This is a genomic window from Oscillibacter acetigenes (assembly GCF_025567605.1).
GTDB classification, from domain to species: Bacteria; Bacillota; Clostridia; order Oscillospirales; family Oscillospiraceae; genus Oscillibacter; species Oscillibacter welbionis.
Map to the genome: position 1 here is coordinate 1 of NZ_JAOQKG010000006.1, position 57,671 is coordinate 57,671.

Sequence of the window (57,671 nt, forward strand, 5' to 3'; positions counted from 1 at the left end):
CCACTTCTGGCTGTCCACGTCCAGGGTGCTGGACTCACGCAGGAACTGGATGTAGTTCGCCACATCCACGTCCAGGTGGGTGCAGTCGGCGCACAGGCCGGTATGCAGACGGGCCGCGCAGCGGGGCCCCAGGTCACGGCCGATGTTGGTGGCGCCGATCAGGAACGCCTCGGGCTTCAGATCCTCGATCACGTCGCAGATGACCTTGGCATAGGCATCGGTGTTGTAGACGGCCAGCAGGGGGCTCTCGCACACCAGCACCTTGTCGGCGCCGTAGCCGCCCAGCTCCTTGGCAGCGGACTCGATGCCCTCGCCGCCCAGCAGCAGGCCGCACAGGTTCACGCCCAGCTCGTCGGCCAGGTCGCGGCCCTTGGAGATCAGCTCAAAGTCGGTGGGCATCAGTTTGCCCTCGCGCTGCTCGCAGAAGACCCACACATCCTTGAAAGCAGCGATATCAGCGCTATTGAAATTGGACATTGTTCAAATACTCCCTTCTCAGATGATGTGCTTGGCGGCCAGAATGGAAGCCAGCTCCTCGCAGGTCTCTTTGCCGGCACCCTCCAGCATCTTGCCGGCGCCCTTCTGGGGCGGGGTGAAGCTCTTGAAGATGTTGGTGGGAGAGCCCTTCAGGCCGATGGTGGTGGCGTCGATCAGGGGATGATCCTTCAGCTTCTCATAGTCAAAGGTCTCCAGCGGCTTGTTGTAGGTGGCATAGATGCCGTCGATGCTCATATAGCGGGGCTCGTTCAGCTCCTTGATGCAGGTAAGCAGGCAGGGAGTCTTGACCTTGATGGTCATGTAGCCGTCCTCCAGCATCCGCTTGACGGTGATGGTGTTGCCGTCCTTGGTGATGTCGGCGGCGTAGGTCACCTGGGGCAGGTGCAGCTTCTCAGCGATCTGGGGGCCCACCTGGGCGGTGTCGCCGTCGATGGCCTGCCGGCCGCACATGACGATGTCGTCCTCCTCCACACCGATGGTGGAGATGGCGGCGGCCAGGATCTGGGAGGTGGCGTATGTATCGGAGCCGCCGAACTCGCGGGCGGATACCAGGACACCCTCGTCAGCGCCCATGGCCATCAGCTCCCGCAGCATGCCGGCTGCCGGGGGCGGACCCATGGTGACGACCATGACCTTGCAGCCGGTGGCATCCTTCAGCTTCAGGGCAGCCTCCACGGCGTTCATGTCATCGGGGTTGGTGATGGTCTGCATGGAGGCACGGTTCAGGGTGCCATCCGGGTTCACCGCCACCTTGCCGGAGGTATCGGGGACCTGCTTGACGCAAACAATGATCTTCATAATTCGTTCTTCCTCCTCTTACAGGCCGATATTGCCGGAGATGACCACACGCTGGATTTCGCTGGTGCCCTCATAGATCTCGGTGATCTTGGCGTCGCGCATCATGCGCTCCAGGGGATAGTCCTTGGTGTAGCCGTAGCCGCCGAACATCTGCAGCGCCTTGGTGGTGGTCAGCATGGCGTGCTCAGAGCAGAACAGCTTGGCCATGGCCGCCTCCTTGGTGAAGCGCTTGCCCTCGCCCTTCAGCACGGCGGCCTGATAGGTCAGCAGGCGGCCCGCCTCGGAGCGCATCGCCATGTCGGCGAAGGTGAACTGGGTGTTCTGGAACTTGCTGATGGGCTTGCCGAACTGGACACGGCCCTTGGTGTAGGCCATGGCCTCTTCCATGGCGCCCTCGGCAATGCCCAGAGCCTGGGCCGCGATGCCGATGCGGCCGCCGTCCAGGGTCTGCATGGCGATCTTGAAGCCCTTGCCCTCCTGGCCCAGCAGGTTCTCCTTGGGAACGATGCAGTCGGTGAACACGATCTCGGCGGTGGGGGAGCCGTGCAGGCCCATCTTCTCTTCGTGCTTGCCCACGGAGAAGCCGGGGAAGCTGCTCTCCACGATGAAGGCGGAGATGCCGCGGGTGCCCTTGGACTTGTCGGTCATGGCGAAGACCACGAACACGTCGGCCACGTAGCCGTTGGTGATGAAGATCTTGGAGCCGTTGAGGACATAGTGGTCGCCGTCCAGCTTGGCCTCGGTCTGGCCCTTGGCGGCGTCGGAACCGGCGTCGGATTCGGTCAGGCAGAAGGCGCCGACCTTGTGGCCCTTGGTCAGCATGGGCAGGTACTTGGCCTTCTGGGCCTCGGTGCCGTGGGTGATGATGGGATCGCAGCACAGGCCGTTGTGGGTGGCCACGATGTCGCCGGTGGAGGCGCACTGCTTGGACAGCTCCTCGATGCAGATGGCACTGGCCAGGGGGTCAGCGCCAGCGCCGCCATACTCCTTGGGGACGCACATGCCCATCACGCCCAGGTTGAACAGCTTCTCGATGTTCTCCCGGGGATACTGGCTGGTCTTGTCGGTCTCGGCAGCGATGGGCTTCACTTCATTCTCGGTGAATTCCGCCATCATCTTCCGGACCAGCTGGTGCTCACGGCTGAGATTGAAATCCATGATGTCTTCTCCTTATATTCAAATTTGGAAAACGCAACGATGTATGAAATATTCCGGCAGGTTTGCTTATGAAATTCTGTTTTGCACGAATTCACTTCGGGCAAAACACCTCTGCCCGCCGGATCGACATGTTCGCTGTGCGAACGTGAGGGGGAAACCGGCGATGCGCCGCCAGCGGCAGAGCAAGCGAGCCGGTTTCGAGGCAGCGGCGCGCTTGGCGGCCCGTCAGGGGCCGGGGATCGCAATGCCGCAACAGTGGGACCTTAGTTCTGGATGCCGGCGATCTCCTTGGCCATCTGCTTCTTGGCCTGGAGGTTGCCCTGGCGGGCGATCATGATGCGCTGGGCCTGGGGAGAGCCCGCGCCGTGCATGGACTCTGTCCGGTAGCCAACGGCGGCCGCGCCCAGGCACAGGTTCTCGATGAACCGCAGGATCCGCTGACGGTCCTCTGTGCTCACACCCTCCCGGGTGGCGAAGAACTTGTTGCAGATCTCCCCGATAGTCTCGCCGTTCCGGCCCACCACCGTGTCGGAGTGGAAGTCCTTCTGGGACGGCATCGTCACCACCAGGCCGCCCGCGATGTCCTCCGCCAGGCGGACGATCTCATAGGGGAACCGAGTCACATTCTGCTTGCACACGTTGGCCAGCAGCAGGTCGATCTGATAGTTGCCCGCCTTCGTCCGGAAGCCCTGAGAGGAGCAGGCGATGCCGCAGCAGTACAGCGTCTCGTTCAGGTGGATCATCTCGATCAGCTTGTCCTTCACCGCGCTGGCCTTCTCCACGCCGTTGTACTCCGCTGCCAGCGCCGCAGCACCGATCAGCGTGTCGCCCACGCCCACCTTGCAGCCGCCGTAGCTCTGCCGGTGGTAGCCCGCGAACCGCTCCACCATCATGCCGGCGAACTCATACTCGCCGTTGAGGAAGATGTACTCGTTGGGGATGAACACGTGGTCCAGCACCACCAGGGCCTCCTGGCCGCCGAACTTCGCGTTGCCCACGTCGATGGACGCGTCCTCCTCCAGCTTCCGGGTATCGCAGCTCTGACGGCCGTAGATCATGTACATGCCCTCGGCGTCTGTCGGGCAGGCGAAGCTCACCGCCCAGTCCTTGTCCGCCTCGCCCATGGAGATGGTGGGCATGAAGATGTGCCAGTGGCTGTTGATGGAGCCGGTCTGGTGGCACTTGGCGCCGCAGACCACGATGCCGTCAGCGCGGCGCTCCACCACATGCACGTACATGTCCGGGTCCGCCTGCTGGCTGGGGGCCTTGGACCGGTCGCCCTTGGGGTCGGTCATGGCGCCGTCCACCGTCAGGTCGTTGTCCTGGACGAAGGTCAGGAACTTCTTGAAGTTTTCGTGATAGCGGGTGCCGTACTTCTCGTCGATCTCATAGGTGGTGGAGAACACGGCGTTGAACGCATCCATACCCACACACCGCTGGAAGCAGGAAGCGGTCTTCTGGCCCAGCAGGCGCTGCATCTTCACCTTGTTAATGAGGTCCTCCGTGGACTGGTGCAGGTGGGTGAAGCGGTTGATGGTGTGGCCCGTCAGGCTGGACTTCACCGTCATCAGATCGGCATACTGGGGGTCCTGGGCCAGAGCGTAGGTCATGGCCACGCAGTTGATGCTTGGCCGGATCATGGGGTGGTCCACCCAGTTCTCAATCTTCTCCCCGAACATATACACCCGGGTATTCAGTTTGCGCAGGCTCTCTACATACTCCTGTGCGGTCATCAATGCCATTTCTTTTTTTCCTCCTCAAAAAAATGGGGGTCTTTTACATTTCAATGTGTTCCAGGTGAGCTTCGCCTGCCCGGAACTCCATGGCCCGCGCCACTGGGCGCGGCTCCCTCGCCGTGTGAGGGAGAGGGGGAACCCGGCTCGCTTGATCCGCCGCTGGCGGCGCTTCGCCGGCTTCGAGGCAGCGGCGCGATTTGCGGCCCGGTCAGGGCTGGAAATCGCATTGCCGCGACGGTGGAAATTCTCAGGCTTCCGCCAGTCCCATCAGCTCATCTTTGAAGATGCGCTCGTCCATAAGCTTCAGGTCCTCAGCGATCTTCGGCATGAACTCCATCTGATCCAGCACCTGGGTCTGGAGGTCGATGCCCGGCGCGATCTCGATCAGAGTCACGCCCTCGGGCCGCAGCTCGAACACAGCCCGCTCGGTGATGTACAGAACAGGCTGCTTCACCTGCACGGCATACTTGCCGGAGAAGGTGATGTGCTCCACCTGGTTGACGAACTTCTTCTTGGCGCCCTCCTGGACGATCACCAGCTTGCCGTCCTCGCAGGCAGTCTTCAGGCCCTTGGCGGTGAAGGTGCCGCAATAGACCACCTTCTTGGCATTCTGCGTAATGTCGATGAAGCCGCCGGCGCCAGCCAGACGGGTGCCGAACTTGGACACGTTCAGGTCGCCGTTGGGTGCCGTCTCCGCCAGGCCCAGGAAGGCCACATCCAGGCCGCCGCCCTGGTAGAAGTCAAACTGGACGTTGTGGGGGATGATGGCCATGGAGTTGGCTGCGGCGCCGAACTGGGTGCCGCCCATGGGCACGCCGGCGATGGAGCCGGCCTCCACAGTCAGGGTCATCTTGTCGGAGATGCCCTCCTCCGCCGCCACGTTGGCAATTTTTTCCGGCGCGCCGGTGCCCAGGTTCACAATGGCATCCTGGGGCAGCTCCATGGCGGCCCGGCGGGCGATGATCTTCTTGGCGTCCAGCGGGATGGGTGGGATGGCGTCCACGGGAATGCGGAACTCGCCGGTCAGGCTGCCGTCATAGGGCATTCCCAGGCACTGCTCGTTATCCTCAATGGATCCTACCACAATAGAATCCACATAGATACCGGGAATTGCCACCAGTTTCGGATCCAGGCTGCCGCCTTGGACGATTTTTTCCACCTGGACGATGACCCGGCCGCCGGAGTTCTTGCAGGCCTGAGCCATGGCGGTGACGTCGATGGGGCCGATCTCCCGGTGAACGGTGCAGTTGCCGTACTCGTCGGCGTAGCTGGCACGCAGGAACACCACATTGATGGGGAACGCCTTGTAGAGCAACCGCTCCTGGCCCTCGATCTCGACGACCTTCACCAGGTCCTCCTTGGTGACATCGTTGAGTTTGCCGCCGCCGTTGCGGGGGTCGGCAAAGGTGTACAGGCCCACGTGGGTGATGGTGCCGATGTTGTGGGCCGCGATGTCCCGGTACATGTGGGAGATGACGCCCTGGGGCAGGTTATACGCCTCGATCTTGTTGCTCAGGGCCAGATCGCCCAGCTTGGGGGCCCGGTCCCAGTGGCCGCCGATGACCCGCTTGACCATGCCCTCGTGGCCGTAGTGGTCGCCGCCGGTGCCGTCCCGGTGGCCCTGGCCCGCCGCGAAGAACAGCGTCAGATCTCTGGGATGGCCCGTCTCCAGGAACCGCTTCTCCAATGCCTTGGACAGCGCCTCAGGGCAGGCGCAGCTGACAAAGCCGCCGGTGGCGATGGTATCGCCGTCGTTCACCAGCAGCGCCGCCTCCTCGGCGGTAAGCACGCGAACTTTTTTCATGCCTGACTTCCCTCTTTATATGTAATGAAATGGACGGCCTCTTGCCGGTCTGCGCTCACTTGTTCTGGAAGTGCTTCTCCTTGCGCTTCTCCAGGAAGGCGCCCATGCCCTCCTTCTGGTCCTCGGTGGCAAAGCACATGGCGAACAGCTCGTTCTCCAGGGCGATGCCGTTGTCGATGTCCATCTGCATCCCGCGGTCGATGCAGGCCTTGGAATACTTCACAGCGATGGGGGCGTTGGCGGTGAAGGACTTGGCCATCTCCACAGCCTTGTTCAGCAGCTCCTCGGCGGCATAGACCTCATTCACCAGGCCGATGCGCTTGGCCTCCTCAGCACCGATCTGCTTGCCGGAGAAGATCAACTCCTTGGCCTTGGCCACGCCCACACGGCGGGGCAGACGCTGGGTGCCGGAGAAGCCGGGGGTGATGCCCAGGCCCACCTCGGGCTGGCCGAACTTGGCGCCGCCCTTGCCCTCAGCGTTGGGGCCGGCGGCCAGAATGATGTCGCAGGACATGGCCAGCTCACAGCCGCCGCCCAGAGCGAAGCCGTTCACTGCGGCGATGGTGGGGATCTCCAGCTTCTCGATCCGGCGGAACAGGGCGCTGCCCCGCTGGCCCCACTTGCGGCCGGCGGCCACGTCCATGGTGCTCTGCTCGCCGATGTCGGCGCCGGCCACGAAGGAGCGGCCCTCGCCGGTGATGATGAAGGCGCCCAGCTCGGCATCCTTCTCCACCTCGCTGATGAGCTGTTCCAGCTCAGAGATCACGGTGGAGTTCAGCGCATTCAGCGCCTCGGGGCGGTTGATGGTGGCGATCCCGATATTGCCGTTCTTTTCATAGCGAATGGTCTGATACATATTGGAATGTCCTCCTTAATCATATTTTGCTCAGCAAACTGTTGGAGAGTAATCATCCAACAATTTAGTTATAGCAAAAATCATGCCATTTTTCCAGGTGTAATTCTCTCATTTTCGGTTCGTTTTTTTGTGTAGGTTGCTAAAATCCAAGTGGTAAATCGCTTGCTTTTCCCGGTGCCGTCAGCCGTTTCCATACGGGATTATTCATTTTTGAATAACAAATTTATCAGTGTCTTCCAGCATTTTCCGCAGTTTGTTTGTGAAATACAGCAGTCTGTCTGTCGAATTTTCGTGAAATTTCACGAGCCAAAAATATTTCCCGCCTCTTCCTATTCATTTTTGAATATGCTATACTCATTTTTGAATAGAGCAACCGGCATTCAGTCCGGCACAGGAGGTCTGCGCCTATGGCGATTCCGTCTTTTTCTGCTTTCCACGACGAGGGGATCAATCTGGAGGGACTTCTGGAGATCCTCAGCCCGGAAAACAACTTGGTCCTGGCGGATGACATGATGGTCTCGGACGGCAACGGCATCATTCTGCGGGTCAGCGAGACCTATGAGAAAAACTTCGGTTTTGCCCATGACTCCATCGTTGGCAAGTCCGCCTTTGATCTGGAGGCGGACGGCACCTTCACCCCCTGCATTACGGCGGAGGTCATCCGGCGACGGAAGAAGATCAGCGCCACACAGACCATCAACCACACCCACAAAAACGTGATGACCGTGGGCATTCCCCTGTTTGACGCCAACGGGGAGCTGAAATACGCCGTCTGCTTCAACACCGTGTCCATGGAGCAGATCAACTCCATCCAACGGAACTACCGCCGGATGCAGGACTCCCTGCAGCACTACTCCCAGGAGATTGCCGAGCTGCGGACCCGGGCCACCTCCACCAATCTGCTGTTCAAAAGCGCCCCCATGCAGCGGCTGTGGACGCTGATGCAGAACACTGCCAACACCCGGGCCAACATTCTCATCACCGGAGAGACCGGCGTGGGTAAAAGCGCCATCGCCAAGGCCATTCACAAGATGAGCAACCGTGCAAACGGGCCCTTTATCGAGGTAAACTGCGCGGTGCTCCATGAAAATCTCATTGAGTCAGAGCTGTTCGGCTATGAGAAGGGCGCCTTCACCGGGGCCTCCTCCTCCGGCAAGATCGGCAAGATCGAGCTGGCCAACCACGGCACGCTGTTCCTGGATGAGATCGGTGAGCTGCCCGCCCATATCCAGTCCAAGCTCCTGCAGCTGATTCAGGAGAAGACCATTGAGCGCCTCTCCGGCACCCAGAAGATCGAGCTGGACTTCCGGCTGATCGTTGCCACCAACCGCAATCTGGAGGAGGCGGTGCAGCGCGGTCTGTTCCGGTCCGATCTCTTCTACCGGCTGAACGTCATCCGCATCCACATCCCCCCCCTGCGGCAGCGGAAGGAGGACATCGTCCCCATGGCCCACCAGTTCCTGGCCCGCTTCTGCGGGGAGTACAACAAGTCCCTCACCTGCAGCCCCCGCTTTCTGGCTTTTCTGGAGCAGTACGATTGGCCCGGCAACGTGCGCCAGCTGGAGAACCTGATGGAGCGGCTGGTAATCACTGCCCAGGACCCCATTCTGGACATTCCTGCCCTGCCGCTGGAGTACACCGCCGACGCGTCGGCCCCTGCGGAGCTGCTTCCCGGCGGCACGCTGGCAGAGCGGATGGACGCCTACGAGGCCCAAATCATCCGGGATTCCTACCAGCGGTGCGGCACCACAGTGGCCGTGGCCCGGGAGCTGGGCATCTCCCAGGCCACAGCAGCCCGCAAGATTGCCAAATACGTGACCGCCCGGGCGTGAGAGGAGGTTCCGGTCCATGAGTTTGATCCATCTCAGCACAGAGCTTCGGCAGGAGCTGAAGCTCACCCCCCAGCTCCTGCAGTCCATGGAGCTTCTGCAGATGAACTCCCAGGAGCTGCTGGACTATCTGAACCAGGTCAGCGAAGAAAACCCTCTGGTGGAGCAGACTGATCTGTCCTCCCTCCACAAAGCCTATGAGGCCCTGCGGCAGAAGGTCCACTGGATCAATGGCGGCCTGCCGGAGGACGGCCACGGCGCCATGCCGGACCGGGGCGCCGCGGACCGGGAGACGGAGAGCCTCTCCGCCTTCCTTTGCGACCAGCTGGAGCGCCGGCGCCTGCCCAAGCCCCTGCTGGCCCTGACCCGGTATCTGGCAGAGCTGGTGGACGAGGAGGGCCGCCTCAGCCAGGAGGACCTGGACGGCGTGGCAGATCTGAAGATCCCCCAGGCCCTGACCCAGCAAGCGCTGGAGACCCTCCAGAGCCTGGACCCCGCCGGCGTGGGCGCCCGGTCCCTGTCGGAGTGCCTGCTGCTGCAACTGGCCCGGCAGGATGCTCCCTCCCCCCTGGATATGGAGATCGTCCGCCGCTTCCTGCCGGACTTGGGCAAGAAGCATTACAGCCTCATTGCCCGGGAACTCCATACCACGCCAGAGGAGGTCCGGGCGGCGGAAAAGCGGATCTCTGCCCTGGATCCCTGCCCCGGCCGCTCCTTCCAGCCGGCGGAGCCCACACTCTATGTCCGGCCGGATCTGTTCATCGCGGAACTGGACGGAAAGCTCCAGGTGATCCTGAACGATTACTACCTTCCCCGGGTGTCCATCAGCCAGTACTATGTGCGGCTTCTGAAGGAATCCGACGAGCCGGAGACCCGGGCCTATCTCCAGCAAAAGATGCAGCAGGCCAAGTGGCTGCTGAACAGCCTGGAGCGCCGGGGCAGCACCCTCCGCCAGTGCGCGGAGGCGATCCTGGAGACCCAGCGGGCCTTTTTTGCCGGCCAGACCACAGAGCTGGTCCCCATGACCATGGTGACACTGGCGGAGCGACTCCACCTCCATCCCTCCACCGTCTCCCGGGCCACTCGGGAGAAATACCTCCAGTGCCGGCAGGGGACGTACCCCCTCCGCTATTTCTTCAGCCGCGCTCTGGGGGAGCAGGGTCCCTCCCAGCAGACGGTGAAGCTGCGGCTGCTGGAGCTGATCCGGCAGGAAGACCACAGCCGCCCGCTCAGTGACCAGAAGCTGGCGGAGCTGCTGGCGGAGCAGGGCATCCGCATCGCCCGCCGCACGGTGGCCAAGTATCGGACGGAGCTCCGCCTGGGCTCCGCCGCCGCCCGAAAACGGGACTGAGGGCCTACTGGCCCGCAGAGGCCCGCAGGATAGAAACGGAAGCCCCGGACGGAGTTTCGTCCGGGGCTTCCGTGTTTTTCCGATTTACAGGATCCGAAGGACCTCTTCATATCCCGGCACCGCATCCGCCGCGCCGGGCCGGGACACAGCCAGGGCGCTGGCCGCCGCGGCCAGGGACAGTGCCTCTTCCAGTGTGCCGCCCTCCAGCGCCCGGCGCAGGAAGTAGCCGGTGAAGGTGTCTCCCGCCGCAGTGGTGTCCACCACCGCCGTTTTCCGGGCTGGGCCCCAGGCCCGCCAGCCCCCTCGCGCTGCAGCAGCGCCCTGTTCTCCCAAGGTCAGCACCACAGTGGTCTCCGGGTACCGCGCCGCCAGCGTGTCCAGAATCGCCTCCGGCGCCTCCGTTCCCGCCAGAAAGGCGCCCTCCACCTCGTTCACCAACAGCCAGGACAGCGCCTCCAGCGGCAGGCCCACCAGCTTCTCATTGGCGGGAGCCGCATTCATGGCCGTCCGCATCCCCCGGCGGGCCGCCTGGTGGATGATTTCCTCCACGCAGCTGGTCTCATTCTGCAGCAGCACCGTGTCCCCGGCTGAGAACTGATCCAGCACCGCCGTCACAAAGTCCGGGGTCAGGCGGCCGTTGGCCCCGTCGTGGAGCAGGATGCTGTTCTGGCCGGTGCTGTCCACTTGGATGATGGCGTGGCCGGTACTGCCTGCGGACTCCTCCACAAACCGGGTGTGGACGCCTGCCCGGTCCAGCGTCTCCTTCAGAAAATGCCCCTCCGGCCCGATGAGGCCCGCGTGCCAGGTCTCCACCCCGGCCCGAGCCAGAGCCACGGACTGGTTCAGCCCCTTGCCGCCGCACTGGATCTGCAGGGACTGGGCGCTCATGGTCTCTCCGGGCTGGACGAAGTGGTCCACCCGGTAGACGTAGTCGATATTCAGGGACCCGAAGTTGACAACGCGCATATCCTTCTCCTCCCTCATGCCATAAAGGTGGTGAGCAGCTCTTCCAGGGCGCGGCGGCTGTCCACATCCACGCAGATGGAGACGCCGGGAGCCTCGATGGGATGCTCCCGCAGATCCGCCACCACCATGCCCCGGCAGAAGCTGCCGCCGCACTCCACCCGGGCGGGGATGGTCCGCACCGTCACCACACTGGGATCCACCGCCGCCAGCATGGCCAGCGGGTCGTGGACCGGGCAGTGGTCCAGACAGTTGTTTTGCAGTCGGTTGAACCGGAAGTAGAAGGGCAGTGCCTGCTTCAGATAGTCCACAATGGGCCGGTTCTCCGGCGCGGCGTACTTGTCCAGGATCGCCACATGGTCCGTGGTCAGCCGCACCTTCTGGGTCACATCCAGCCCCACCATAGTCAGGTCAAAGCCCGCCTGGAACACCCGGTCCGCCGCCTCCGGGTCCCCTGCGATGTTGGCCTCCGCTACCGGGGACACGTTTCCCGGCGCGTGGAACGTGCCGCCCATGAACACCACCCGTTTCAACAGCCGGGGCAGATCCGGCTCTATCTCCAGAGCCTTTGCCAGATTCGTCATTCGGGCCAGCGTCACCAAGGTCAGCTCGCCGGGGTGCTCCCGGGCCATTCGGGCGATGAACGCCCAGGCCGGTTCCTCCAGCGGCTGCTGGGGCGAAGGCGGCAGCTCCACCCCGCCGATGCCGTTGGGCCCGTGGATGTGGGGATCCGGCCCCTTCCAGTTCCCCGCCAGCGGCTCCGTGGCTCCAACCGCCACCGGCACCTCATAAGGCACACCGGCCAGTCGGATCAGCCGCAGACTGTTTTCCGCCGCCTGCCGGGCTGTGGTGTTGCCGAAGCCGGTGGTGACGCCCATCACCCGGACGTCCGGCCGCTTCAGGGCAAACAGAATGGCGATGGAATCATCAATGCCGGTGTCGGCGTCGATCAGGATCTGCTTCAGCATATTCCTTCCTCCCTGTTTATGTAGTCTCTCCGCCGTCTTTGGCGGCGGCAATCCGGACCCCCAGACCGTTGACCTCCACACTCTCGTCCGCCGGGACCAGCAGGTAGCGCCGTCCGTCGATGATCCGGGCCTCCACCAGATAGCTCCGCTCCGGGTCCACCTGGATAGTGGCGTCGGCGGTCTTGACCGCGAAGTGCTTGGCGTCGATCAGGTTGGCCGGGGTCAGCGCCCCCTCGCCAAAGGACTGGCCGCAGGCGGTTTGGAACGCCTCCACCCGCTCCTCCGGCACGCCGCAGTTCCGCAGCACGCCGCTCACCTCGCCTGCGGTGACAGCCAGCGGCTCCGGGTCCCGGCTCTCCTTGTGTTCCTGGATCCGCTGGCGCAGGTAGTCGTGGACAGACTGCACCACCTCCATGCTGCACGCCCCCTCCAGAGTGCCGCACAGGGCGGACTGAAAGGTCTCCCGCTGCTCGGCGGCGGACATGGGCGGCTCTGTGCGGAACACTGCGTCAATGAACTCCTGATGGAGCTCGTCCGGCTTCCGGCTGTAAAACAGGGCGTTGTAAAGGTTGGCCGTCCGGTCATCAAAGGCCGGGAACAAAAAGCCAAGCTCCGGCTGGCCCACGATCTGCTTCTCCATAGAGATGTGGAACTCGTTCTCCCCATGGAAGTATCCCAGCTCCGGCGTCCCATCCTTCACCGGGCAGACGCAGCAGACGAAGTAGCGGAACACCTCTTCGCAGGCATCCCGGTCCACCTCGCCGTCCTTGCCCCGGTGGGGCACATCATAGGCGTCGGCCCCCAGCAGGATCAGATAGTTGTTCTCCCCCATGTCCAGGGAGCCGGTGACCTGCTGGTAAAAGGCATCCCGGGCCTCCGCGTCCTTCAGCTCGGACGTCCGCAGGGCGGAGAGCAGGCGGTGCTCCTCGCTGTCCGCCACCTGCTGGGTGGAAAACACGATGTCAATCAGGTTCCGGCCCAGGGTGCCGGACAGGGCCTTTTTCAGCAGGCCCAGGTATTTTTCCGCCTCCTCCTGGGGCATGAGGCCTAGGGACTGGTCGATATAGGCGATGATCTCGCGGCTGCTGTTCACATAGCAGCCGTAAACACGGCTGATGGCGCTCTTCTCCGGCCGGAACCGGCGGCGCAGCTCACCCAGCTCTCTTTGGTTCATGGGGGACACCTCGCTCGTTCAAATTGATCCCAGCGGGACCGCAGTCCTGCCGGGTCTCTATCTTAGCACATCTCCGCCGTCTTGTCACGCCGAAAGGGGCGGACAGGAAAAACGGCGGGAACCGCAGTCCCCGCCGTTTCACGTTTCAAATGCGCTCCAAAGGATGTCCGCTTACTGGGCAGCCATCTTCCGGGCCCTGGCCTCAGCCTTGTTCCGGAACACGTCGATGGTGACCGCCAGAATGATGACGGCGCCGATGACGATGTACTGAATGTCGTTGGAGGCGCCCATCAGGTTCAGGCCGTTGCGGATGACCGCCATCAGCAGGGCGCCGATCAGGGTGCCCCAGATGGTGCCCTTGCCGCCGGTGAAGGAGGCGCCACCGATGATGCAGGCCGCGATGGCATCAGTATCATAGGTGGAGCCGGCATTGCCGTTGGCAGAAGCCAGACGACCCACGGACACCACGCCCGCCATGCCGGCCATGAAGCCGGACAGGGAGTAGACGAAGGTCAGCACGTTCTTGGAGGGGATACCGGAGAGGCGCGCCGCCTCGGGGTTGCCGCCCACGCAGTAGATCTGGCGGCCCAGGGCGGACCGGGTCAGGAACACGTGGAAGATGCCGAACACGATCAGCACCAGGATGAAGCTGAAGGGGATGCCGGGGAAGGTCTCGGTCTTGAAAAGGGAGCCGCCGCCGATCCACATCAGGTTGTCCACGCCGGTGTTGGTAAAGGCAATGGATTTCGACCCTGTAATCACCAGGGCCAGGCCCCACAGCACGTTCTTCATGCCCAAGGTGGACACGAAGGGATGGGGCAGGTCCAAACGGGTCAGCAGAATGCCGTTGACAAAGCCGGCAAACGTGCTCACCGCCAGGCCGGCGATGATCAGCAGCGGCATGCTGGTGATGCCGAAGTTCTGGACCAGCACGCCGATGGTGCAGGTGCACAGCACGCAGTTGGAACCCACGGACAGGTCGATGCCGGCGGTAATCAGGGCGCACAGCATGCCGGAGGCGATCAGGCAGTTGATGGAAGCCTGCTTGAAGATGTTCATGATATTGCTGATCCGCGGGAATTTATCGGGCATCATCACGCAGAAAATGAGAACCAGCAGCGCCAGCGCCATCAGGGTGCCGAGCTTTTGCAAAAGCTCTTTTCCGGAATTCTTCTTTTTCATATCAGTCTAATTCTCCTCCCCAGGCCGCTTTCATGATATCCTCAGAGTTGAAGTGCGGGGTATCACGGTCGATATTGGCCATGACCCGGCCGCCCCGCATGACCACCACGTGGTCACTCATGGCCAGGATCTCCGGAAGCTCGGAGGAGACCATGATCACACACTTGCCGGCCTTGACCAGGTCATTCATGACATGGTAGACCTCGATCTTGGCGCCCACGTCGATGCCGCGGGTGGGCTCGTCGAAAATGAAGATGTCCGCGTCGGTGTTGACCCACTTGCCGATAACCACCTTCTGCTGGTTGCCGCCGGAGAGCTGGGCCGTCACCTCGTCCAGGGACGGAGTCTTGATCCGCAGGGACTCCACATTGTCCTGGCCGGACTTCTCAATCTTCCCCTTGTTCAGGAAGGGTCCGTTGGAGAAGCCCTTCATATTGGCCAGAATGAGGTTGGTCCGCACGTCCAGGGACAGCACCAGACCCTGGCCCTTGCGGTCCTCGGTCAGGAAGGCAATCTTCTTCTTGATGGCGTCCTTGGGCGTCCGGATATGTACCTTCTCCCCCTTGACGTAGATCTCGCCGCTGTCCAACCTGTCGGCGCCGAAGATGGCCCGCATGGTCTCCGTCCGCCCGGCGCCCACCAGGCCAGCAAAGCCGGTGATCTGGCCGCCGTAGGCCTTGAAGCTCACGTCATGGAGGACGCCGGCCTCGTTGAGGTTCCTGGCCTCCAGCCACACGTCGCCCTTGACGCCGAACTCTTTGGGATACAGGTTGTCCAGCGTCCGGCCCACCATGGCGTTGATCAGGGAGTCCTCCGTCATGTCACCGATGTCCTGGGTGACGATATGTTCGCCGTCCCGCATGACGGTGACCCGGTCGCAGAGCTCGAACAGCTCTTCCAATTTATGAGAGACGAACAGGATGGCCACGCCCTTGGCCTTCAGGCCCCGGACCGTCTCCATCAGCTGGTTGATCTCCTCCTTGCCCAGGGAGGAAGTCGGCTCGTCCATGATAATCAGCTTGGCGTCCAGCGACACAGCCTTGGCGATCTCCACCATCTGCTGCTGGCCGGTACCCAGCTTGCCGCATTCCATTTTAACATCAATTTCGGGATGGCCCAGCGTGGTCAGGGCCTGCTTGGCTTCCTCGTACATTCTGGGGTAGTCCAGAAGGCCGTTTTTCTTGACGGCGCGTCCCATGAAAACGTTATCCGTGACAGACAGCTGCTTGACGATGTTCAGCTCCTGGTACACGCAGGCAATGCCCGCCTCGCGGGACTGGACGGGGTTGTGGAAGACGACCTTCTGGCCGTCCACGTAGATCTCCCCCTCCTCAGGAGTGTGAACGCCGGTGAGCACCTTAATCAAGGTGGACTTGCCGGCGCCATTTTCGCCGATCAGGCCGTGGATCTCTCCCGGCCGGATGCCAATAGACATATTTTTCAATGCGACGACACCAGGAAAACGTTTGGTAATGTTCTTCAACTCGACAACATACTCGCTCATGGGATTACCTCGTTTCTGTTTCCTGATTTCAGCGGTCCCCGCCGCCCGCGGGGAGGTGCGGAACGGGAATATGGCGGCAGGACCACTGCCGCCATATTCCATTCATTCAGATGTGAGATCTGAGGGGCACAGGCTGATCAGCCCTGCATGGCAGCCAGGCTATCCAGGTACTCCTGGCCGTTCTCAGCGGTGACCACGGTGACGGGAGCGTTGATGACCTCTTCCACGGTCTCGCCCTTGATGGCCTTCAGCGCGGCCTCCACGGCCTGGTAGCCCATCTCATAGGGCTGCTGGGCAACGGTGGCCTTCACCATCTCGCCGGCCAGGATCAGATCCACGGCGGAGGCGTTGCCGTCGAAGCCGACGATAATCATGTCGTCCACGCCGGCGGACTTGCAGGCGTTCATGGCGCCGATAGCGGTATCGTCATTGTGGCAGAGCACGATGTCGATCTGGTCGGGATAAGCGTTCAGCAGGTCCTCCATGGTCTTGGTGGCGCCGTCGGTGGTGTTCTGGCCGGACAGAGCGTCCAGAACGGTGACGCCGGCCTCGTCGCAGGCGGCCTGATAGCCCTCGCGGCGCATATTGGAGGTGTTGTCGCCCTCCTGGCCATAGATGATGACGGCGTTGGCGCCCTCACCGGCCTGTTCAGCGGCCCACAGGCCGCCTTCCTTCGCGGCGTCCACGTTGGAGGTGCCCACGAAGCTGGTCTGACCCTCGATGCCCACATTGGTATCGACGGACAGAACGGGGATGCTGCCGATGGCGCTGGCAAGCGCACCGGAAGCGGCGCCGGCGTCATTGGGAGCGACGATGATGGCATCGCAGCCTGCGCCGATCTGCTGCTCAATCATAGAAACCTGCTGCTCGATCTCGCTCTCAGCGCCGGGGCCCACCACGTTGACGGTAACGCCCAGGTCAGCGGCAGCGGCATCGCAGCCGGCCTTCACATAGCCCCAGTACTCGGAGGCCAGGGTCTTCAGGACCACAGCGATCTCCACATCGCTGGCAGTGGCGGTATCGCCGCCGTTCTCCTCGGTAGCAGTGTCATCGGTGCTGGTGTCTTCGTTGGCGGTATCTCCGCCGCCGCAGGCCACCAGAGACAGGGACATCACCAGTGCGAGGAGAAGTGCAAAAAACTTTTTCATCTTACTTCTTTTCTCCTTCTTAATTGGTTTCCTCTCACATTCAGGCAGAAATGGATCTGAACTGCGGGAGTAAGAAGATTTTAACATGGTGTGCTTATACAGTCAACGTGTTAACGTAAAAAACAGCTATTATTACAATTTTGCGGAACTTTTTTGCACAATATGCAGAAAATTTTTTATCAGCTAATCATTTACTTGACAGCGTCGGCTTTTTATCAGGCGCCCGGCGGCGTCCAGTTTGCGCAAATTTTTCGCAAATCTGCCGCACAGCCTCTCTATCCCCCAAAAACCGCTCCCCTGGGTGTCGCCGCAGGCGCGCCCGTCCTACATTATATAATATAAAGAGGTGCGGACATGCCTGTTCCGCACAAAAAACGCCCTCCCGGCTTGGGAGGGCGTTCGGACCATGTATTCTCAGACGGAGATGATTTTCCAGGCGCACCAGAGCAGGAGCAGCGCCATAACGGCGTTGACAAATTTGTAATACCGGCTGTACAGCGGGTACAGCAGCGCGCCCAGCGTGGCCCAGATCAGGTTTCCGGTGGCGGCGCAGGCAGCCATGATGACAGAGAAGCACAGCACGGCTGGCACCGTATACCCATGGGGCAGGATATAACCGGAATAGGCGGCGATCCCCAGCATCAGGATGTGGACGTTCAGGAATTGCAGGAGGAAGCCGTTCACATAGGACAGCGGCTTGCCGGAGGGGCCGGCCTCCTTCTTGGCGCCGGGGCTGCGCATCAGCGTGCGGTAGGCCAGATAGAGGATATAAGCCGCGCCCACATACTTGGCCACGGGGACAATCTGCGGCACCAGCTCTCCCAGCCAGGCACAGCCGAAGCCGCACAGCAGCATAACGGTGATCAATCCCGCCCAGATCCCAAAAATCAGCGGCCAGCACTTCCGGATGCCGTACCGGCTGGTGCTGCTGAACAGCAGAATGTTGTTGGGTCCCGGGGAAAAGGTGGTTGCACAGGCATACGCCGCCAGTTGTAAATAGACTGCTGTCATGGGAACTGCCCCTTTCTCTTTATCAGATACTGTCCCGCCGCGGCGTCAGCTGAAGACGCCGGCCTTGCACAGCTCGATGAACTGCTTGGCCACCCGGGCGCTGCGTCCGCCGGAGCGGACCGCGAATGCCTCACTGCGGACCGCCAGCTGTCTGGGGTCCAGCTCCACCCCGTACTGCTTGGCCAGCTCCTCCACAATGTGGAGATACCGCTCCCGGTCGGGGCTGCCGAAGGTGATGGTCAGCCCAAACCGGGCGGACAGGCTCATCAGCTCCTGGCGGGTGTCGCTCTCGTGGATGTCGTCGCCCTCCCGGTCGGTGAGGGTCTCCTTAATCAGGTGGCGGCGGTTGCTGGTGGCGTAGACGGCGATGTTGCCGGCCCGGCCGCCCACGCTGCCCTCCAGGATCGCCTTGAGGGCGGCGAAGTTGTCGTCATTGGCGGTGAAGCTCAGATCATCGATGAAGAGGATGAACTTCAGCGGATTGGACGCCAGGGCGTCCATCAGGTCCGGGATCTGATAGAGCTGGTTCTTCTTGACCTCCACCAGCCGCAGCCCCTGGTCCGCGAAGGCGTTGGCGATGGCCTTGATGGCGCTGGACTTGCCGGTGCCCGCGTCACCATACAGCAGCACGTTGTTGGCGGGCTTTCCCTCCAGCAGGGCCCGGGTGTTGGCGATGACCTTCTCCCGCTCCCGCTCATAGCCAGGCAGCTCCTCCAGCCTCTGGGGATCCGGGTGCTTCACCGGCGCCAGTTGCCCCTCCTCCACCGTGAACACGTGGTACCGGGCGAAGATGCCGTAGCCCTTCACCCCCACCTCCTCCATCCGGCGGAGGTATTCCCGGGTGATATCGGTGGGAGACACGACCCAGCCCACCAGAAATTCCGGAGGCTCCCGCAGACCCGCCGTCAGGTCCTCCAGCTGCAGCTGGGAGAGCTGGTCGAAGAAGGCCAGCTCCCGCCGCAGGCTTTCCTGAAGGACGGAGCTCCTGCCCACCGCCTGCCCCCGGATGCAGACGTTCTCGCTCTCCAGCACCGTCTCCCGCAGATAGCAGGACCAGCTGTCGCTGGACTGGAAGAGGGCGGCTTCAAATCCGGCGCAGGCGGCGGAGAAATCGCCGCTGTCCCCCCGCACCCGGGCGGAGAGCATCTCGCCGCAGGCGGCCACCACCGGGTCCTGCAGCAGCCGGCGGAACACCACAAGGCCCGTCAGCCGCCGGTACATCTCTTGTACGTGCATGTTGCATTCCTCCCGATCTCAGGCCTTCAGCGGAGGACCGCGCCCTCGTCGGCGCTGGTGACCATCCGGGCGTAACGGCCCAGCCAGCCGGTGGTGATGTTGGGGGCAGGCTGGACATAGGCGGCCTTCCGGGCGGCCAGCTCTTCCTCAGATACCTGCAACATGATGGAGGCATTGGGAATGTCGATGGCGATGGCGTCGCCCTCCTGCACCAGGCCGATGGGACCGCCGGAAGCGGCCTCCGGGCTGACGTGGCCGATGGACGCGCCCCGGCTGGCGCCGGAGAACCGGCCGTCGGTGATAAGGGCCACGGTTTTGTCCAGACCCATACCCGCGAGAGCGGAGGTGGGATTCAGCATCTCCCGCATACCAGGGCCGCCCTTGGGGCCCTCGTACCGGATCACCACCACGTCGCCGGGGACGATCTTACCGGCGTAGATGGCGGCGATGGCGTCCTCCTCGCTGTCAAACACCCGGGCGGGACCGGTGTGGGTCAGCATCTCCGGGGCCACGGCGCTGCGCTTCACCACGCAGCCGTGGGGGGCCAGATTGCCCCAGAGGATCTGCAGTCCGCCGGTGGGGGAGTAGGGATCCTCGATGGGCCGAATGGCGTTGTGGTTGAGGTTCTGGACCCCCTGAATGTTCTCGCCCACGGTCTTGCCGGTGACGGTCAGGCAGTCCAGATCCAGAAGACCGCGCTTGGCCAGCTCCGCCTGGACAGCAGGGATGCCGCCGGCCGCGTACAGGTCCGGCATGTGGGTGGGGCCCGCAGGGGCCAGGTGGCACAGGTTGGGGGTCTTCTCGCTGATCTCGTTGAACAGGGCCAGGTCCACCGGGCAGCCCGCCTCCTGGGCGATGGCCAGCAGGTGCAGCACCGTGTTGGTGGAGCAGCCCAGGGCCATGTCGCAGGTCAGGGCGTTGCGGATGCTGCGGGCGTTGATGATGTCCCGTGCGCAGATGTTCCGGCGGACCATCTCCATGATGGCGGCGCCGGCCCGGCGGCCCAGCTGCAGCCGCTTGCTGTACACCGCGGGGATGGTGCCGTTGCCCGGCAGGCCGATGCCGATGGCCTCGCACAGGCAGTTCATGGAGTTGGCGGTGTACATGCCGGAGCAGCTGCCGCAGCCGGGACAGCAGTTCTGGGTGCAGTCCTCCAGCTGCTCGGCGGAGATCATGCCTGCCTTGTAGGAGCCCACAGCCTCGAACATCTTGGAGAGGCTGACCTCCTGGCCGTCGTAGGTGCCGGCCAGCATGGGGCCGCCGCTGCACACCACGGCGGGCACGTTCATCCGCACCGCCGCCATCACCATGCCGGGGACGATCTTGTCACAGTTGGGCACCAGCACACAGCCGTCAAACTGGTGAGCCATGAACATGGTCTCCACACTGTCGCAGATCAGCTCCCGGCTGGCCAGGGAGTACTTCATGCCCACATGGCCCATGGCGATGCCGTCGCACACGCCGATGGCGGGCACCATGAAGGGGGTACCGCCGGCGGCCTCGATGCCGCTTTTTACCGCGTCGGTCAGCTTGTCCAAATTCATGTGTCCGGGAACGATGTCGCTGTGGGCGCTGACCACAGCGATCAGGGGCTTCTCCAGGTCCTCCGGCGTGTAGCCCAGGGCGTAGAAAAGGCTCCGGTTGGGTGCCCGCTCGGCGCCCTTGGTCACATTATCACTGCGCATAGGTCTTGCTTTCCTCCTTTTTCTACCCGGCCCGGAGGTGTTCCCGCCTCCGGGCCGGTGCCTTGGGTCCTCTTACTTTTTCAGCCAGCTCATCATGCTGCGCAGCTGGGCGCCCACCTTCTCGATGGGGTGCTCGGCCGCCATGCGGCGCATGGCCAGGAAGTGGGTCTTGCGGCCTCCGTTGGGGTTCATCTCCGCCAGGAATTCGGAGGCGAAGGTACCGTCCTGGATCTCCTTGAGGATCTGCCGCATCTCCTTGCGGGTGTCCTCGGTAATCAGGCGGCTGCGGGTGCGGTAGTCGCCGTACTCAGCGGTGTTGGAGATGGAGTAGCTCATCTTGCCGAAGCCGCCCTCGTTGATGAGGTCGATGATGAGCTTCATCTCGTGGCAGGTCTCGAAGTAGGCCATCTCCGGCTCGTAGCCGGCCTCCACCAGGGTCTCGAAGCCGGCCTGGATCAAGCCGCAGACGCCGCCGCATAGAACGGCCTGCTCGCCGAACAGGTCGGTCTCGGTCTCCTCCTTGAAGGTGGTCTCCAGGATGCCGGCGCGGCCGGCGCCGATGCCGGAGGCATAGGCGAGAGCCACTTCTTTGGCCTTGCCGGTGAAGTTCTGCTCCACGCAGATCAGGCTGGGCACGCCCTTGCCCTCCAGGTACTGGCTGCGGACCGTGTGGCCGGGGCCCTTGGGAGCCACCATGATCACGTCCACGTTGGCGGGGGGCACGATGGTCTTGAAGTGGATATTGAATCCGTGGGCGAAGGCCAGGGTCTTGCCCTCGGTCATGTACGGGGCGATCTGCTTGTTGTAGATGTCGGCGCACAGCTCGTCAGGCACCAGCATCATCACGATGTCGCCGGCCTTGGCGGCCTCCTCCACTTCCATCACGCGGAAATTGGGACAGGTGGCGGCGAACTCCTCCGCCTTGGCCCAGTGGGAGGAGCCCTTCCGCAGGCCCACCACCACGTTGACACCGCTCTCGGCCAGGTTCTCAGAATGGGCATGGCCCTGAGAGCCGAAGCCGATCACGGCCACGGTCTTGCCGTCCAGCAGGCCCAGGTTGCAGTCAGTGTCGTAATACTTTTTGATTGCCATGTTCGTGTTCTCCTTTTCTGTTTCTTGACGATGTGGGTGGGAATGGTTTTGCCGATGGGCCCTGAACAGAACGGCCGAAGTGAAAGAAAAAAGCCTTTGCCTCTTGCAAGCAAGAGGCAAAGGCTTTTGAAACACCTTCGCGGTACCACTCTTGTTAACGGTGGAAGATCCTTCCGCCGCCATCTCAGCAGGCCCCAACAGGCCCTGCACGGTAACGGGTGCGCCCGGCACTGCCTATCAGAGAGTTCTCTTTCAGCAGGCTACTCCAGGATGATTTCACCAGATCCGACGCTTGTTGCCTTGCACCAACCGGCAATTCTCTGAAAGCGGAGCGAAGCGGGCTACTTGTTCCCTTCATCATATTTTAGGTATGCAAAGACGGTAACACACTGTTCCGCCCCCTGTCAAGAGAAACTTGCGCTCAACTTCCCCGCTCCCGCAAAGTTTTATTGGTTTGACCAATTCCATCCCTTTTCAAACGCGAAACCTTATGTATTTTCCCCACGATTTTCCGCCAAGCCTGTACAGGGACCGGCCAGACCAGCCCAAATCTTTGCGCTTAGGGTTCCTCTTTTTGTTAAATGGAAATATTTTCTAAATATTTTTGATTTCAAAGGAGAAGTGCCAGAAAGTCTCATAACAGGCGTTTAAAACTTGAGAAATCCGCCGAACATGTTCTTGCGCGGACAAAAGTCGTTGACGCAAAGACGCGCCCAGTATTACAATGTGGTCGATACAAACACGGACGGAGGCCGCGGCGCGGTCATCCGCCAAGTCTGGTTTTTGGAGGGATTCACCATGAGCATTCAGAACGAGTATCTAAGCGGCCTGATGGAGCGCGTGGTCCGGCGGAATCCGGCAGAGCCGGAATTTCACCAGGCGGTCCAGGAGGTTCTGACCTCCCTGGTCCCGGTGGTGGAGGCGAAGCCGGAGTATATCAAAGAGGGCGTCATGGACTGCCTGGTAGAGCCGGAGCGGATCATCAAGTTCCGGGTGCCCTGGGAGGATGACCAGGGCAACATCCACGTGAACCGGGGCTTCCGGGTGCAGTTCAACAGCGCCATCGGCCCCTACAAAGGCGGCTTACGGTTCCACCCCTCCGTGTACGAGGGCATCATCAAGTTTCTGGGCTTTGAGCAGATCTTCAAGAACAGCCTGACCGGCCTGCCCATCGGCGGCGGCAAGGGCGGCAGCGACTTCGACCCCAAGGGCAAGTCCGACGCGGAGGTCATGCGCTTCTGCCAGAGCTTCATGACCGAGCTCTTCAAGTATATCGGGCCGGACACCGACGTGCCCGCCGGCGATATCGGCGTGGGTGCCCGGGAGATCGGTTATCTCTTCGGCCAGTACAAGCGGCTGCGCAACGAGTTCACCGGCGTCCTCACTGGCAAGGGCCTCAGCTACGGCGGCTCTCTGGCCCGAACCGAGGCCACCGGCTATGGTCTGTGCTACTTTGCCGACAATATGCTCAAGGACGCGGGCCGCAGCTTTGAGGGCGCCAAGGTAGCCATCTCCGGCTCCGGCAATGTGGCCATCTACGCCTGCGAAAAGGCCACGGCCCTGGGCGCCAAGGTGGTCACCATGTCCGACTCCAACGGCTTTGTCCACGACCCCAACGGCATCGACCTGGCGCTGGTGAAGCAGCTGAAGGAGGTGGAGCGCAAGCGCATCCGGGAGTATGTGACCGTCCGCCCGGAAGCGGAGTACCACGAGGGCTGCTCCGGCGTGTGGCAGGTGCCCTGTGACATCGCCCTGCCTTGCGCCACCCAGAACGAGCTGGATCTGTCCGCTGCCAAAGCCCTGATCCAGAACGGCTGCTTCGCCGTGGCCGAGGGTGCCAACATGCCCTGCACTCCCGACGCGGTGGAAGCCCTGCAGGCTGCCGGTCTCCTCTTTGCCCCCGCCAAGGCCGCCAACGCCGGCGGCGTGGCCACCTCCGCCCTGGAGATGAGCCAGAATTCCATGCGCATGTCCTGGTCCTTCGAGGAGGTGGACAGCCATCTGAAGGACATTATGACCAACCTTTATCACAACGCCGCGGGCGCCGCCGCCCAGTACGGCAAGCCCGGCGACCTGGTGGCCGGCGCCAACATCGCCGGCTTCCTGAAAGTGGCTGACGCCATGCTGGCCTACGGTTTGGTCTAAGGAGGGCATCTGCATGAGCGACTATGTTTCCCGCGTGTCCGCCGACCTCCAGCAGCGGTACGCCGGCCAGCCGGAGTATCTCCAGGCCGTTCTCACCTGGCTGGAGATGATTGCCCCGGCCCTGGAGGACAATCCCATCTATGAGCGGGTGGACCTGCTGACCCGAATGGTGGAGCCGGATCGAATGCTGACCTTCACTGTGCCCTGGATGGACGATCAGGGCATGGCCCACACCAACCACGGCTACCGGGTGCAGTTCAACAGCGCCATCGGCCCCTACAAGGGTGGGTTGCGGTTCCATCCCTCCGTCAACCCCTCTATCGTGAAGTTCCTGGGCTTTGAGCAGACCTACAAAAACGCCCTGACGGGGCTGCCTATCGGCGGCGCCGCCGGCGGCGCGGATTTTGATCCCCGGGGCAAGAGCAGCCGGGAGATCATGCGCTTCTGCCAGAGCTTCATGACAGCCCTGTACCGTCTGATCGGCGCAGACACCGACATCCCCGCCGGTGACATCGGTGTGGGCTCCCGGGAGATCGGCTATCTCTATGGCCAGTACAAGCGGCTCACCGGAAAGGCGGAGAGCAGCGCTCTTACTGGCAAGGGCCTGACCTACGGCGGCAGCGTCATCCGCCAGGAGGCCGCCGGCTTCGGCACTGTTTACTTCTTGGCCCGGATGCTGGAACACCAGGGCGAGACCCTGGAGGGCAAGCGCCTGGCCGTCTCCGGCTTCGGCAACATGTCCTGGGGCGTGTGCCGCAAGAGCGCGGAGCTGGGCGGCAAGGTGGTCACCCTCTCCGGGCCGGACGGCTATGTCTACGATCCCGACGGCGTCTGCACCCAGGAGAAGTTCGATTTCATGCTGTCCATGCGCGCCGGCGGCGCCGACAAGGTGGAGCCTTACGCCGACCGCTTCGGCGTGGAGTTCTTCCCCGGCAAAAGGCCCTGGGAAGTGCCGGTGGACATCGTGATCCCCTGCGCCACCCAGAATGAGCTGGACGTGGAGGATGCCGTGATGATTGTGGCCAACAACGTCCGCTACTATGTGGAGGCGGCCAATATGCCCGCCACCGCCGAGGCCCTGCGCCTCCTGCGGCTGAGTCCCAAGATCCTCACCGCAGGCTCCAAGGCCTCCGGATCCGGCGGCGTGGTGGTTTCCGCCCTGGAGATGGTCCAGAACAGCCTGCGGTACAGCTGGACCCGCCAGGAGGTGGACAGCCGCCTGAAGCAGATCATGGGCGGCATCTATGATGCCTCCGCCGCGGCGGCGGAGGAGTACGGTCTGGGATACGACCTGATTGCCGGTAATGACATCGCCGCTTTCAAGAAGATCTCCACGGCCATGATCGCCCAGGGACTGTGATTCTCCCCCTCTTCAAAACACACAAAGCGGCCGCCCTTCCGGGCGGCCGCTTTGTCCCATAAATTTCCTTTGTAGTGGGACCGGCGGTCCGGCAGATGCCGGGCCGCCGGTTTTGTTTCCCGTCCCACAGCGTCCAGAACAGCCCGCTGATCCGGCCGTTCTCGTCCCCATTGATCCGCTCCGCGGCCGGTACTTTCGGCAGTCCCGGTATGGCCCCTCACGGGACAGGTCCCGCGGGGACTCCGCATTTAATCCAGTTGGGCAGGCCCAGCCCGTCCAGCTCAAGGTTTTGCCTCCGGCAAAACGCTTGGACGCCGCTCCCGCGGCGGTATGACCATGCCTCAGAACAGCCCGCTGATCCGGCCGTTCTCATCCACATCGATCCGCTCCGCGGCCGGTACTTTCGGCAATCCCGGCATGGTCATGATATCTCCCGTCAGGGCCACCAGAAAGCCTGCCCCAGCGGACACTTTCAGGTTCCGGACCGTCACAGTGAAGCCCCGGGGCGCTCCCAGCAGGGAGGGGTCATCGGAAAAGCTGTACTGGGTCTTGGCCATGCAGATGGGCAGTTCCCCGAACCCCAGCTCTGTCAGCCGCCGGGCCTGCTTCTGGGCGGCAGGCGTCAGTACCACGCCGTCCGCATGGTAAATCCGCCGGCAGATAGTCTCCAGCTTCTCTTCGATGGACCCCCCCAGCGCATAGCTGTACCGGAAGTCGGATGGCTGCTCACACAGCCGGACTACCTCCTCTGCCAAAGCAGTTCCGCCGGCGCCGCCCTTGGCCCACACCTCGCTGAGGGCCACGCTCACCCCCAGCTCCCGGCATTTCTCCTCTACCAGCTTCAGCTCCGCCGCCGTGTCCGTGGGGAACGCATTGATGGCCACCACGCAGGGCAGGCCAAATACGTTTTTGATATTGTCCACATGCTGGAGCAGGTTGGGCAGTCCCCGCTCCAGGGCCGCTAGATCCTCTCTGCCCAGCTCCGCTCTGGCTGCGCCGCCGTGGTGCTTCAATGCCCGGACCGTGGCCACGACCACCACCGCGTCGGGCTTCAGCCCCGCCATGCGGCACTTGATGTCCAGAAACTTCTCCGCCCCCAGATCCGCGCCGAAGCCCGCTTCCGTGATGGCATAGTCCCCCAGCTTCAGAGCCATCCGGGTGGCGGTGACGGAGTTGCAGCCGTGGGCGATGTTGGCAAAGGGTCCGCCGTGGATCAGGGCCGGAGTATGCTCCAGCGTCTGAACCAGATTGGGCTTCAGAGCGTCCTTCAGCAGGGCCGCCATGGCGCCGGCCGCCTTCAGGTCGGCAGCGGTCACCGGGGCGTCATCATAGGTGTAGCCCACCACGATCCGCCCCAGACGGGCTTTCAGATCCGGGATGTCCGATGCCAGACACAGCACGGCCATGACCTCGCTGGCCACGGTGATATCAAATCCGTCCTCCCGGGGCACACCCTGCATCCGGCCCCCCAGGCCATCCACGATGCTGCGCAGCTGCCGGTCGTTCATATCCACACACCGCCGCCACGTAATCCGCTTGACGTCGATCCCCAGGGCGTTACCCTGCTGGATGTGATTGTCCAACATCGCCGCCAGCAGGTTGTTGGCCGCGCCGATGGCGTGAAAGTCCCCGGTGAAGTGGAGATTGATGTCCTCCATAGGCACCACCTGGGCATAGCCGCCGCCGGCGGCGCCGCCCTTGATGCCGAACACCGGCCCCAGGGAGGGCTCCCGCAGGGCCACCACGGCATTTCTGCCGATCCGCCGCAGCCCGTCCGCCAGCCCTACCGTAGTGGTGGTCTTGCCTTCCCCGGCAGGGGTGGGGGTGATAGCGGTCACCAGAACCAGCTTACCGTCCGGCCGATTTGTCTCCTTCAGAAAGCGGTTGTCGATCTTGGCTTTGTATCTGCCGTATTGCTCTATATAAGCTCCATCCATCCCGCAGGCGTCCGCAATATCCGTGATGGGAAGGGGCTTCGCCTCCTGGGCGATCTCGATATCGCTTTTGATGGTCATGGCTGCCTCCTGTTTTCCGGGCTGTCCGTGTCCAGACACCCTGCTGTTTCATGTTCGATTATACCGGCTCCCCCGGGTAAAAGCAACAGTTCTCTCCAAATCCCCTTATTTTCCAACCTTTTACAGGTAAAACACCGGCGGCACCTGCTGCACAGCGGTCTCTGCGTCCATGTCCTTTGTTATCTGTAAATGTGATAGCCGGTTGCATAAGATCCGTTCTAGCAGTTTCTCCTCCGCAGATGCTATAATATTGTACAGAGAAGAAGGCGCTTATATCTTAAAAACTGTGCATTCAGACGAACAGAGGTGTATGAAAAGAGGAAAGAGCACATAAGGAGGTACGTATATGGAAACTCTGGAGAAAAAAGGCAAAGGTTCCGCGTTGCTCCCGTTCCTGCTATTTATTGTCATCTATCTAGGTGCTGGCCTGTACTTCCAGGCACAGGGTGTAGAGATGGCCTTCTACCAGTTCCCCTCTGTCACAGCCATGTTCATTGCCCTGCTGCTGGCCTTCTGCCAGGGCAAGGGCACCATCGATCAGAAATTCACAGTCTTCGCCAAGGGCGCCGCCAACGAGAACGTCCTGACCATGCTGATGATCTACATCCTGGCCGGCGCCTTCTCCACCGTGGCCAGTGCCATGGGCGGCGTGGACGCCACCGTGAATCTGGGTCTCAGCGTCATTCCCGTGCACTTCCTGGCCGCCGGCGTGTTCGTGATCTCCGCGTTCATGGGCACCGCCACCGGCACCTCCATGGGCACCATCAGCGCCATTGTTCCTATCGCTGTGGGCGTGGCGGAAAAGGGCGGGTTGAGCCTTCCCCTGTTTCTGGGCGCCTGCGTGGGCGGTGCCATGTTCGGCGACAACCTCTCTATGATCTCCGACACCACCATTGCCGCCACCCGCACCCAGGGCTGCCAGCTCCGGGACAAGTTCCGGGTGAACTTCCTCATTGCCCTGCCGGCGGCTATCATCACCATCATCGTGCTGCTGGTCGTAGGCCGGCCTGAGACCGTGACGGAGATGGGAAATCTGTCTTTCAACGTCATCAAGGTCATTCCCTACCTCGCCGTGCTGGTACTGGCGCTGATCGGCATGAATGTGTTCCTGGTGCTGACCATCGGCATCTTCGCCGCCGGCATCATCGGCCTGGCCCTTGGCGATCTGGATATCCCACTCTTTGCCCAAAGCATCTGGAACGGTTTCACCGGCATGAACGAGGTCTTCTTCCTGTCCCTGTTCTGCGGCGGCATGTCTGAGATGATCGCCCACAACGGCGGCATCACTTGGCTGATCGAAAAGCTGGGCCGCATGATGAAGGGCAACAAGTCCGCCCAGGTGGGTGTCGCGGCTCTGGTGTCCCTGGCAAACTGTGCCACTGCCAACAATACGGTGGCCATCATTGTCAGCGGCCCCATGGCCAAAAACATGAGCCGAATCCACAAAGTGGATCCCCGCCGCACCGCCTCTCTGCTGGACGTGTTCTCCTGCGTGCTTCAGGGCATGATCCCCTGGGGCGCCCAGCTGCTGACTGCCGCCAGCCTCACCACGATATACGGCGTGACCATGAACCCCATAGACATCCTGCCCTATATGTGGTACTGCTGGATTCTGGCCGCCGTGGGCATCCTCTCCATTTTCATTCCCTTCGCCGACGGCATCTGCCGCAAGGACCCCTGGAACTGGGAGTACGATGTGGCGGAGTCCGGCGTGGCTGCCAAGAAGGCTTCTCTGGAGCTGGAGCGGCAGGAGTCCGCGCAGACGCCCATCTGACCTGCGTGTCTCTTGCTAAAAAAAGACCGGGCGCCCTGAGGCGCCCGGTCTTTTTCTCCTCTGTCAGGTCCCCTCCTGAAGCCGCCTGGTGAAGGCGATGGAATCCGCCAGCGCCTCCTCCAGCAGGCGGACGAACTGCTCCGTCAGCGGAGAGGGCCGGCTGCTGCGGATGTGGATCCAGCCCAGGTGGACCGAGGTCTTCCCCAGCAGCGGGATCGTGACTACGCTTCCGTCCGCCAGCCCCTCCGACAGCAGGCCGCTGCCGGAGGTGAACGCATCGGTGGACGCCAGCACGTACATCGCCGTGGCCCGGTTGTTCACGCTGATGCACTTTGCCGGCTTTTTCAGAGAGACCATGGGGTACTCCTCGAAAAAGTCCGACGCCACGCCTTGGTCGTGCTCAAACGCCACATACGGATATCCGTCCAGTTCCTCCTCCGTTACGCTGGAGCGGCCAGCCAGCGGATGCCCCCCGCGAACATAGATACAGGGGCAGACGGCGGCCAGTTCGTGGAATTCCAGCTCCCGGGCGTCCAGCAGCCGGCAGATAATCTTCTCCGTCAGATCCGTCAGGCAGATGACGCCCACGTCCGCCCGGTGGTCATAGACGTCGTCAATCACACCGTCCATCCCTGTCTCCCGGAGGCCAAATCGGAAGCGGTTTTCACCGGCGATTCGGAGCAGCCTCAAAAACGCGTCCACTGCAAAGGGATACCGCTGGCAGGAAACGGAAAAGCGCACCGGAGCCGCGGCGTTGCGTGCCTCACCATACAGGCTCTCGATCCCGCGCTTCTGCTCCAGCAGGGAGACGGCGTAGCTGAGAAACTCCTTGCCCTCCGGCGTGAACTCCACGCCCCGGTTGCTGCGGGCCAGCACCCGAATGCCCAGTTCGTTCTCAAGCTCCCGCACCGCCGTGGAAATCCCCGACTGGGACAGGAACAGCTTCTGGGCCGCCTTGTTGATGGAGCCGCATTTGGAGATCTCCACGATGTACTCAAGCTGCTGAAACGTCATAGAAAGCCTCCTCTTCCCCTTTCGATCTCACTTTTCTATTATAGGCATTTTGAGCTGGTTGTCAAATCGTTATCAAAAAAACTGTCAACGCATCCCGCAAAACGCATATTAACAGCTTTGCGCCCTTTGTGCTATTCTATAAGTAGAACCAAACAAAAGATATCAGTTATTTGAGAAGTTTTCTGTTTAATATCACCTGCGTTTTTCGATGGATGCACAGATTTTCCCCCTCTCTTCTCTCTATCCCCGCAGCCGCGTCAGAGTCTCTCTGATAGCGAAAATTTGAATACCAGTCAATTTTGCCCCTGCGGAGCGTCTCCGGAGGGGCCGGTGAAGAAAGGAAGATCGACTGTATGAACACGGAGAAAAAGTTCGGTTTTGCCACGCGTCAGATCCACGCCGGCCACATGGAAAACGCGGCGGGCTCCTTGTGCGCCCCCATCTATCAGACCTCCACCTTCGCATTCTCCACCGTCCAGCAGGGCGGCGCCCGGTTCGCCGGCGAGGAGGGCGGATATATCTACACCCGTCTGGGCAACCCCACTCTGGGCGCTGTTGAGGAGAAGCTGGCCTCCCTGGAGGGCGGCGAGGCCGCCATGGCCGCGGCCTCCGGCATGGGCGCCATCTCCTCCGCCCTGTGGACCTCTGTGGTGGCCGGGGACGAGATCGTGGCGGATGAGACGCTGTACGGCTGTACATACGCGCTGCTGAACCATGGCATGACCAAGTTCGGCGTGAAGGTCACCCTGACGGACCTGTCCGACATTGAGAACCTGAAGAAGAACCTCACCGACAAGACCCGGGTGGTGTACTTCGAGACCCCCTGCAACCCCACGCTGAAGCTGCTGGACATCGAGCTGATCGCCAAGACGGCCCATGCCTTCAACCCCGACATCCGGGTGATCGTGGACAACACCTTCTGCACACCGTACCTGCAGCGTCCTCTGGAGCTGGGCGCGGACGTGGTGGTTCACAGCGCCACCAAGTACCTCAACGGCCACGGCGACGTGATCGCAGGCATCGTGGTGGGCAAGGCGGACTTCATCTCCCAGTGCCGGATGTTCGGCCTGAAGGATATGACCGGCGCCGTCCTGAGTCCCTTTGATGCGTTCCTGATGGCCCGGGGCCTGAAGACCCTGGACATCCGCATGGAGCGCCACTGCGCCAACGCCCAGAAGGTGGCGGCGTTCTTCACCAGCCATCCCGCGGTGGCCAAGGTCTATTATCCCGGCCTGGACACCTTCCCCGGTCACGAGATCGCGGCCAAGCAGATGAAGCTGCCCGGCGGCATGATCTCCATCGAGCTGAAGGCCGACCGCGCCGCTGTTGCCGCCGCGCTGAACAAGCTGCAGCTGTGCACCATCGCCGTGTCTCTGGGCGATGCGGAAACTCTGGTGGAGCATCCCGCCACCATGACCCACTCCACCTATTCTGCCGAAGAGCTGGCAGCCGCCGGCATCTCCGAGGGCTTGGTCCGCATCAGTGTGGGTCTGGAGGATCCCGAGGATATCATCGACGATTTCAAGACGGTTTTGGATACGCTGTAATTGATCCCGCTGCGGGGCCGCTCCTCCTCTCCTACATTGGGAGCAGCCCCGCTTTCCCGCGGATCCGCGTACCTCCTTTTCGCCGTCCCGGTCTTTCCCCACCCTGCCGGAGGCGGCCAAAAAGGCCCGGCTTCTCCGCCGGGCCTTTTTGTGCTTCTGTACCTGCCGCCTGTTGTGCGTCTCTCCTCCCGCGGCGGGCGGCCCTTGAGCAGGAAAAAGCGCCGTGCGCACATGCGCACGGCGCTTTTTCCTGTTTGGTTCAGAGAGGTAAGCGTGGGGAATGCTCAGTCCTCAGCCATTTTGCGATACTTGGCGTAGCGGTCCTTGGCGTCCTGGACGGTCTTCTCGTACAGGCGCTGGGCCCGGTCCGGGAAGTTGATCTGCAGGGAGGCATAGCGGTTCTCGCCCTTCAGATAGTCCATCATCTTGCCGCTGTCGGGCTCGGGAGAATCCAGCTGGAAGGGGTTCTTCCCCTCCGCGATCCGGCGGGGATCATACCGGTACAGATGCCAGTAGCCGCACTCCACCGCCTTCTTCATCTCCTCCTGCGTGCAGCTCATGCCCGCCTTGATACCGTGCTCCAGGCAGGGGCAGTAAGCGATGACGATGGCCGGGCCGGGATAGGACTCTGCCTCCCGGATGGCCTTCAGGGTCTGGGCTTGGTCGTAGCCCATGGCCACCTGGGCCACGTAGATGTAGCCGTAGCTCATGGCGATGGCGCCCAGGTCCTTTTTCTTGACCTCCTTGCCGCCGGCGGCGAACTTGGCCACTGCCGCAGTGGGCGTCGCCTTGGAGGACTGTCCGCCAGTGTTGGAGTACACCTCCGTATCCATCACCAGCATGTTGATGTCCCGGTTCTGGGCCAGCACGTGGTCAATGCCGCCGAAGCCGATGTCGTAAGCCCAGCCGTCGCCGCCGAAGGCCCACACGCTCTTCTTGGTCAGATACTCCTTGTTCTGCAGGACAAAGGCGCCCTCCTCCGTGGGCTCCGCCTTCTCCAGGGCGGCGATCAGCGCGTCGGACACCTCCCGGGTCACGGCCGGGTCCTGCCACTTGGCAAGATACTCCCCGATCTCAGATACGGCCACACCCTTTTCCTTCAGGGCTTTCAGCCGCAGCTCCACCTCCCCATGGATGGACCCGTGGGCCCGCAGGAAGCCGTAGGCGAACTCCGCGTTGTCCTCGAACAGGGACTGCTCCCAGCAGGGTCCAAAGCCCCGGCTGTCGCAGGAGTAGGGCGTCATGGGCATGGCACCGCCGTAGGCGGAGGAGCAGCCGGAGGCGTTGGCCACGTACATGCGGCTGCCGAACAGCTGGGTCACCAGCTTGATGTAGGTGGTCTCCGCGCAGCCCGCGCAGGCGGCGGAGAACTGGAAGTAGGGCTTGGCGAACTGGGCCGTCTTCACGCTCTTGTCGCTGATAATGTCCTTCTTCAGCAGCTTCTCGTTCATCGCGTAGTTGTCGAAGTTGGGCTGCTGCTCCCTCTGGGTCTCGAAGGGCACCATCTCCAGCGCCCCCTTGGCCGGGCAGGCGGTCAGGCACACGCCGCAGCCCAGGCAGTCGTAGGGAGAGACCTGCATCCGGAAGGAATAGGCAGGGGCGTCCTTGCCCAGGCCCTTGGCGGGCACGGTGACGAAGGATTCCGGCGCACCGGCCTTCTCCTCCTCCGTCAGCAGCACGGGCCGGATGGCCGCGTGGGGACACGCCATGGCACAGCGGTTGCACTGGATGCACACGTCGGGATTCCACTGGGGCACCGTGACAGCCACGCCCCGCTTGGAGTATGCGGTGGTGCCATTCTCCCAGGTGCCGTCCAGGCAGTTGTGCCTCTTGAACAGGGACACCGGCAGCTTGTCGCCGTGCTGGCGGTCCATGGGCACCACGATCTCCTTGACGAAGTCCGTGCCCTTCAGCTCCTCCGGCGCGCCGTCCTTGGCGTCCGCCCAGGCGGCGGGGACCTCCACCTTCGTCATGCCGGTCAGACCCACGTCCACAGCCCGGTTGTTCAGGTCCACGATCTCCTGGCCGCCCTTTTTGAAGTAGGAGTTGTAGTTGCCCTGCTTCATCTCCTCCACCGCCAGGTCGATGGGGATCACCTTGGTCAGCTGGAAGAAGGCCGCCTGGAGAATCGTGTTGATCCGGTTGCCCAGGCCCAGGTCCCGAGCCAGCTTCGTGGCGTCCATGATGTAGAAGTTGGCGTGCTTGTTGGCCAGGTCCCGCTTCATCTTGGCGGGCAGCCGCTCCTCCAGCTCCTCCGCGCTCCAGGGACAGTTCAGCAGGTATGTGCCGCCGTCCTTGAGGTCCGCGGTGGTGTCATATTTGTCCACATAGGTGGGCGCGTGGACGCCCACGAAGTCCGCCGCGGATACCAGATACGTGGCGTGAATGGGCTGGTCGCCGAACCGCAGGTGGCTCTGGGTCAGACCGCCGGACTTCATGGAATCGTAGGAGAAATACGCCTGGGCGTACTTGTCTGCCGCCAGGCCGATGGTGGTGATGGCGTTCTTGTTGGCGCCCACCGTGCCGTCGCCGCCCAGGCCCCAGATCTTGCAGGATACCTGTCCGGGATAGTCCAGGGCGATCTCCTCATAAGGCAAGGAGGTGAAGGTCACGTCGTCCTCGATGCCGATGGTGAAGCTGTTCTTGGGCTCCTCCTTGGCCAGGTTGTCGTACACCGCCACGATCTGGCCGGGCGTGGTGTCCTTGGAGGCCAGGCCGTACCGACCGCCCACCACCACGATGTCCTTCCGCCCCGCCTGCTGCAGGGCGCTCTGCACATCCAGATACAGCGGCTCACCCACGGAGCCGGACTCCTTCGTCCGGTCCAGCACGGCGATCTTCTTGCAGGTGGCGGGGATCGCATCCACAAAATGCCGGATGGAGAAGGGGCGGTACAGGTGCACCTGCACCATGCCCACCTTGCGGCCCTTCCTGTTCAGATAGTCCACCGTGTCCTTCACCGTCTCCGCACCGGAGCACATGATGACGATGACTTCCTCCGCATCGGGCGCGCCGTAGTAGTTGAACAGCTTGTAATCCCGGCCGGTGAGCTTGTTGATCTCATCCATGTAGTGCTGGACCACGCCGGGGATCGTGGCGATCTTCTCGTTGGCGCCCTCCTTGCACTGGAAGAACACGTCCGGATTCACCGTCGTGCCCCGGGTGGAGGGGTGCTCCGGGTTCAGGCCGTTCTTGCGGAACGCCGCCAGCTGGTCATAGTCCACCAGCTTGGCCAGGTCGTCATAGTCCAGCGCCTCGATCCGCTGCATCTCGTGGGAGGTGCGGAAGCCGTCGAAGCAGTGCATGAAGGCATACCGGCCGCCGATGGCGGACAGGTGGGCCACCGCGCCCAGGTCCATGGCCTCCTGGGGGGAGGAGGACATCAGCATGCCGAAGCCGGTCATTCGGCAGGTCATCACGTCGGAGTGGTCGCCGAAGATGGACAGGGCGTGGGCACTGACAGTCCGGCAGGAGATGTGGAACACGCCGGGCAGGAACTCGCCGCCGATCTTGTACATAGGCGGGATCATCAGCAGCAGGCCCTGAGAGGCCGTGTAGGTGGTGGTCAGCGCGCCCGCCTGCAGGGATCCGTGGCAGGTGCCTGCGGCCCCCGCCTCGGACTGCATCTCAATGACCTCCACGGGTTTTCCGAAGATGTTGGTCCTCCCCTTGGCGGACCACTCGTCCACCTTCTCCGCCATCACGGAAGATGGCGTGATGGGGAAGATGGCCGCCACCTCTGTGAACGCGTAGGACGCGTACGCCGCGGCGGTGTTACCATCCATTACTACTAGTTTTTTCTTAGCCATGTCTCCTGTTTTCCTTTCGATCTCACTTGGTCTGTTCTCATTGCCTCAACACCGTCCGCTGCCCGCTCCGGGGCAGCGGACGGCACTCCAGGGAGCTTACTTTATACCGGGATAGGCCCGGGCCACATAGTCGGCGATCCTGCGCACCGCCTCCTTCAGGTTTTCGTCGGAGTTGGCGAATACCAGCCGCAGATAGCCCTCGCCCATGTCGCCGAAGGCGGAGCCGGGCACCGTCACCACTCCTGCGTTCTCCAGCAGCTCCTCCGCAAACGCTTGGGAGGTCTTGCCGAATGCCTTGATGTTGGGGAAGGCGTAGAAGCTGCCCGCGGACTTCTTGCAGGTGATGCCGGGGATAGCGTTGAGTCCGTCCACCAGAATGTCCCGGCGGCGGGTGTAGTCCGCCACCATCTGGTCCACGCACGCCGTGCTCTTCAGGGCCTCCACCGCCGCCGCCTGGGTGAAGGTGGACACACAGGAGGCCACCCCCTCCTGCAGCTGCGCCATTTTCTTGATGTACCCCGGCTCCGGCGCTACCAGATAGCCGATCCGCCAGCCGGTCATGGCATAGGACTTGGAGAAGCTGTTCAGCACCATCACGCGGTCCTGCATCTCGGGCACCTGGGCCATGCTGTACGGCTGGATGCCGTCGTATACGATGGCGTCATAGGGCTCGTCTGTCAGCACCCACAGGTCATGGGTCTTCGCCACCTTGGCGATGGCCAGGATGTCCTCCTTCGTCAGCACCGCGCCGGTGGGATTGCAGGGGGAGTTCAGCAGGATCGCCCGGGTCCGGGGTGTGACGGCCTTTTCGATATCCGCCGCTTGGATCCGGTAGTCATATTCCTCATACGTGGGGACGGGCACCGCTCTGGCGCCGATGCTGCTGGCCTGCCCGTAGTAGTTGGGGAAGCAGGGATCCGGCACCAGGATTTCATCGCCCGGGTCCAGCAGCGTCATCATGGCCAGGAACAAGCCCTCCATGGCCCCCACGGTGATGATGACGTGGTCTTTGGTATAGCCCTCCCAGTACTGCTTCCGGTACTTGGCGGCCACAGCCTCCCGCAGCTCTGTGGTGCCGGCGTTGGGCGCGTAATGGGTCTGCCCCTCGTCCAGGGCTCTCTTCGCCGCGTCCTTGATGTACTGGGGCGTGTCGAAGTTGGGTTCGCCCACCGTCAGCTTGATCGCCTCCGGGTATTGGGCCGCCAGATCAAACATCTTTCGGATGCCGGACGCTGGATACTGCTTCGCCCGCTGGGAAATGCGCAGTTCCTGTTCCATTGGTAACATCTCCTTTTGATCATCTTCTCACGCGCACCCGGCGCACCCGTTCCGAAAGCGGGCACGCCGAATGCGCAGCAGGCAGTTCCTTACTTCGCAGCCTTGTCGTTCACCCACAGCTCCGGGATGGCGTTGGCCGCCGCCTCACTGGTGGGCTCCCACTTGCCGGACTTCAGCCGGGTCAGGTAATCGTTGATCAGTGCGCCGATCTGCTTGCGCATCAGGAAGCAGACCACCAGGTTACACACGGCGCACACACCGAAGAAGAAGTCGAAGAGATTCCACAGCACACTGAGGGCGCCCACAGAGCCGATGATGGCGAAGGCGCAGCCCAGGAGCCGGTAGGGCAGAATGAACTTCTTGCCGCCCAGGACGGTCATGCAGATCTCACCGTAGTACACATTGACCAGCGCGGTGGTGAAGGCAAAGAAGGTGATGATGGCCACCACGAACACCGTGCCAGCGATGGCGTTGCCGAAACCGGCGCCGAAAGCAGTGGCGGTCAGGGCCGCGCCGGTGCCGCCCTCGGTCCACACGCCGGTGCACAGGACCACCAGAGCGGTCATGGTGCAGACGATGATGGTGTCCACGAACACCTCGCTGATGCCCCACAGGCCCTGCTTCACCGGATGGTTGGCGGAAGAGGAGGAGTGGGCCAGCGGCGCCATGCCGGTGCCGGCCTCATTGGAGTACACGCCGCGGGCCAGGCCCCAACGGATGGCCAGCATCACGGTGGAGCCGGCAAAGCCGCCGGTGGCAGCCATAGGCGTAAAGGCGTACTCAAAAATCATCGCAAAGACGTGCGGGATGTTGCTGCCGAACTTTACCAGAATAAAGATGCTGCCGATCACATAGGCCAGCGCCATCAGGGGGACCACCTTCTCCGCAAAGGAGGAGATACTCTTGATGCCGCCCACCAGCACAACGGCCATGATGACGGCAAAGATCACGCCCACGATCCAGCCGGGAACGTCAAAGGAGACCCGAATCGCCTCCACCACAGAGTTGGCCTGCACGGCGGGCGCAAACACCATGGCGCAGCCCAGGATCACAGCCCAGAAAATGCCCAGCCACTTCCAGCTCTTGCCCAGCCCCCGGCGCACATACCAATAGAAGCCACCGTGCCATCTGCCGGTCTCAGGATCCCGCTCCCGGTAGGCCATGCCCAGGGTGATCTCGGAAAACTTCACGATGAAGCCCATGAGGGCCACGGCCCACATCCAGAATACGGCGCCAGGGCCGCCGGTGGCGATGGCCACCGATACACCGGCGATGTTCCCCACGCCAAGCGTGGAGGCCAGCGCCGTGCAGCAGGCCTGGAACGGGGAAATATCGCCCTCGCCGTCGCCCTTGTCGAAGATCTTGCCGAACGTGTTCTTCATGGCGTGTCCGAACCTGGTGAATTGGAAGAACTTAAAGCGGACGGACAGATACACGGCGACTGCGGATGTCAGGATCAGAAGCGGCCATCCCCACAGCCAGTTGGAAATCGCCATCATGATGTCGATGATAAACATATTCTACCTCCCAAATAACTTCATGCGCTCCATTTTCGATTGGCTGAATCATCTGTCGGGAAGTCTTTCCCCGCGGCTTCCCCGGCTCCTCCTTTCCTCCTATATTCGATATGCGGCCAGCCGCATAACTTGCCTGATTTCCAATAATTCCGTATGGTGGAAGCGAATTCCTTTGGGTAGAATTGTCAAAGCTGCCGGTCTTTTCTGGACATGTATCCAAAAAAGCGGCAGCTTTTCCGTAGAACGGGATCATTTTCCAAAATTGTGTCAAAAACCAAAGCCGCAACTGCGGCCCGACACGAAGCATTTCCACGGAAAATTACGGATCCTGTTTTCTTTCCTTATGATTTATGATATTATATAGACAAACATTTGTCAAGGCAGAATGTTTCTATGATATCGCCAAAAAGGAGCGGCCGATTTATGGCAAAAGAACAGGTATCCAGCATCCTCCGCGCCCTGGAGATTTTGGAGTGCTTCATGGATAACGAGACGGAATGGACGTTGAAGCGCCTGGTGGCACAGCTGGATCTGCCCACCACCACTGTCCACCGCCAGCTCTCCACCCTCACGGACCGGGGTTATCTGGTCCAGGATCCCGTCCGCAAGAGCTACCGGGTGGGGCCACGCCTCCTGCTGCTCTCCAGCACCGTCCTCAGCCACTCCGATCTGCGCAGTACCGCCCGGCCGGAGCTGGAAAAGCTGTCCGCCACTGTGAAGGAGACCATCAACCTCAGCGTGATGCTGGACCGGGAGATCTTTTATCTGGACAAAGTGGAGACCTTCCGCTCCGTGGTGTGCAACACGAAAGTGGGCACCCGAGCCCCGGCCCACGCCACCAGCGGCGGCAAGATCATGCTGGCCTTTCACGATCCCGATTATGTGGACGCCTACTGCCGGGACCTGCCCCAGATGCAGCGGCTGACGGACCGCACCGTCTTCTCCCCGGACCTGCTGCGGGAGCAGCTGGCCCAGGCCCGGATCAACGGCTTCGCCATTGACGACGGGGAGATCGAACCCGGCCTGATCTGCGTGGGCGCCCCCATCTTCGGTCTGGACCAGACGGTGGTGGCGGCGGTCAGCATCGCCGGTCCCACCTTCCGTATGAAAGAAGAGCTGGACGTGATGACTCGTGCCGTGAAGGCCACTGCCGCCAACATCTCCCGCCTGATGGGCGGGCGGCCGTGACGCGGCCTGTTTTCCAGCTGTCAGGAGCGGGAGCCCATAAGGACTCCCGCTCCTGCTGCTTTTACTTCCGCTTCCGGAACAGCTCCGGCAGTCTCCAGCCACGGCCCTTTCCCCGCTCCGTGGCCCGCATCTGGGGAGGATGGTCCAGATAGAACTGCTGGACGGAAACCGGCACCGCGCCGGCCTGCTCCGCCCGGACAAAGCCCCCGTCCGGCAGCATCCGCCGGGCCTTCACATTGTCTCCCAGAAGCCGGGCCAGATAGTCCGAGAGGAAGTCCTGCACCTCCCGGCTCTCCACCGGGCAGGCGATCTCCACCCGCCGCTCCTGATTTCGGGTCATGATGTCCGCAGAGGATAAGTACATCTGCCGCAGGGCACCCTCCCCGAAGCAGTAGATGCGGGAGTGCTCCAGAAACTCCCCCACGATGCTGGTCACGGTGATATGGTCCGTCTTGCCCGGCACGCCGGGCACCAGGCAGCAGATGCCCCGGACGATCAGGTCCACCCGCACTCCTGCCTGGGAGGCCTCCGCCAGCTTGTCGATCAGCTCCCGCTCCGTGACGGCGTTGGTCTTCAGGATAATCCGCCCCCGGTCGCCCCGGGCGATCTCCCCGTCGATGAGCCGTAACAGCGTCTGCTTCAGGGACACCGGCGCCACCAGCAGCTTACCGTAGCTGCCCCGCAAATCGCCGATCAGCATATTCTGGAAAAAGGCCACGCCATCGGCGGCAATGGTCCGATCCGCCGTCAACAGGGAGAAGTCTGTGTACAGCGCCGCGGTCTTTTCGTTGTAATTGCCCGTGCCGATCTGAGTCACATAGCTGAGCCCCGTCTTCTCCTTTCGGGTGATGAGGCAGATCTTGCCGTGGCACTTATAGCCGGCGGGTCCGTAAATCACCCGGCACCCGGCCTCCTCCAGCTCCCGGGCCCAGGTGATGTTGTTGCCCTCGTCAAAGCGGGCCCGCAGCTCCACCAGCACCGTCACGGCCTTGCCGTTCTCCGCCGCGGCGCACAGGTGCTTGATGACGGCGGACTTCCCCGCCACCCGGTAAATGGTCATCTGGATGGACACCACCGCCGGGTCCGCGGCGCTCTGGCGCAGCAGGTCCAGAAACGGCTGCATGGAGTGGTAGGGATAGAACAGCAGCACGTCCCGCTGGCGGATCTGCTCCCACATGGGCACCTCCCGGTCCAGCCAGGCGGGATATGCCGGCGCGTGGGGCGGGTAAAAGAGGGCGCTGTCCAGACTGTCCAGCTGGTAGGCGTATTTCAGAACCAGCGGGCAGGTGCACACATAGCTCTGCTCCGCCGTCAGCCTCAGCCGCCGGAGCAGCATGGCCTGCAGAGCCGGGGCCTCCCCCTGCATCTCCAGCCGCACCGGGGCCAGCCGCTCCCGCTGGCGCAGCAGCTTGGTCATCTGGGCGCGCAGGTCCAGGTCCTCCTGGTCCATAGCCTCATCATAGCTGATGTCTGCGTTCCGGGTGACGGACACCACCGCCTGCTCCTCGATCTGATAGATCTTGAAGATCTTCCGCAGGTGGTGGGCCAGAATGTCCTCCGTCCGCACGAAGGCGCCGGGCCGGGCCGGCAGAGGCAGGATGGGCGGCACCACATCCGGCACCCCCACGATGCCCAGCCGCCGCTTGTCTCCCTCCCGCAGCAGGGCGGCGGCATACAGGGTCTTGTTCTTCAGGTGGGGAAAGGGGTGGCTGGGGTCGATGATCTGGGGCATCAGCAACGGGCGCATGGCCTCCCGGTACCAGGCCCGCACATACTCCCGCTCACCATTTTTCAGCTCCTTGTAGGGGATATCCGCCACCCCATGTTCCGCCAGGGCCTCCATCAGCTCCCGGTATACCTGGTCCCGCTGCCGGACCAGCGGCACCACGGCGGCATAGATCCGCCGCAGCTGTTCCGCCGGGGAGAACCCGCCCTTGTTTTCCCGGGCGTTCGGGGCCACTAGGGCTAGGTCCGTCAGGCTTCCCACCCGCACCATGAAGAACTCGTCCAGGTTGCTGGTGAAGATGGAGAGAAAGCGCAGACGCTCCATCAGCGGCACAGAGGGGTCCGCCGCCTCCTCCAGCACCCGCTGGTCAAAGGCCAGCCAACTGAGTTCCCGGTTCTGGGTGTAACTCAGGTCCCAGCGTTCAGCAGCTTGTGACACAGATATCCCTCCCTGACGCCGTAGGGACTGATATACAGCTCTCCTTCGCACAGCGCCTCTGTCAGTGCATCCATCAGCACGATGCCCGGCAGAATCGTGTGCACCCGGTCCGGGCAGTGCCGCAGGATCTGCTTCCGCGCCTGGTGGTCCCGCTTCAACAGCAGCTTTGTCAGCCGGCGGACCTCCGCAGGCGTCAGGATGCGGTTTCCCGCCGGCTTTTCATACCAGTCATTGGCGATTTTCAGCGCCGCCCGGGCCGTGCCGCCCACGCCGCAGACCCGTTCCGCCCGGTGCGCCGGCAGCCGGGCCTCCTTCAGGGCCGCGGCCACGGTGCTGCGGATCCGCTCCAGCTCCTTTTTCTTGGGCCACAGGCCGTCCACGCAGCGATTGAACAGCTCCAGGGATCCGATGGGCAGGCTCTGGGCCTTTTTGACCTCCCCGGCCCGGACCTCCAGGACCTCTGCGCTGCCGCCGCCAATGTCGAACATGGCGCCGTCCTGCAAGTCCGTGGCCGTCCGGGCGCCGTAATAGCCCAGTCTGGCCTCCAGCTCGCCGGAGATCACATCCACCCCCACGCCGGTGGCCGCCCGAATCTGCTCCACTGCCTCCTCCGTGTTGCGGATGTTCCGCAGGGAGGCGGTGGCAAATACGTGGGGGGCGTCCAGATCAAACTGCCGCAGCAGCGCCTGAAAGTCCCGGATGGCCCCGCAGGCCCGCTGGATTCCCTCCGGAGAGAGCACCCCTCCGTGGACGTAGCTGACCAGTCCCGCCATCTCCTTTTCGGAAAACAGCAGGTCGAATCCGCCCTCCGGCAGGGTGTTGTAGACGGACAGTCGGATGGTGTTGGACCCCAGGTCCACAATGGCGAATTTCATGGGTATGACGCTCCTTCTTCCCGCGCTCCCCACTGGGATGCGGCGTTTCACGTTTATCAGATTGACAGAGGCAGATGAAATTCAAAAGCGCGGTGCTGTAAAATGCCGGTAAAATTCAGGCTTTTTCGATGGCTCTGGCCACAGCGGCCAGGGCCTGGGCCTCCGTGTCGTCAAAAAGGTGGGTGTAGATGTTGCTGGTGACGGTCATGGAGCTGTGCCCCAGGGTGCGGGAGATATCGAACATGGGCACGCCCTGGCTGTTGGCCACCGAGGCAAAGCTGTGCCGCAGGCCGTGGAGGGAGATCTTGGGCAGCCCCTGCCGCCGCACCACCGTCAGCAGGTCCCGGGTCAGCTGGTCCGGCTTGGGGGGCGCCCCGTCCTGCCGCAGCACCACCCACTCCTTCGGGTCGTCGCTGCGCCGCCTCTCCCACGCCCGCCGCAGCACCTGCTGCAGGTCCTGGAGCCCGGTGATGCCCAGCCGCCGGGCGGAGGTGCGGGTCTTGGGGGACTTCAGCACCACGCTGCCGCCCACCTCTGTGCGCACCTCCCGGATGGAGAGCAGCCCCGCCTCCAGGTCCACATTCTCCCACCGCAGGCCGCAGATCTCGCTGCGCCGCAGGCCCAGATAGGCCGCCAGCTTCACCGGCAGCTCCATCATCGTGCCGGACACGGCGGAGAACAGCAGCTGCAGCTGCTCCGGGGAGTAAAAGCTGAAGCGGGCCTCCTTCTTCTTGGGCGGCGTCACCCGGTCCATGGGGCTGCGTTCCAGCATCTCCAGCCGCACCGCCATGCCCAGGGCCGTGGTCAGCATCACATAGTGCTTGATGACCGTGTTGGGGGACAGGCCCTGGTTCATCTTCTCATAGAGATAGCCCTGGATACGCAGGGGCGTCAGCTCCGCCAGAGGGATCCTTCCCAGGGCAGGCAGCACATGACAGCGTGCCATGTTGCGGTAGGCGTACAGCGTGCTCTCCGCCCGGTCCCGGGCCACCACCTCCTCCAGCCAGAAGGTCAGCCACTCCCCCAGTGTGCAGTCCTTCCCCGGCAGGCGCCGGTCGGCACAGGAGTTCCCCTCCAGCGCGGCCTGGGCCTCCTCCCTGGTGCGGTAGGTGCGGGTATAGCGCCGTCCGTCCTGCCGGAACACCGCGTAATACAGCTGCCGCTCCGTGTCGTATGCAAGATTCTTCTGGATCGTCTTTCTGGGCATGGGTGCATTCCTCTCTCTTTCTCTCTCGTTTTGCGATGCAGACGCATCGCAAAAGGGCCGTGTGCCGCCGACCACGGCGCGGCCTGAAATTTCAGCGCACGGACCGGGACAGCCCACATGCGCGAAAACTTCATGCGCCGCCGGGGCAGCTGATTTTCGCGGCGCCCCACTGCCCATGAAGTTTTATGCCCTTTTATCATAAACAACTCACGCTGTCCAATAGGATACCCATATTCGGTCAGACAAAACACAATTATTGTAAATTTCCGGGCCCGCTCCGGCCCTCTATTCATGTAGGGCCGGGGCGAATGCCCCTTCTGCCGCAGGCTTTTTCACGGCCTGCGGGACAAAAAAGCGGCTGCCTGCGGCAGCCGCTCTCCAAGAGCCGATTCACTTCGCGTCCTTCACTCCCATCCGGCAGGCGGCCCACACCGCGTTGTGGTCCGAGAGCTCCTCCCCCGCAAAGCGAGCCAGGGCGGAGTCCGGCCGGGCAAAGCCACAGTCCGCCGTCCGGGTAGAAAGGGTGCGGCTCTTGGTGGGTGTCATCCCCCGCAGCAGCAGCCAGTCCAGCCGCAGGCCCAGGCATCCGCCGCCCGGCAGGGGCTTGCGCCGGGTTAAAATGGGCGTCTCCGGCACTGCCCGGTAGCCCATGGCCTCCGCCGCCGTCAGGGCAGCCTCATACTGCGCCACGTCTTCCAGACAGCGGCGCTGGAGTGCCGGACTCCCCGCGATCTCCCGGATGGCGTCCTTGTCCCGGCCGTCAAAGGTGTTGGTGTTCAGATCTCCCCCCAGCACTACCGGAATGCCGGGAAGCAGTTCCTCCGCCGCACGGAGCACCGCCTCCAGCTGGAGCCGCCGTCCCTCGCCATGGGTGCGGTTCTCCAGGTGGATGGAGGCCACGCCCAGAGGCCGACCGCCCACATCCAGCTCCGCCAGCACCGCGCATCGCCCGCCAATCCGGCGCTGGCGGTCGAAGTACCAGTTGTACTGCTCCGGCAGCCGCACGGTCCACGCCCGCCGGATGGGCCAGCGGGAGAACACCGCATTTCCGTGGAAGCCCTTGGGGGCCTCCCCATTCACCAGCTCGATGAACTCCAGGCCGTAGGCGTAGTTCCAGCCGAACCGCTCCGCCAGCTCCCGCGCGGTGTTCCGGCCGCCAGAGCGGACGCAGCCATCATCCAGCTCATTGGCCAGCACCACATCCAGGGGCCGGACGCCCGGGCAGTCCTGAAGAAAGTCGCCCAGCTCCTCCAGGTGGACGCCCCGCTCCATATTGAACACCAGCAGGCCCAGCTCCTCCGGCACCTCCGCCGGGGCCGGCACCGGTGCGCCGATCTCCGTCTCCGAAAACTGGGGGATCATGGCCATCACCGTCTCCTGCGTCTCGTGGTCCAGCAGCGCACCCAGGCGCTGGCGCTCCGTATTGGGGATACCCTTCATAGTGTCCTTCCTCCTTGTGTTCTGGGGGCGCAGGTGGAGCGGACCACCAGCTCCGGCTGGAGCAGGTCCGCTGTCGGCCGCCGGTCCCCCTGAATCTGGCACAGCAGCCGCTCCACGGCGATGCGTCCCTGCTGAAATTTATGCTGCGAAACAGTGGTCAGATGGATACGGGGAATGGCGGCGTAGGAGACGTTGTCATACCCCACCAGGGACAGGTCCTCCGGCACCCGGATCCCCCGCTCTTCCGCCGCCTCCAAAATTCTGAGGGCGGTCAGGTCTGAAAATGCCAGCACGGCGTGGGGCAGCGTCCGCTCCCCGAACAGTGCCAACGCCTGTTCATAGGCCCACTGGCGCAGTTCCCGGGTGTCCGGCGGCGCGGGCAGCACCCGGCCGGAGAGCCCGTGCTCTCTCAGCGCCCGGCGAAAGCCCCGCACCCGCTGCACACGGGTGAGAGAGTCCGCACGCCCACCCAAAAACACCAGGTCCCGGTGGCCCAGCTGCAGCAGATACCGGACGGCGATGGCCGCCCCCGCCTCATTGTCCGCCATCACATAGCTGCACTTCTCCCCGTGGTTCACGCCCAGGTACACGCAGGGGGTGCCCTCCAGCAGGTCGGCGTGCTTGGCCTGGCTCTCCCGGGACAGGGGCGAGATCAGCACGCCGTCGATCTGCCGGGCCAGAAAGTTCTCGATGGCTCGAAGCTCCCGTCCCTCCTCCTGGAGGGAGTTGCTCAACAGCACCCGGTACCCGTTTTCCGCTGCCGTCTCCTCAATGGCAGTGGCGATGCCCGTGAAGTAGGGGTTGGACACGTCCGGCACCACTACCCCCAGAGTGTGGGTGGCCTGCCCCGTGAGCCCCTTGGCGGCGGCGTTGGGCACGTATCCCAGCTGGGCACAGGCGGCCCGGACCCGTTCCTTGGTCTCTGCGCTGATCTCCGGGCGGTCGTCCAGAGTCCGGGACACAGTGGCCGGGCTGACCCCGGCCAGCGCTGCCACGTCCTTAATGGTCGTCCGCCGCATCCCGTTCTCCCTCCTATTTGTGCAAACGTTTCCAATAGCACCTTTAAGATACCATTCCGGCAGGGAAACTGTCAAGTTTCTTCGTCTGTTTTACCATGTTTTTGTGGGTTTTTAATATATTTTCTCCAGTATCTTCCGGAACGGCATTCTGGTATAATGCTTCTATGAAAAAAGCTGCACAGCAGAAGGAGGACTTTTATGGCCCGCATGACCATCAGGGACATTGCCCGGCTGGCCGGGGTCTCCGTCACCACCGTTTCCCGGGCGCTGAACAATGCGCCGGAGATCAACTCCCAGACCCGGGAGCGCGTGCTCCAGGTGTGCCGGGAACAGGGCTACCGCTCCAACCTGCTGGCTCGGAGCCTAGTCTCCAGCCGGACCCGTGTGCTGGGCGTCATTCTGCCGGAGCTCTCCGGCCCTTTTCACGCCTCCATCGTGCTGCACCTGGAGCGCTACGCCCAGGAACAGGACTACCAGATCATGTTGTGCTGCGGCCGGGTAGGGGGCAGCGAAACCGCCGCCCTGTTCGACTTTCTGGTAAGTCACCGGGTGGACGGCATTCTGCTGGTCAGTGCCAGCAGCGCCGCGCCCGATCTGCTGCGGCGCCACGCACGGGGGACGCCCTCCGTGCTGCTGGGGGATGTGTCCCCGACCGCTACGCTCCAGCGGATCAACGCTGTCAGCACCGACAACTATGTAGGCGGCGCCATGGCGGCCGGATACCTCTCCCGGCTGGGGCACCGGCGGGTGCTGTATCTGGGCCCCCGGCGGGACAGCGTCACCCATGTGCTCCGGCACCAGGGCTTTCTCACCATCGCCAGGGAGCGGGGCATGGAGGTGGAGACCGTCTTCAACCCCGGCGCCGTCTCCTCCGCCCCCAACGGCTACCGGCTGGCCAGGCAGGTGTTCGCCCGCCCCTTCCCGCAGACGGCGGTCTTCGCTCCCTCTGACGCCATGGCCCTGGGTGTCCTCCAGGCGGCAGACGAGCTGGGACTGGACATTCCCGGCCGGATCTCCCTGCTGGGCTATGACGATATCGAATACGCCTCCCTGCCGAAAATCCGCCTCAGCACTCTGGCCCAGCCCACCGGGGCCCTGGCAGAGAGCGCTGTGCGGCTGCTGCTGGAGCTGATCGACTCCGGCGGGCCGGGGGAGGTCACCCACAAGCTGATCGCCCCCCGGCTGGTAGAGCGCAACACCTGCTGCTCTCCGCAGCAGAGGACTGCGGTCTAGCGGCCCGGGCATCCGAACAAAACAAGCCCCCGGCTTTTCAGCCGGGGGCTCGCTTATACTGCTCAGGGAAGATAGTTCAGCGGGTTGCGGGCCACGCCGTTGTAACGGACCTCGAAGTGGCAGTGATTGCCGGTGGAGTTGCCGGTGGAGCCCACCCGTGCGATCTGCTGGCCCTTGTAGACGTGGTCGCCCACGGAGACCGTCAGGCTGCTGTTGTGACCGTACCGGGTCACATAGCCGTTACCGTGGTTGATCTCCACCAGGTAGCCGTAGCCGCCCATCCAGCCGGAGTAGGTGACTGTGCCGCCGTCCGCCGCGTAGACCGGCGTGCCGTACGGCCCGGCAATATCGATGCCCTGATGGTTGGTGGAGCCAATGCCGCCGGGAGAGGACCGTCCGCCGAAGCGGGAGGTAATCCGGCCACTGATGGGCCACCGGAACGTGCCGGTGGGCAGCCAGGTGGGCCGCTCCTTCGTGCCCTGGAGCCGCTGCTCCGTCACGGGCTCCTTCAGGGTGACAGAGGAGAGGATCGTCCGCTCCGTCTCCACACCGTTGACATAGGTGACGTTGGCCACCACGTCGGCGGCGCCGTACTCACCGGGGGAAGTCACCTGATAGTCGCCCTTGTACAGATAGGCAGAGTCCGTATACTCCACATCATACATGACGTCTTCCACGTAGTATTCCCGCTGCTTCACTGTCACTGTAAGATAGGGGACGGCCTCCGACAGCGTCAGCACCTCGCCGATCTGGATCTTGTCGATGTTGTAGCCGGGGTTCAGCGCCAGCAGTTCCTTGGAGGTCATTCCGTGATCCTCCGCGATCTCGGACCAGGTGTCACCCGCCTTCACGGTGTACGTGGTCTCAGCGGTCTTCGTGCTGTACAGCAGCTCCGCCAGATACCCCAGGTTCATCACCTTTTCCGTGGGCACGTACTCCTGCTTGATCTCCACATCCTCCGCAAATTCGCAGGAGATGGTGTTCTCGTCCGCGGTGCTGCTCTGGAGCTGGCTCAGCAGCTCCTCCAGTGCGCCCTCATAGGGGGTCGCGCCCACCAGCTCACCGTCCACATACAGACTGTACGCCTGGGTGACCAGACCGATCTGCTGGGACAGGTCCTCCTCCAGCGTCGTCTCGTCTACCACGTCCTGCCGCAGCAGCAGGCCGGAGGAATACTGCAGCAGGGAGTCGTCGATGGTGTAGCTCTCCCCCAGCGTCCGGGCGGTGACCGCCTCCAGGTCCGACGCGGCCTCCTCCGCTGCGGATTGGGAGCCCACAGCGGCAATCACCTCGCCGTCGTACAAAACCGTCGTCCCGAAGGTGTAGACGGAGAAGAACAACCCGATGGCAGCAGCCACGCAGCCGCCGCACAGCAGCATCGCTGGATGCAGGCGCCAGCGGTGCCCCAGCTTGGCCCGCAGGGCAGAGACCCGCTCACGCCGCTGCTTCCGGCTGGCGCGGATCCGTTCGCCCAGCAGCCCCCCCAGAGTGGGCAGCATTCCCCAGGCCAGCAGAAGCAACTGCACAGGAAGCCGCTCAGACTCCGGGAACCGCTTTGCCTTTTTCTCCCGTACCAGACGCCGCCAGTGGCGGCGGGTATTCTTGGCCTTTTCCGCCAGCGCCTGGCAGCCGGTCACCACAGGGCTGATCTCCCCCTCCGTGTCCTGCCAGGACTGCACAGCCTGCCGCAGCCTCCGGCGCCGGGGCTCTGTCCGTCGGGACGGACCAGCGGGCTCCTCTCCCCACTCGGGGATCAAGGGCTTCACCGCCGTCGGTGCGGATACGGGCTCCGGCTGCACCTCCGGGGGCGTGGGCGGACACTTCCTCTCCCGCTCCGCCTGTCCAGCAGCCAGACGCTTGCCGCCGCGGCGGGACTGCCGGGCGGCATGATCGCTTTTCTGAATATGTTCGCTCATATCGTCTCCGTAAAATCCAGCGAAATAGTTACAATTTGTTACCGTTTGTAATCATACGCCATTTCCCGCTTCCAGTCAAGTCTAAAATTGTTAAAAAAGTTCTTCAATTTCTTGTGTTTCCATCAATTTCCGCACCACAGCATCTGGTAGGGTCCCACACTTTTGCCAGAAGCGCCCTCCCGCCGGACACAAATTTTTGTGATGATATTTTGATTTTCCAATTGACCCCGACGGCGAGTTGTGTATAATGAGAATAGTCTAAATACGTTCCCAAATCTGTACGTTTTTGGAGGAAATCAGAGATGTTTGAATTTTTGATCAAAAAGCTGAAGGCCCATCCCCGGAAGATTGTCTTCACTGAGGGCACGGATCCCCGCATTCTGGAGGCGTCCGCCCGCTTGCTGTCCGGTACCTTCCTGACCCCTGTGCTGGTGGGCAATCTCGACGAGATCCAGGCCGCTGCCGAGGAAGCCGGCTTCAACATCCGGGGCGCTGAGATCATTGATCCCGAGGCCTTCCCCGACATGGAGAAGATGGTCTCCACCCTGGTGGAGCTGCGCAAGGGCAAGATGAGTGAGGAGGAGTGCCGCAAGCTCCTCAAGCAGGCCAACTACTTCGGCACCATGCTGGTGAAGATGGGCTATGCCGACGCTCTGCTGGGCGGCGCCACCTATTCCACCGCCGACACGGTCCGTCCCGCCCTGCAGATCATCAAGACCAAGCCCGGCAACAAGATCGTGTCCTCCTGCTTCATTCTGGTCCGTCCCTCTGCCACCGGCGACCGCGAGGTTCTGGCCATGGGCGACTGCGCCATCAACATCAAGCCCACCGAGGATGAGCTGGTGGAGATCGGCCTGGAGACCGCCACCACCGCCAAGGTCTTCGGCATCGATCCCAAGGTGGCTTACCTCAGCTATTCCACCCTGGGTTCCGGCAAGGGCGAGGATGTGGACAAGATGCGCAATGCCTGCAGCAGACTCAAGGCCCTGGCCCCCGATCTGGATGTGGACGGCGAGCTGCAGTTCGACGCCGCCGTCTCTCCCCGCGTGGCCCGCACCAAGTGCCCTGACTCCAAGGTGGCCGGCCATGCCAACACCTTCATCTTCCCGGACATCAACGCCGGCAATATCGGCTACAAGATCGCCCAGCGTCTGGGTTCCTTTGAGGCTTACGGCCCCATCCTGCAGGGTCTGAACGCCCCCATCAACGATCTGTCCCGGGGCTGCAACGCCCAGGAGGTCTACTCCATGGCCATCATCACTGCCGGCCTGTGCGAGGACTGATTGCCGTACATCCCATTTTCCATACAGCAGACAGCGGCGGACGCTTTCGCGGTCCGCCGCTGTTTTTTTGTTCATTGCAACCGGCGGTTGCGGAATCGCCAAGGGACCTTGATGGACAATCCCGCCGCCCTCTGCTATGATGGTCGCAGAATTGAAGCGGGAGGCGAGACCATGACCTTGGGAGAACGGCTGATTCAGCTGCGGGCAAAAGCAGGGCTCAGTCAGGATACCCTGGCGGAGCAGCTGGGAGTATCCCGGCAGTCTGTCAGCAAGTGGGAAAACGACGCCAGCGTACCGGATTTGGAGAAGTTGGTGAAACTGAGTGGAGTGTTCGGCGTATCTCTGGATGAACTGGTGAAGGGAGAGGTCCCGGATTCGGCGGCCCCCGCCGTAAAGGCCGGCGTGACGGCAGAGGAACTTCGGCTCCACCGGCAGAGGCTGGTGGGGATCGCGTTTTTTCTTTCCGCCGTGGTGCTCTATTCCTATGCGCTAACCGGGCCAATCGCGGTGTGGCCGCTACTCATGTGCGGAACCGCCTGTTTGTTCCGCAGGAAGTTTTTAGCCATCATCTGCAGCTGGGGTGTATGGCTGGCGCTTTTTTCGATTTTTGGCCCCAGTTTGATGTGGCTTCCTTCCGGCAACTCTGTCACCTGGATGGCCGCCTTCTGGCTGACCATTGCGTTGTTGTTCCTGACGGTTCAAACCATTCGCCGTCCCCCGCCCGTCCCTGTTTGCTGGCTGCTTCTGGTCGCCTTTGCGCTCCAATATGCCGGTACCCGCAGCATTTGGACGTCCATCCATCGTCCGGGTCTGCTCCAGTTCTTTCTGCTTCGTCCTGGTGGAAAGTTCCTGATACTGTATTGGTTGGTGATGCTTCTTCTGGTGTCCGTCCATACCATACGAGAATTCGTTGTTTCCCACCGGCATTCCACCGGGAATCTATCCAAATCGTAAATTTTTTTGCAATAATTCCTTTTCGTATTAAAAACAAAGCCGCCCTGTCGGGCGGCTTTGCGCTTTGCTTTCGCTGCTTACTTCAGGTTGAAGAACGCCTTCATGCCAGGATACTGCGCCACGTCGCCCAGCTCCTCCTCGATGCGGAGCAGCTGGTTGTACTTAGCCACCCGGTCGGTGCGGCTGGGGGCGCCGGTCTTGATCTGGCCCGCGTTGACGGCCACGGCGATGTCGGCGATGGTGGCGTCCTCGGTCTCGCCGGAGCGGTGGGACACGATGGCGGTGTAGCCGGCCCGGTTGGCCATCTGGATGGCGTCCAGGGTCTCGGTCAGGGTGCCGATCTGGTTGACCTTGATAAGGATGGCGTTGCCCACCTGCTTCTCAATGCCGGTGGCCAGACGCTCCACGTTGGTGACGAACAGGTCGTCGCCCACCAGCTGGACCCGATCGCCGATGGCCTTGGTCAGCATGGCCCAGCCCTCCCAGTCGGTCTCGGCCATGCCGTCCTCCAGGGAGATGATGGGATAGTTGTCGGCAAACTTCTTCCACATGTTCACCAGCTGCTGCTGGGTCAGCTTCTTGCCGGACTTGGGCTGGACATAGCACTTCTGCTCCTCGTCCCACCACTCGGAGGAGGCGGCGTCGATGGCGATCTTGAAGTCCTCGCCGGGCTTGTAGCCCGCGGCCTCGATGGCCTGGACAATGACCTTCAGGGCGTCCTCATCCTTCTTCAGATTGGGGGCGTAGCCGCCCTCGTCGCCCACACCGGCAGCGGGAGTGCCGTTCTCCTTCAGCACAGCCTTCAGGGCGTGAAACACTTCGGCACAGCGGCGCAGGGCCTCCCGGAAGGAGGGGGCGGAGACAGGCATAATCATGAACTCCTGGATCTCCACATTGTTGGTGGCGTGGGCGCCGCCGTTGAGGATGTTCATCATAGGCACGGGCAGCTGCTTGGCGTTGACGCCGCCGATATAGCTGTACAGGCTGGCGCCCAGGCTCTCGGCCGCCGCCTTGGCGCAGGCCAGGGACGCGCCCAGGATGGCGTTGGCACCCAGGCGAGACTTGTTGGGGGTGCCGTCCAGGTCGATCAGGGCCTTGTCGATGGAGGTCTGATCCAGGACATTCATGCCGATCAGGCACTCGGCGATCTCGGTGTTGACGTTCTCCACAGCCTTTTCCACGCCCTTGCCGTTGTAGCGGCCCTTGTCGCCGTCCCGCAGCTCGCAGGCCTCATAGATACCGGTGGAAGCGCCGGAGGGCACGGCGGCGCGGCCCATGGTGCCGTCCTCCAAATAGACCTCCACTTCCACAGTGGGGTTGCCCCGGCTGTCTAGGATCTCCCGGCCCAGGACGTCGACAATCTCAATGATCTGCTTCATAGAACTCGTACTCCTTTATTAAAATTATAAGACAGAATCATGCGGGCGCGTTCCTCCCAAGGGAGGGCCCACCAGGGATTTCCGGTGCTATTATATCGGTAATCGTTTACTCTGTCAAGCAAACCGGATATTTCCAGTGAAAAAAGTGCGCACTCCTGTCACAGAAGGACGGCGCTGCTGAGAATCTCAAAGGCCTCCTGACAGGGCAGGCGCTTTTTCTCCATGGGCGGCAGGCTGTCGTCAAACCGGCGGGCTTCCGCTTCGTCAAACACAAACGCCGGGCTCTGGCGGTATATCCAGCTTTTTCCCGCCAGGGTGCCGGGCTCCAGTTCCTTCACCAGCATCGCGGCGGGATACGTCCCGTCCTCCAGATGGACCCGGTGCTTTTTGCAGCTTTGGAAGCCGCGGCCCACGTAGTTGTTGGGATCGCCGAAGATCACAATAGCCTCGTACCCCATGGCGGACGCCCGCCGGAAGGACTCCTCCATCAGCAGCCTGCCATAGCCCCGGCGCTGCAGTCCCGGTCGGATACAGACTGGTCCAAAGGTCAGGATGCCCTTCTCCTTCCCTGCCTCGTCCACCAGTGTGCTCTTCGTGTACATGATATTGCCGACCACACGGCCGTCCAGCTCCAGCACCAGGTCCAACTCCGGCAGAAAATCCGGGTGGGGCCGGATGGCGTGGGCCAGGTAGTGCTCCGTGCATCCTGGCGTGTAGAGGTTGTAAAACGCCTGCCGGATGATGTCCTCCACCTGCTGGTAATCGCTCACCCGCTCCGGGCGGATCGTGATGTTCTTCTCCATATCGGTTCCTCCCTGCATGAATTGGCGCCCTGCGGGCGCAGTCTGCACAGCTTGTCCTGCTCTCTATTATATGTCTCTTTCGGCTGCACGCAATGGTGGGCAGTGATTTTTTTCGTCCGGAGTGAAAGCTGGCGCGAAAAAGCGCCTCCCGCAAAAGCGGGAGGCGCCGAATCGAAAACTCACAGGAGGTTCATCAGGTTGAAGCTCAGGATCAGGCCGGAGAACACGATGGACACCGTGGAGCACAGCTTGATGAGGATATTCAGGGACGGGCCGGAGGTGTCCTTGAAGGGGTCGCCCACCGTATCGCCCACGACGGCGGCCTTGTGGCACTCGGAGCCCTTGCCGCCGTGGTGGCCGCCCTCAATATACTTCTTGGCGTTGTCCCAGGCACCGCCGGCGTTGGACATGAACACCGCCATGGCAAAGCCGGTGACGGACACGCCGCCCAGCAGGCCCACCACGCCGGTGGGGCCCAGCACCAGGCCGGTAGCCAGAGGCACGATGATGGCCAGCAGGGCCGGCACCACCATCTCATGCAGGGCGCCCTTGGTGCACAGGGACACGCAGGAGGCATAGTCCGGGTCTGCCTTGTACTCCATGATGCCCGCGATCTCCTTGAACTGGCGGCGGACCTCCACCACGATGGACTGGGCCGCCTTCTGCACCGCGCTCATGGTGAAGGCGGAGAAGACGAAGGTCAGCATGGCGCCGATGAACATGCCCACCAGCACCGTGGGGCTGGTCAGGGTGAAGTTCAGCATCTCCTCCGTGTTCTCCTGGACGATGTTCACGTAGCTGACCAGCAGGGCCAGGGCTGTCAGGGAGGCGGAGCCGATGGCGAAGCCCTTGCCGGTGGCGGCGGTGGTGTTGCCCAGAGAGTCCAGTGCGTCGGTCCGCTCCCGGACGCTCTCCGGCAGGCCGCTCATCTCCGCGATGCCGCCGGCGTTATCTGCCACGGGGCCGTAGGCGTCCGTAGCCAGGGTGATGCCCAGGGTGGACAGCATACCCACGCCGGCGATGCCGATGCCGTACAGGCCCTGGTTGAAGGCCGCAGTAAAGGCGCCGGCCTCATCCACGATCTCCATGCTGCCGCCGGCGGCGAAGTAGCTGACCAGCACCGCAGCCGCCACGATCAGGATGGAGGTCAGAGTGGACTTCAGACCCAGGGAGATGCCGCCGATGATGATGGTGGCGGAGCCGGTCTCGGAGGCGGCCGCCAGCTCCTGAGTGGGCTTATAGGTATCAGAGGTGTAATACTCGGTGAAGTAGCCGATGGCGCAGCCGCCGATCAGACCGCAGAGGATGGCCACATAAACGCCCATGTGCCCATCCAGAATGAAATAGGTCAGGGGCGCCGCCAGGATGGCGGAGAGAACAGCGGCGGTGTAAGTGCCGGTCCGCAGGCTCTTCAGCAGGGACTGCTGGGTGGCGTTCTCCTTAGTCTTCACCAGGAAGGAGCCGATGATGGAGCAGATGATGCCGCACACGGCCAGGGCCACGGGCAGCAGCAGGCCGCCCCAGCCGTAGCCGCCCACAGCGCCCAAGGCGAAGGTTGCCAGGATAGAGCCCACATAGCTCTCATACAGGTCCGCGCCCATGCCGGCCACATCGCCCACGTTGTCGCCCACATTGTCGGCGATGGTGGCGGGGTTCCGGGGATCGTCCTCGGGGATTCCGGCCTCAACTTTGCCCACCAGGTCGGCGCCCACGTCGGCGGCCTTGGTGTAGATGCCGCCGCCCACACGGGCGAACAGAGCCATGAAGGAGGCGCCCATGCCGTTCATCACCATGATATTGCCCAGGGACACCGGATCATTGATGCCGAAGGCATAGCGCAGCAGGAAAAACCAGATCGTGATGTCCAGCATTCCCAGGCCCACCACGGTGAAGCCCATGACGGAACCGGAGGAGAACGCCACCCGCAGGCCCTTGTTCAGGCTCTCGGAGGCCGCCTGGGCCGTCCGGGCATTGGAGTTTGTGGCGATCTTCATGCCGATGAAGCCCGCCAGCATGGACCAGATGCCGCCGGTGAGGAACGCGAAGGGGGTGAACTGCGAGAGCATCTTCCCGCCGGAACCGAAAGCAATAATCAGCAGGAGGATGAACACCACCAGAAACACCTTGAACACTGTGGTGTACTGGTGCTTCAGATAGGCGTTTGCGCCCTCACGGATGGAGGCGGCGATCTTCCGCATCTTCTCGTTCCCCTCCGAGAAGGACATCACGCGGCTGCGCTGCAGCCACGCGAAGAGCAGTGCGATAGCCGCCCCGACAAATCCGATCCAGAAAAGGTCTTCCATGTTTCTCCGCTCCTTTGCAGTTGTATTTGTATACGGTACGTATATTTTAACATAGCCCGGAAATTTTTCAAGAAAATATTAGGTAATTTTGCGTGCAGACAGCTACGTTTTCGCGTTTTCCACAAAGTTCCTGTTTTTTGGCTCCCACTTTTCATTCATTTGGGCAGATTGCCTCTTTACAGGACGCCTGACCTGAAATCCGGCGAATTTTTTTGTGAAAAATGCCCTCAAACCGCAGTCTGAGGGCCGTATACAGCAATATGGTTCTGATTTTGAGCTGCAACCCATCCAGCTCTGCTCAATAGATCAAGTGGAAATCGGTGAAGACCCAGCGGTCTTCCAGAAATTCATAGGGGAATGCATAGGACTCCACCCCTGTCACGGTAGAGCCGCCGTCTGCCAGCAGATCCACCTCTACTATGACAGAGTATCCCGCCTGGCCGTACGGCTTGATCTGGATGTCCGCCTGACCCTTGGACTCGTCCCGCTCCCGGCTGGTAGGCAGAACATACAGGGCCCCGTCCACATCCTGATACAGGGGATGGGCTCCGCCGGAGGCCAGCAGCGCATCCACCAGCTCCTCTGAAAACAGGCCCCGCAGATAGGCCCGCAGGTCTGCCAGATTTTCCATGCCCGGGTACTCCACCGGATAGTAAAGCCAGCCGTCTATGGTCTGCGTCTTCTCTCCGCAGGGCAGCGTCTCCAGGCTGAACCAGCCGTACGCCTCCTCCGCCCGGAAATAGGCCGCCTGGATCTCCTCGTCTGTCAGGGGACGGGCCTGACCCTCCAGCCTGACGGCGGACAGACCGCCCTCCGCATCCGGTGCAGGGGCCTCCGCAAAAACGGAAGGCGCTTCTCCCGCCGCCCCCTCGTCCGCGGCGGGCCCGCCGCACCCGGCCAGCGCCCACAGCGCCAGTGCCAGAAACAGCACGCTCCACCTCTTCATAGCTTCCTCTCTCCTTCTCCCAAACGGGCCGCCGGCACTGCGGGGCCCACAGCCGCAAGGCTCTCCTCTCTGGTATCAGCGTATCACAGTTTTCAGAAAAATGCCATTCATTTTTTTACTTTTTTCCGTTTTTTCGACAGTTTTTTTGAAAAAGCCGCAAAAATGCCGCCCGGAACATTCCAGGCGGCAGAGGAGATCGGTCTCCCCGGGGAACTGCATATCGTCAGCGGAGCGAAACACATCCGCGGAAACTGTCAAGCGCCGGGCCGAAAAAAGAAAAATCCACGCCTCCGGCGTGGCTCTCCATCGGATTCCGTTCTCACCGCTCGCTGTGCTTCCAGCCGGCGTCCGTAAAGATCAGGTCGTCCACATCGTCGAGATCCCGCCAATTCCAATTCATCATACTGCTCCCTCCTTTCTCTCTGAGGATTACAGAATTCAGTATAGCAGGGTGGGCAGCCGTCTGCAAGGGCAGGAATATACAGTTTACATAAAATTTTTGCAAAGTT

Annotated in this window: 41 protein-coding genes; 10 read left to right on the top strand and 31 right to left on the bottom strand. The window is 62.4% G+C overall.

Annotated features, from left to right (window positions below):
- The 6 genes from OCV80_RS12435 to OCV80_RS12460 form a co-directional block, all read right to left on the bottom strand.
- A partial coding sequence (locus tag OCV80_RS12435) for an electron transfer flavoprotein subunit alpha/FixB family protein (RefSeq protein ID WP_394802916.1) occupies positions 1–477 on the bottom strand: 477 nt, incomplete at its 3' end.
- Between the two features lie 18 nt (positions 478–495).
- Positions 496–1,296 carry an acryloyl-CoA reductase electron transfer subunit gamma gene (acrB, locus tag OCV80_RS12440; RefSeq protein ID WP_136891267.1) on the bottom strand — a complete coding sequence of 267 codons (801 nt, stop codon included), beginning with the start codon at positions 1,294–1,296 and terminating at the stop codon, positions 496–498.
- Positions 1,297–1,314: 18 nt separating this feature from the next.
- On the bottom strand, positions 1,315–2,454 hold the full coding sequence (locus OCV80_RS12445) for an acyl-CoA dehydrogenase (protein WP_119311803.1): 1,140 nt from the start codon (positions 2,452–2,454) through the stop codon (positions 1,315–1,317).
- Between the two features lie 263 nt (positions 2,455–2,717).
- On the bottom strand, positions 2,718–4,196 hold the full coding sequence (locus OCV80_RS12450) for a 4-hydroxyphenylacetate 3-hydroxylase family protein (RefSeq protein ID WP_021748987.1): 1,479 nt from the start codon (positions 4,194–4,196) through the stop codon (positions 2,718–2,720).
- A gap of 241 nt (positions 4,197–4,437) precedes the next feature.
- Positions 4,438–5,994, bottom strand: a complete 1,557-nt coding sequence (locus OCV80_RS12455; RefSeq protein WP_021748986.1) for an acyl CoA:acetate/3-ketoacid CoA transferase — start codon at positions 5,992–5,994, stop codon at positions 4,438–4,440.
- Positions 5,995–6,049: 55 nt separating this feature from the next.
- Entirely contained in the window at positions 6,050–6,850 is an 801-nt protein-coding gene (locus OCV80_RS12460) for an enoyl-CoA hydratase-related protein (RefSeq protein WP_021748985.1), read from the bottom strand.
- A 407-nt stretch (positions 6,851–7,257) separates the two neighbouring features.
- On the opposite strand from OCV80_RS12460, the gene OCV80_RS12465 reads away from it, so the two are divergent.
- Positions 7,258–8,682 carry a sigma-54 interaction domain-containing protein gene (locus OCV80_RS12465; RefSeq protein ID WP_051365663.1) on the top strand — a complete coding sequence of 475 codons (1,425 nt, stop codon included), beginning with the start codon at positions 7,258–7,260 and terminating at the stop codon, positions 8,680–8,682.
- A gap of 16 nt (positions 8,683–8,698) precedes the next feature.
- Complete coding sequence (gene rpoN / locus OCV80_RS12470) at positions 8,699–10,030, top strand: RNA polymerase factor sigma-54 (RefSeq protein WP_136891270.1); 1,332 nt, start codon at positions 8,699–8,701, stop codon at positions 10,028–10,030.
- Between the two features lie 84 nt (positions 10,031–10,114).
- Here rpoN and OCV80_RS12475 read toward each other — a convergent pair whose 3' ends face one another.
- From OCV80_RS12475 to ilvC, 10 genes are all read right to left on the bottom strand, one after another.
- Positions 10,115–10,996 carry a ribokinase gene (locus tag OCV80_RS12475; RefSeq protein WP_136891271.1) on the bottom strand — a complete coding sequence of 294 codons (882 nt, stop codon included), beginning with the start codon at positions 10,994–10,996 and terminating at the stop codon, positions 10,115–10,117.
- A gap of 14 nt (positions 10,997–11,010) precedes the next feature.
- Positions 11,011–11,961, bottom strand: coding sequence for a nucleoside hydrolase (locus OCV80_RS12480; RefSeq protein ID WP_021748980.1), 951 nt, complete (start codon positions 11,959–11,961; stop codon positions 11,011–11,013).
- 16 nt (positions 11,962–11,977) lie between these two features.
- Complete coding sequence (locus OCV80_RS12485; protein ID WP_136891272.1) at positions 11,978–13,135, bottom strand: DUF4317 domain-containing protein; 1,158 nt, start codon at positions 13,133–13,135, stop codon at positions 11,978–11,980.
- A 171-nt stretch (positions 13,136–13,306) separates the two neighbouring features.
- Positions 13,307–14,317, bottom strand: a complete 1,011-nt coding sequence (locus OCV80_RS12490; RefSeq protein ID WP_021748978.1) for an ABC transporter permease — start codon at positions 14,315–14,317, stop codon at positions 13,307–13,309.
- 1 nt (position 14,318) lies between these two features.
- Positions 14,319–15,821 carry a sugar ABC transporter ATP-binding protein gene (locus OCV80_RS12495; RefSeq protein WP_025545139.1) on the bottom strand — a complete coding sequence of 501 codons (1,503 nt, stop codon included), beginning with the start codon at positions 15,819–15,821 and terminating at the stop codon, positions 14,319–14,321.
- Positions 15,822–15,958: 137 nt separating this feature from the next.
- Entirely contained in the window at positions 15,959–16,969 is a 1,011-nt protein-coding gene (locus OCV80_RS12500) for a sugar ABC transporter substrate-binding protein (RefSeq protein WP_158629760.1), read from the bottom strand.
- 414 nt (positions 16,970–17,383) lie between these two features.
- Positions 17,384–17,980: a LysE family transporter gene (locus OCV80_RS12505; protein ID WP_119311808.1), complete on the bottom strand. Its 597-nt coding sequence runs from the start codon at positions 17,978–17,980 to the stop codon at positions 17,384–17,386.
- A gap of 45 nt (positions 17,981–18,025) precedes the next feature.
- Positions 18,026–19,216: an ATP-binding protein gene (locus OCV80_RS12510; RefSeq protein ID WP_025545137.1), complete on the bottom strand. Its 1,191-nt coding sequence runs from the start codon at positions 19,214–19,216 to the stop codon at positions 18,026–18,028.
- Between the two features lie 26 nt (positions 19,217–19,242).
- A complete protein-coding gene (ilvD, locus tag OCV80_RS12515; RefSeq protein ID WP_021748972.1) occupies positions 19,243–20,901 on the bottom strand; it encodes a dihydroxy-acid dehydratase in 1,659 nt (552 codons plus the stop codon).
- A gap of 72 nt (positions 20,902–20,973) precedes the next feature.
- Positions 20,974–21,993, bottom strand: coding sequence for a ketol-acid reductoisomerase (gene ilvC, locus OCV80_RS12520; protein ID WP_025544393.1), 1,020 nt, complete (start codon positions 21,991–21,993; stop codon positions 20,974–20,976).
- A 798-nt stretch (positions 21,994–22,791) separates the two neighbouring features.
- On the opposite strand from ilvC, the gene gdhA (OCV80_RS12525) reads away from it, so the two are divergent.
- Both gdhA (OCV80_RS12525) and gdhA (OCV80_RS12530) read left to right on the top strand, forming a co-directional pair.
- On the top strand, positions 22,792–24,138 hold the full coding sequence (gdhA, locus tag OCV80_RS12525; protein ID WP_036630105.1) for an NADP-specific glutamate dehydrogenase: 1,347 nt from the start codon (positions 22,792–22,794) through the stop codon (positions 24,136–24,138).
- A 13-nt stretch (positions 24,139–24,151) separates the two neighbouring features.
- The gene (gdhA, locus tag OCV80_RS12530) at positions 24,152–25,498 is read left to right on the top strand and encodes an NADP-specific glutamate dehydrogenase (RefSeq protein ID WP_021748968.1); all 1,347 of its coding nucleotides are present in this window, start codon (positions 24,152–24,154) and stop codon (positions 25,496–25,498) included.
- Between the two features lie 341 nt (positions 25,499–25,839).
- Here the strand turns inward: gdhA (OCV80_RS12530) and OCV80_RS12535 are convergent, their stop codons facing one another.
- A complete protein-coding gene (locus tag OCV80_RS12535; protein ID WP_174233005.1) occupies positions 25,840–27,513 on the bottom strand; it encodes a formate--tetrahydrofolate ligase in 1,674 nt (557 codons plus the stop codon).
- A 346-nt stretch (positions 27,514–27,859) separates the two neighbouring features.
- On the opposite strand from OCV80_RS12535, the gene OCV80_RS12540 reads away from it, so the two are divergent.
- Positions 27,860–29,287 carry a Na+/H+ antiporter NhaC family protein gene (locus OCV80_RS12540; RefSeq protein ID WP_267288443.1) on the top strand — a complete coding sequence of 476 codons (1,428 nt, stop codon included), beginning with the start codon at positions 27,860–27,862 and terminating at the stop codon, positions 29,285–29,287.
- Between the two features lie 63 nt (positions 29,288–29,350).
- On the opposite strand, the gene OCV80_RS12545 is transcribed toward OCV80_RS12540, so the two are convergent.
- The gene (locus tag OCV80_RS12545; RefSeq protein WP_021750391.1) at positions 29,351–30,301 is read right to left on the bottom strand and encodes a LysR family transcriptional regulator; all 951 of its coding nucleotides are present in this window, start codon (positions 30,299–30,301) and stop codon (positions 29,351–29,353) included.
- Between the two features lie 353 nt (positions 30,302–30,654).
- On the opposite strand from OCV80_RS12545, the gene megL reads away from it, so the two are divergent.
- Positions 30,655–31,848, top strand: a complete 1,194-nt coding sequence (megL, locus tag OCV80_RS12550) for a methionine gamma-lyase (RefSeq protein WP_021750393.1) — start codon at positions 30,655–30,657, stop codon at positions 31,846–31,848.
- A gap of 284 nt (positions 31,849–32,132) precedes the next feature.
- Here the strand turns inward: megL and nifJ are convergent, their stop codons facing one another.
- The 3 genes from nifJ to OCV80_RS12565 form a co-directional block, all read right to left on the bottom strand.
- Positions 32,133–35,657 carry a pyruvate:ferredoxin (flavodoxin) oxidoreductase gene (nifJ, locus tag OCV80_RS12555; RefSeq protein ID WP_136891273.1) on the bottom strand — a complete coding sequence of 1,175 codons (3,525 nt, stop codon included), beginning with the start codon at positions 35,655–35,657 and terminating at the stop codon, positions 32,133–32,135.
- 96 nt (positions 35,658–35,753) lie between these two features.
- Complete coding sequence (locus OCV80_RS12560; protein WP_136891274.1) at positions 35,754–36,935, bottom strand: pyridoxal phosphate-dependent aminotransferase; 1,182 nt, start codon at positions 36,933–36,935, stop codon at positions 35,754–35,756.
- Between the two features lie 89 nt (positions 36,936–37,024).
- The gene (locus tag OCV80_RS12565; protein ID WP_119311811.1) at positions 37,025–38,452 is read right to left on the bottom strand and encodes an alanine/glycine:cation symporter family protein; all 1,428 of its coding nucleotides are present in this window, start codon (positions 38,450–38,452) and stop codon (positions 37,025–37,027) included.
- Positions 38,453–38,875: 423 nt separating this feature from the next.
- On the opposite strand from OCV80_RS12565, the gene OCV80_RS12570 reads away from it, so the two are divergent.
- Positions 38,876–39,640, top strand: coding sequence for an IclR family transcriptional regulator (locus OCV80_RS12570; RefSeq protein WP_025544391.1), 765 nt, complete (start codon positions 38,876–38,878; stop codon positions 39,638–39,640).
- Positions 39,641–39,701: 61 nt separating this feature from the next.
- Here OCV80_RS12570 and ppk1 read toward each other — a convergent pair whose 3' ends face one another.
- From ppk1 to OCV80_RS12595, 5 genes are all read right to left on the bottom strand, one after another.
- Positions 39,702–41,804 (bottom strand): polyphosphate kinase 1, encoded by a 2,103-nt coding sequence (ppk1, locus tag OCV80_RS12575; protein ID WP_158629761.1) that lies wholly within the window; start codon positions 41,802–41,804, stop codon positions 39,702–39,704.
- Positions 41,774–42,679, bottom strand: a complete 906-nt coding sequence (locus OCV80_RS12580) for a Ppx/GppA phosphatase family protein (protein WP_267288444.1) — start codon at positions 42,677–42,679, stop codon at positions 41,774–41,776. Before OCV80_RS12580 ends, ppk1 begins: the two co-directional genes overlap by 31 nt.
- 115 nt (positions 42,680–42,794) lie before the next feature.
- Positions 42,795–43,886, bottom strand: coding sequence for a tyrosine-type recombinase/integrase (locus OCV80_RS12585; protein ID WP_158629762.1), 1,092 nt, complete (start codon positions 43,884–43,886; stop codon positions 42,795–42,797).
- A gap of 390 nt (positions 43,887–44,276) precedes the next feature.
- The gene (locus OCV80_RS12590) at positions 44,277–45,326 is read right to left on the bottom strand and encodes an endonuclease/exonuclease/phosphatase family protein (RefSeq protein WP_267288445.1); all 1,050 of its coding nucleotides are present in this window, start codon (positions 45,324–45,326) and stop codon (positions 44,277–44,279) included.
- Entirely contained in the window at positions 45,323–46,345 is a 1,023-nt protein-coding gene (locus OCV80_RS12595; protein ID WP_021750785.1) for a LacI family DNA-binding transcriptional regulator, read from the bottom strand. The genes OCV80_RS12590 and OCV80_RS12595 overlap by 4 nt, the downstream gene beginning before the upstream one ends.
- Positions 46,346–46,543: 198 nt before the next feature.
- Here OCV80_RS12595 and OCV80_RS12600 point away from each other — a divergent pair, with 198 nt between their 5' ends.
- Positions 46,544–47,578 carry a LacI family DNA-binding transcriptional regulator gene (locus tag OCV80_RS12600; protein WP_136891279.1) on the top strand — a complete coding sequence of 345 codons (1,035 nt, stop codon included), beginning with the start codon at positions 46,544–46,546 and terminating at the stop codon, positions 47,576–47,578.
- Between the two features lie 62 nt (positions 47,579–47,640).
- Here the strand turns inward: OCV80_RS12600 and OCV80_RS12605 are convergent, their stop codons facing one another.
- On the bottom strand, positions 47,641–49,494 hold the full coding sequence (locus OCV80_RS12605; RefSeq protein ID WP_119311815.1) for a peptidoglycan DD-metalloendopeptidase family protein: 1,854 nt from the start codon (positions 49,492–49,494) through the stop codon (positions 47,641–47,643).
- Positions 49,495–49,796: 302 nt separating this feature from the next.
- Here OCV80_RS12605 and pta point away from each other — a divergent pair, with 302 nt between their 5' ends.
- Together pta and OCV80_RS12615 are read left to right on the top strand one after the other, a co-directional pair.
- Complete coding sequence (pta, locus tag OCV80_RS12610; protein ID WP_025544830.1) at positions 49,797–50,777, top strand: phosphate acetyltransferase; 981 nt, start codon at positions 49,797–49,799, stop codon at positions 50,775–50,777.
- A gap of 171 nt (positions 50,778–50,948) precedes the next feature.
- Positions 50,949–51,731 carry a helix-turn-helix domain-containing protein gene (locus OCV80_RS12615; protein ID WP_136891280.1) on the top strand — a complete coding sequence of 261 codons (783 nt, stop codon included), beginning with the start codon at positions 50,949–50,951 and terminating at the stop codon, positions 51,729–51,731.
- 77 nt (positions 51,732–51,808) lie between these two features.
- Here OCV80_RS12615 and eno read toward each other — a convergent pair whose 3' ends face one another.
- The 4 genes from eno to OCV80_RS12635 form a co-directional block, all read right to left on the bottom strand.
- On the bottom strand, positions 51,809–53,110 hold the full coding sequence (eno, locus tag OCV80_RS12620; protein WP_021750793.1) for a phosphopyruvate hydratase: 1,302 nt from the start codon (positions 53,108–53,110) through the stop codon (positions 51,809–51,811).
- Between the two features lie 158 nt (positions 53,111–53,268).
- On the bottom strand, positions 53,269–53,913 hold the full coding sequence (locus OCV80_RS12625; RefSeq protein WP_036627997.1) for a GNAT family N-acetyltransferase: 645 nt from the start codon (positions 53,911–53,913) through the stop codon (positions 53,269–53,271).
- 179 nt (positions 53,914–54,092) lie between these two features.
- Positions 54,093–56,216, bottom strand: coding sequence for a sodium-translocating pyrophosphatase (locus tag OCV80_RS12630; RefSeq protein WP_021750796.1), 2,124 nt, complete (start codon positions 56,214–56,216; stop codon positions 54,093–54,095).
- Positions 56,217–56,514: 298 nt separating this feature from the next.
- Positions 56,515–57,162, bottom strand: a complete 648-nt coding sequence (locus tag OCV80_RS12635; RefSeq protein ID WP_267288446.1) for a hypothetical protein — start codon at positions 57,160–57,162, stop codon at positions 56,515–56,517.
- Positions 57,163–57,671 lie beyond the last annotated feature (509 nt).

Coding starts and splice junctions, on each gene's coding strand:
- acrB (WP_136891267.1), bottom strand. CDS start 1,296: ATGAAGATCATTGTTTGCGTCAAGCAGGTCCCCGATACCTCCGGCAAG.
- OCV80_RS12445 (WP_119311803.1), bottom strand. CDS start 2,454: ATGGATTTCAATCTCAGCCGTGAGCACCAGCTGGTCCGGAAGATGATG.
- OCV80_RS12450 (WP_021748987.1), bottom strand. CDS start 4,196: ATGGCATTGATGACCGCACAGGAGTATGTAGAGAGCCTGCGCAAACTG.
- OCV80_RS12455 (WP_021748986.1), bottom strand. CDS start 5,994: ATGAAAAAAGTTCGCGTGCTTACCGCCGAGGAGGCGGCGCTGCTGGTG.
- OCV80_RS12460 (WP_021748985.1), bottom strand. CDS start 6,850: ATGTATCAGACCATTCGCTATGAAAAGAACGGCAATATCGGGATCGCC.
- OCV80_RS12465 (WP_051365663.1), top strand. CDS start 7,258: ATGGCGATTCCGTCTTTTTCTGCTTTCCACGACGAGGGGATCAATCTG.
- rpoN (WP_136891270.1), top strand. CDS start 8,699: ATGAGTTTGATCCATCTCAGCACAGAGCTTCGGCAGGAGCTGAAGCTC.
- OCV80_RS12475 (WP_136891271.1), bottom strand. CDS start 10,996: ATGCGCGTTGTCAACTTCGGGTCCCTGAATATCGACTACGTCTACCGG.
- OCV80_RS12480 (WP_021748980.1), bottom strand. CDS start 11,961: ATGCTGAAGCAGATCCTGATCGACGCCGACACCGGCATTGATGATTCC.
- OCV80_RS12485 (WP_136891272.1), bottom strand. CDS start 13,135: ATGAACCAAAGAGAGCTGGGTGAGCTGCGCCGCCGGTTCCGGCCGGAG.
- OCV80_RS12490 (WP_021748978.1), bottom strand. CDS start 14,317: ATGAAAAAGAAGAATTCCGGAAAAGAGCTTTTGCAAAAGCTCGGCACC.
- OCV80_RS12495 (WP_025545139.1), bottom strand. CDS start 15,821: ATGAGCGAGTATGTTGTCGAGTTGAAGAACATTACCAAACGTTTTCCT.
- OCV80_RS12500 (WP_158629760.1), bottom strand. CDS start 16,969: ATGAAAAAGTTTTTTGCACTTCTCCTCGCACTGGTGATGTCCCTGTCT.
- OCV80_RS12505 (WP_119311808.1), bottom strand. CDS start 17,980: ATGACAGCAGTCTATTTACAACTGGCGGCGTATGCCTGTGCAACCACC.
- OCV80_RS12510 (WP_025545137.1), bottom strand. CDS start 19,216: ATGCACGTACAAGAGATGTACCGGCGGCTGACGGGCCTTGTGGTGTTC.
- ilvD (WP_021748972.1), bottom strand. CDS start 20,901: ATGCGCAGTGATAATGTGACCAAGGGCGCCGAGCGGGCACCCAACCGG.
- ilvC (WP_025544393.1), bottom strand. CDS start 21,993: ATGGCAATCAAAAAGTATTACGACACTGACTGCAACCTGGGCCTGCTG.
- gdhA (WP_036630105.1), top strand. CDS start 22,792: ATGAGCATTCAGAACGAGTATCTAAGCGGCCTGATGGAGCGCGTGGTC.
- gdhA (WP_021748968.1), top strand. CDS start 24,152: ATGAGCGACTATGTTTCCCGCGTGTCCGCCGACCTCCAGCAGCGGTAC.
- OCV80_RS12535 (WP_174233005.1), bottom strand. CDS start 27,513: ATGACCATCAAAAGCGATATCGAGATCGCCCAGGAGGCGAAGCCCCTT.
- OCV80_RS12540 (WP_267288443.1), top strand. CDS start 27,860: ATGGAAACTCTGGAGAAAAAAGGCAAAGGTTCCGCGTTGCTCCCGTTC.
- OCV80_RS12545 (WP_021750391.1), bottom strand. CDS start 30,301: ATGACGTTTCAGCAGCTTGAGTACATCGTGGAGATCTCCAAATGCGGC.
- megL (WP_021750393.1), top strand. CDS start 30,655: ATGAACACGGAGAAAAAGTTCGGTTTTGCCACGCGTCAGATCCACGCC.
- nifJ (WP_136891273.1), bottom strand. CDS start 35,657: ATGGCTAAGAAAAAACTAGTAGTAATGGATGGTAACACCGCCGCGGCG.
- OCV80_RS12560 (WP_136891274.1), bottom strand. CDS start 36,935: ATGGAACAGGAACTGCGCATTTCCCAGCGGGCGAAGCAGTATCCAGCG.
- OCV80_RS12565 (WP_119311811.1), bottom strand. CDS start 38,452: ATGTTTATCATCGACATCATGATGGCGATTTCCAACTGGCTGTGGGGA.
- OCV80_RS12570 (WP_025544391.1), top strand. CDS start 38,876: ATGGCAAAAGAACAGGTATCCAGCATCCTCCGCGCCCTGGAGATTTTG.
- OCV80_RS12580 (WP_267288444.1), bottom strand. CDS start 42,679: ATGAAATTCGCCATTGTGGACCTGGGGTCCAACACCATCCGACTGTCC.
- OCV80_RS12585 (WP_158629762.1), bottom strand. CDS start 43,886: ATGCCCAGAAAGACGATCCAGAAGAATCTTGCATACGACACGGAGCGG.
- OCV80_RS12590 (WP_267288445.1), bottom strand. CDS start 45,326: ATGAAGGGTATCCCCAATACGGAGCGCCAGCGCCTGGGTGCGCTGCTG.
- OCV80_RS12595 (WP_021750785.1), bottom strand. CDS start 46,345: ATGCGGCGGACGACCATTAAGGACGTGGCAGCGCTGGCCGGGGTCAGC.
- OCV80_RS12600 (WP_136891279.1), top strand. CDS start 46,544: ATGGCCCGCATGACCATCAGGGACATTGCCCGGCTGGCCGGGGTCTCC.
- OCV80_RS12605 (WP_119311815.1), bottom strand. CDS start 49,494: ATGAGCGAACATATTCAGAAAAGCGATCATGCCGCCCGGCAGTCCCGC.
- pta (WP_025544830.1), top strand. CDS start 49,797: ATGTTTGAATTTTTGATCAAAAAGCTGAAGGCCCATCCCCGGAAGATT.
- OCV80_RS12615 (WP_136891280.1), top strand. CDS start 50,949: ATGACCTTGGGAGAACGGCTGATTCAGCTGCGGGCAAAAGCAGGGCTC.
- eno (WP_021750793.1), bottom strand. CDS start 53,110: ATGAAGCAGATCATTGAGATTGTCGACGTCCTGGGCCGGGAGATCCTA.
- OCV80_RS12625 (WP_036627997.1), bottom strand. CDS start 53,913: ATGGAGAAGAACATCACGATCCGCCCGGAGCGGGTGAGCGATTACCAG.
- OCV80_RS12630 (WP_021750796.1), bottom strand. CDS start 56,216: ATGGAAGACCTTTTCTGGATCGGATTTGTCGGGGCGGCTATCGCACTG.
- OCV80_RS12635 (WP_267288446.1), bottom strand. CDS start 57,162: ATGAAGAGGTGGAGCGTGCTGTTTCTGGCACTGGCGCTGTGGGCGCTG.